This is a genomic window from Agrobacterium sp. D14, assembly GCF_001526505.1.
Lineage (GTDB): Bacteria > Pseudomonadota > Alphaproteobacteria > Rhizobiales > Rhizobiaceae > Agrobacterium > Agrobacterium leguminum.
This window is the reverse complement of the sequence record NZ_ASXX01000001.1, coordinates 344797-401721: the sequence shown is the minus strand read 5'-3', so window position 1 is coordinate 401721 and position 56925 is coordinate 344797. Positions and strand designations below refer to the sequence as shown.

General features: G+C 59.9%; 55 protein-coding genes and 1 pseudogene (2 of these 56 cut by a window edge). 15 read left to right on the top strand and 41 right to left on the bottom strand.

Annotation, left to right across the window (positions count from 1 at the left end):
* The 15 genes and pseudogenes from L901_RS01955 to L901_RS01885 form a co-directional block, all read right to left on the bottom strand.
* A protein-coding gene (locus L901_RS01955) for a GlsB/YeaQ/YmgE family stress response membrane protein (RefSeq protein ID WP_003521362.1) crosses the window boundary here: on the bottom strand, positions 1-126 show its 5' portion. The gene continues 123 nt to the left of window position 1, outside the view; 126 of the gene's 249 nt are visible here — the first part of the coding sequence; its start codon is at positions 124-126; its stop codon lies beyond the left edge, outside the window.
* A gap of 99 nt (positions 127-225) precedes the next feature.
* Positions 226-1671 carry a dihydrolipoyl dehydrogenase gene (gene lpdA, locus L901_RS01950; RefSeq protein WP_059752849.1) on the bottom strand — a complete coding sequence of 482 codons (1446 nt, stop codon included), beginning with the start codon at positions 1669-1671 and terminating at the stop codon, positions 226-228.
* Between the two features lie 60 nt (positions 1672-1731).
* Entirely contained in the window at positions 1732-2376 is a 645-nt protein-coding gene (locus tag L901_RS01945; protein ID WP_035217458.1) for an SGNH/GDSL hydrolase family protein, read from the bottom strand.
* Between the two features lie 12 nt (positions 2377-2388).
* Complete coding sequence (locus L901_RS01940; RefSeq protein WP_059752847.1) at positions 2389-3747, bottom strand: pyruvate dehydrogenase complex dihydrolipoamide acetyltransferase; 1359 nt, start codon at positions 3745-3747, stop codon at positions 2389-2391.
* A 14-nt stretch (positions 3748-3761) separates the two neighbouring features.
* A complete protein-coding gene (locus L901_RS01935; protein ID WP_059752844.1) occupies positions 3762-5183 on the bottom strand; it encodes a pyruvate dehydrogenase complex E1 component subunit beta in 1422 nt (473 codons plus the stop codon).
* Between the two features lie 17 nt (positions 5184-5200).
* Positions 5201-6244 (bottom strand): pyruvate dehydrogenase (acetyl-transferring) E1 component subunit alpha, encoded by a 1044-nt coding sequence (gene pdhA, locus L901_RS01930; RefSeq protein WP_003521366.1) that lies wholly within the window; start codon positions 6242-6244, stop codon positions 5201-5203.
* Between the two features lie 153 nt (positions 6245-6397).
* Positions 6398-6715 (bottom strand): septum formation initiator family protein, encoded by a 318-nt coding sequence (locus tag L901_RS01925; RefSeq protein WP_003502598.1) that lies wholly within the window; start codon positions 6713-6715, stop codon positions 6398-6400.
* Positions 6716-7032: 317 nt separating this feature from the next.
* Positions 7033-8307: a phosphopyruvate hydratase gene (gene eno / locus L901_RS01920; protein ID WP_059752841.1), complete on the bottom strand. Its 1275-nt coding sequence runs from the start codon at positions 8305-8307 to the stop codon at positions 7033-7035.
* A 140-nt stretch (positions 8308-8447) separates the two neighbouring features.
* A pseudogene (gene kdsA / locus L901_RS01915) lies at positions 8448-9292 on the bottom strand (3-deoxy-8-phosphooctulonate synthase).
* Positions 9292-10161: a VOC family protein gene (locus tag L901_RS01910; protein ID WP_059752839.1), complete on the bottom strand. Its 870-nt coding sequence runs from the start codon at positions 10159-10161 to the stop codon at positions 9292-9294. The pseudogene kdsA and the gene L901_RS01910 overlap by 1 nt, the downstream one beginning before the upstream one ends.
* 126 nt (positions 10162-10287) lie before the next feature.
* The gene (locus L901_RS01905; protein WP_003521371.1) at positions 10288-10725 is read right to left on the bottom strand and encodes an RpiB/LacA/LacB family sugar-phosphate isomerase; all 438 of its coding nucleotides are present in this window, start codon (positions 10723-10725) and stop codon (positions 10288-10290) included.
* Between the two features lie 61 nt (positions 10726-10786).
* Complete coding sequence (dhaL, locus tag L901_RS01900; protein ID WP_059752837.1) at positions 10787-11431, bottom strand: dihydroxyacetone kinase subunit DhaL; 645 nt, start codon at positions 11429-11431, stop codon at positions 10787-10789.
* Between the two features lie 11 nt (positions 11432-11442).
* Complete coding sequence (locus tag L901_RS01895; RefSeq protein WP_059752835.1) at positions 11443-12435, bottom strand: dihydroxyacetone kinase subunit DhaK; 993 nt, start codon at positions 12433-12435, stop codon at positions 11443-11445.
* Positions 12436-12502: 67 nt separating this feature from the next.
* On the bottom strand, positions 12503-13378 hold the full coding sequence (locus L901_RS01890) for a sugar phosphate isomerase/epimerase (RefSeq protein ID WP_059752832.1): 876 nt from the start codon (positions 13376-13378) through the stop codon (positions 12503-12505).
* A 151-nt stretch (positions 13379-13529) separates the two neighbouring features.
* Positions 13530-14417: a LysR substrate-binding domain-containing protein gene (locus L901_RS01885; protein ID WP_035262423.1), complete on the bottom strand. Its 888-nt coding sequence runs from the start codon at positions 14415-14417 to the stop codon at positions 13530-13532.
* A gap of 169 nt (positions 14418-14586) precedes the next feature.
* On the opposite strand from L901_RS01885, the gene L901_RS01880 reads away from it, so the two are divergent.
* The 8 genes from L901_RS01880 (at position 14587) to L901_RS01845 (ending at position 22270) form a co-directional block, all read left to right on the top strand.
* On the top strand, positions 14587-15348 hold the full coding sequence (locus L901_RS01880; RefSeq protein WP_035262426.1) for an SDR family NAD(P)-dependent oxidoreductase: 762 nt from the start codon (positions 14587-14589) through the stop codon (positions 15346-15348).
* A 59-nt stretch (positions 15349-15407) separates the two neighbouring features.
* Complete coding sequence (locus tag L901_RS01875; RefSeq protein ID WP_059752830.1) at positions 15408-16280, top strand: transketolase; 873 nt, start codon at positions 15408-15410, stop codon at positions 16278-16280.
* The gene (locus tag L901_RS01870; protein WP_059752827.1) at positions 16277-17308 is read left to right on the top strand and encodes a transketolase family protein; all 1032 of its coding nucleotides are present in this window, start codon (positions 16277-16279) and stop codon (positions 17306-17308) included. The genes L901_RS01875 and L901_RS01870 overlap by 4 nt, the downstream gene beginning before the upstream one ends.
* A gap of 121 nt (positions 17309-17429) precedes the next feature.
* The gene (locus tag L901_RS01865) at positions 17430-18437 is read left to right on the top strand and encodes a TRAP transporter substrate-binding protein (RefSeq protein ID WP_059752824.1); all 1008 of its coding nucleotides are present in this window, start codon (positions 17430-17432) and stop codon (positions 18435-18437) included.
* A 120-nt stretch (positions 18438-18557) separates the two neighbouring features.
* Complete coding sequence (locus L901_RS01860) at positions 18558-19091, top strand: TRAP transporter small permease (RefSeq protein WP_059752821.1); 534 nt, start codon at positions 18558-18560, stop codon at positions 19089-19091.
* Positions 19088-20347 (top strand): TRAP transporter large permease subunit, encoded by a 1260-nt coding sequence (locus L901_RS01855; protein ID WP_059752818.1) that lies wholly within the window; start codon positions 19088-19090, stop codon positions 20345-20347. The genes L901_RS01860 and L901_RS01855 overlap by 4 nt, the downstream gene beginning before the upstream one ends.
* A gap of 248 nt (positions 20348-20595) precedes the next feature.
* Complete coding sequence (gene lexA / locus L901_RS01850; protein WP_003521385.1) at positions 20596-21318, top strand: transcriptional repressor LexA; 723 nt, start codon at positions 20596-20598, stop codon at positions 21316-21318.
* A gap of 274 nt (positions 21319-21592) precedes the next feature.
* Positions 21593-22270: a glutathione S-transferase family protein gene (locus L901_RS01845; protein WP_059752815.1), complete on the top strand. Its 678-nt coding sequence runs from the start codon at positions 21593-21595 to the stop codon at positions 22268-22270.
* 20 nt (positions 22271-22290) lie between these two features.
* On the opposite strand, the gene L901_RS01840 is transcribed toward L901_RS01845, so the two are convergent.
* Positions 22291-24720 (bottom strand): ComEC/Rec2 family competence protein, encoded by a 2430-nt coding sequence (locus L901_RS01840; protein WP_059752812.1) that lies wholly within the window; start codon positions 24718-24720, stop codon positions 22291-22293.
* A gap of 307 nt (positions 24721-25027) precedes the next feature.
* On the opposite strand from L901_RS01840, the gene gltA reads away from it, so the two are divergent.
* Positions 25028-26317: a citrate synthase gene (gltA, locus tag L901_RS01835; RefSeq protein ID WP_003502585.1), complete on the top strand. Its 1290-nt coding sequence runs from the start codon at positions 25028-25030 to the stop codon at positions 26315-26317.
* A gap of 76 nt (positions 26318-26393) precedes the next feature.
* On the opposite strand, the gene L901_RS01830 is transcribed toward gltA, so the two are convergent.
* From L901_RS01830 to L901_RS01740, 19 genes are all read right to left on the bottom strand, one after another.
* Positions 26394-27128, bottom strand: a complete 735-nt coding sequence (locus L901_RS01830; protein WP_035217484.1) for an amino acid ABC transporter ATP-binding protein — start codon at positions 27126-27128, stop codon at positions 26394-26396.
* Positions 27106-27765: an amino acid ABC transporter permease gene (locus L901_RS01825; protein ID WP_059752809.1), complete on the bottom strand. Its 660-nt coding sequence runs from the start codon at positions 27763-27765 to the stop codon at positions 27106-27108. Before L901_RS01825 ends, L901_RS01830 begins: the two co-directional genes overlap by 23 nt.
* Positions 27762-28433, bottom strand: coding sequence for an amino acid ABC transporter permease (locus L901_RS01820; protein ID WP_035261720.1), 672 nt, complete (start codon positions 28431-28433; stop codon positions 27762-27764). Before L901_RS01820 ends, L901_RS01825 begins: the two co-directional genes overlap by 4 nt.
* Positions 28434-28515: 82 nt before the next feature.
* Positions 28516-29301 (bottom strand): transporter substrate-binding domain-containing protein, encoded by a 786-nt coding sequence (locus L901_RS01815; protein WP_059752807.1) that lies wholly within the window; start codon positions 29299-29301, stop codon positions 28516-28518.
* A gap of 6 nt (positions 29302-29307) precedes the next feature.
* Positions 29308-30018 (bottom strand): GntR family transcriptional regulator, encoded by a 711-nt coding sequence (locus L901_RS01810; protein ID WP_059752804.1) that lies wholly within the window; start codon positions 30016-30018, stop codon positions 29308-29310.
* A 163-nt stretch (positions 30019-30181) separates the two neighbouring features.
* Positions 30182-31366 carry a lipid-A-disaccharide synthase gene (lpxB, locus tag L901_RS01805; RefSeq protein WP_059752802.1) on the bottom strand — a complete coding sequence of 395 codons (1185 nt, stop codon included), beginning with the start codon at positions 31364-31366 and terminating at the stop codon, positions 30182-30184.
* Positions 31363-32229, bottom strand: coding sequence for an LpxI family protein (locus L901_RS01800; protein ID WP_059752799.1), 867 nt, complete (start codon positions 32227-32229; stop codon positions 31363-31365). Before L901_RS01800 ends, lpxB begins: the two co-directional genes overlap by 4 nt.
* A 3-nt stretch (positions 32230-32232) precedes the next feature.
* The gene (lpxA, locus tag L901_RS01795) at positions 32233-33048 is read right to left on the bottom strand and encodes an acyl-ACP--UDP-N-acetylglucosamine O-acyltransferase (RefSeq protein ID WP_059752796.1); all 816 of its coding nucleotides are present in this window, start codon (positions 33046-33048) and stop codon (positions 32233-32235) included.
* Positions 33045-33512: a 3-hydroxyacyl-ACP dehydratase FabZ gene (gene fabZ / locus L901_RS01790; RefSeq protein ID WP_003521400.1), complete on the bottom strand. Its 468-nt coding sequence runs from the start codon at positions 33510-33512 to the stop codon at positions 33045-33047. Before fabZ ends, lpxA begins: the two co-directional genes overlap by 4 nt.
* Positions 33505-34572, bottom strand: a complete 1068-nt coding sequence (lpxD, locus tag L901_RS01785; protein WP_003521402.1) for a UDP-3-O-(3-hydroxymyristoyl)glucosamine N-acyltransferase — start codon at positions 34570-34572, stop codon at positions 33505-33507. Before lpxD ends, fabZ begins: the two co-directional genes overlap by 8 nt.
* 49 nt (positions 34573-34621) lie before the next feature.
* Positions 34622-36946, bottom strand: coding sequence for an outer membrane protein assembly factor BamA (gene bamA, locus L901_RS01780; protein WP_035260572.1), 2325 nt, complete (start codon positions 36944-36946; stop codon positions 34622-34624).
* Between the two features lie 199 nt (positions 36947-37145).
* Positions 37146-38267, bottom strand: coding sequence for an RIP metalloprotease RseP (rseP, locus tag L901_RS01775; RefSeq protein WP_003521404.1), 1122 nt, complete (start codon positions 38265-38267; stop codon positions 37146-37148).
* A 49-nt stretch (positions 38268-38316) separates the two neighbouring features.
* Positions 38317-39150, bottom strand: a complete 834-nt coding sequence (locus L901_RS01770) for a phosphatidate cytidylyltransferase (RefSeq protein ID WP_059752794.1) — start codon at positions 39148-39150, stop codon at positions 38317-38319.
* Positions 39150-39893, bottom strand: coding sequence for an isoprenyl transferase (locus L901_RS01765; RefSeq protein WP_059752791.1), 744 nt, complete (start codon positions 39891-39893; stop codon positions 39150-39152). Before L901_RS01765 ends, L901_RS01770 begins: the two co-directional genes overlap by 1 nt.
* Positions 39894-39958: 65 nt before the next feature.
* The gene (gene frr, locus L901_RS01760) at positions 39959-40516 is read right to left on the bottom strand and encodes a ribosome recycling factor (RefSeq protein ID WP_003521407.1); all 558 of its coding nucleotides are present in this window, start codon (positions 40514-40516) and stop codon (positions 39959-39961) included.
* Positions 40517-40579: 63 nt separating this feature from the next.
* Positions 40580-41302 carry a UMP kinase gene (gene pyrH, locus L901_RS01755; RefSeq protein WP_003502561.1) on the bottom strand — a complete coding sequence of 241 codons (723 nt, stop codon included), beginning with the start codon at positions 41300-41302 and terminating at the stop codon, positions 40580-40582.
* A 96-nt stretch (positions 41303-41398) separates the two neighbouring features.
* Complete coding sequence (gene tsf, locus L901_RS01750) at positions 41399-42325, bottom strand: translation elongation factor Ts (protein WP_059752789.1); 927 nt, start codon at positions 42323-42325, stop codon at positions 41399-41401.
* Between the two features lie 358 nt (positions 42326-42683).
* On the bottom strand, positions 42684-43451 hold the full coding sequence (rpsB, locus tag L901_RS01745; protein ID WP_035262376.1) for a 30S ribosomal protein S2: 768 nt from the start codon (positions 43449-43451) through the stop codon (positions 42684-42686).
* Between the two features lie 192 nt (positions 43452-43643).
* Entirely contained in the window at positions 43644-44486 is an 843-nt protein-coding gene (locus L901_RS01740) for a cell envelope integrity EipB family protein (protein WP_003521409.1), read from the bottom strand.
* Positions 44487-44602: 116 nt separating this feature from the next.
* Here L901_RS01740 and L901_RS01735 point away from each other — a divergent pair, with 116 nt between their 5' ends.
* Genes L901_RS01735 through L901_RS01720 form a run of 4 tightly spaced genes read left to right on the top strand, consistent with a single transcriptional unit; the run spans position 44603 to position 47454 of the window.
* Entirely contained in the window at positions 44603-45073 is a 471-nt protein-coding gene (locus L901_RS01735) for a RidA family protein (RefSeq protein ID WP_003521410.1), read from the top strand.
* Positions 45070-45810 carry a glycerophosphodiester phosphodiesterase gene (locus tag L901_RS01730; protein ID WP_059752787.1) on the top strand — a complete coding sequence of 247 codons (741 nt, stop codon included), beginning with the start codon at positions 45070-45072 and terminating at the stop codon, positions 45808-45810. The genes L901_RS01735 and L901_RS01730 overlap by 4 nt, the downstream gene beginning before the upstream one ends.
* Complete coding sequence (locus tag L901_RS01725; protein WP_059752785.1) at positions 45807-47000, top strand: GNAT family N-acetyltransferase; 1194 nt, start codon at positions 45807-45809, stop codon at positions 46998-47000. Before L901_RS01730 ends, L901_RS01725 begins: the two co-directional genes overlap by 4 nt.
* Positions 47001-47022: 22 nt before the next feature.
* Positions 47023-47454 carry an HIT family protein gene (locus L901_RS01720; RefSeq protein ID WP_003521413.1) on the top strand — a complete coding sequence of 144 codons (432 nt, stop codon included), beginning with the start codon at positions 47023-47025 and terminating at the stop codon, positions 47452-47454.
* Between the two features lie 157 nt (positions 47455-47611).
* Here L901_RS01720 and L901_RS01715 read toward each other — a convergent pair whose 3' ends face one another.
* Entirely contained in the window at positions 47612-48463 is an 852-nt protein-coding gene (locus L901_RS01715; RefSeq protein WP_059752782.1) for a DUF1989 domain-containing protein, read from the bottom strand.
* 110 nt (positions 48464-48573) lie between these two features.
* Here L901_RS01715 and L901_RS01710 point away from each other — a divergent pair, with 110 nt between their 5' ends.
* Positions 48574-49437: a LysR substrate-binding domain-containing protein gene (locus L901_RS01710; RefSeq protein ID WP_059752780.1), complete on the top strand. Its 864-nt coding sequence runs from the start codon at positions 48574-48576 to the stop codon at positions 49435-49437.
* A 17-nt stretch (positions 49438-49454) separates the two neighbouring features.
* Here L901_RS01710 and L901_RS01705 read toward each other — a convergent pair whose 3' ends face one another.
* The 5 genes from L901_RS01705 to cckA all read right to left on the bottom strand — a co-directional run bounded on the left by L901_RS01705 (position 49455) and on the right by cckA (position 56477).
* Entirely contained in the window at positions 49455-49799 is a 345-nt protein-coding gene (locus L901_RS01705) for an AzlD domain-containing protein (protein ID WP_020810566.1), read from the bottom strand.
* The gene (locus tag L901_RS01700) at positions 49796-50554 is read right to left on the bottom strand and encodes an AzlC family ABC transporter permease (protein WP_020810567.1); all 759 of its coding nucleotides are present in this window, start codon (positions 50552-50554) and stop codon (positions 49796-49798) included. The genes L901_RS01705 and L901_RS01700 overlap by 4 nt, the downstream gene beginning before the upstream one ends.
* A gap of 170 nt (positions 50555-50724) precedes the next feature.
* The gene (gene clpA / locus L901_RS01695; protein WP_003521419.1) at positions 50725-53238 is read right to left on the bottom strand and encodes an ATP-dependent Clp protease ATP-binding subunit ClpA; all 2514 of its coding nucleotides are present in this window, start codon (positions 53236-53238) and stop codon (positions 50725-50727) included.
* 10 nt (positions 53239-53248) lie between these two features.
* Positions 53249-53605, bottom strand: a complete 357-nt coding sequence (clpS, locus tag L901_RS01690) for an ATP-dependent Clp protease adapter ClpS (RefSeq protein WP_003521420.1) — start codon at positions 53603-53605, stop codon at positions 53249-53251.
* A gap of 283 nt (positions 53606-53888) precedes the next feature.
* Entirely contained in the window at positions 53889-56477 is a 2589-nt protein-coding gene (cckA, locus tag L901_RS01685; RefSeq protein WP_059752778.1) for a cell cycle histidine kinase CckA, read from the bottom strand.
* A 214-nt stretch (positions 56478-56691) separates the two neighbouring features.
* Here cckA and L901_RS26820 point away from each other — a divergent pair, with 214 nt between their 5' ends.
* Positions 56692-56925: the 5' portion of a hypothetical protein gene (locus L901_RS26820; RefSeq protein WP_156430040.1), read on the top strand. The gene runs 60 nt beyond the window's last position; the window shows 234 of its 294 coding nt (coding positions 1-234); it begins with the start codon at positions 56692-56694; its stop codon lies beyond the right edge, outside the window.

Below are 56925 nucleotides of genomic sequence, written 5' to 3'. Positions count from 1 at the left end.
CACCGAACCGACAATGCCGAGGATGATGTTCATGAAAATGCCGAAGCGCATATCCATGAGCTTGCCCGCAAGCCAGCCGGCGAGACCGCCGATGATGATTGCTGCAATCCAGCCTACACTTTCCATTCCCACGCTCCCTGAAAGAACCAGCCCCATTTAAGGAGCCTGCATCGAGACATATGGGACACCCGGCATGGTTAGACAATGCCGGGTATCACGGAGCACTTATGCGTTCAGCACACGCCCATAGGCGTCGAGCACGCTTTCCTTCATCGATTCCGAAATGGTCGGATGCGGGAAGATCGTGTGCATCAAGTCTTCTTCAGTGGTCTCGAGGTTCATCGCAACAACGAAGCCCTGAATGAGTTCGGTGACTTCCGCACCGACCATATGCGCGCCGAGCAGCTCGCCGGTCTTCTTGTCGAAGATGGTCTTGACCATGCCCTGATCTTCGCCGAGCGCCACGGCCTTGCCGTTCGCCGCAAAGGAGAAGCGACCGACGCGGATGTCGCGGCCCTGTTCCTTCGCCTTGGCTTCGGTCAAACCGACCGAGGCGACCTGCGGGTTGCAATAGGTGCAGCCCGGAATCTTGAGCTTGTCCATCGGGTGCACATTCGGCAGACCGGCGATCTTTTCCACGCAGATCACTGCTTCATGCTCGGCCTTGTGGGCGAGCAGCGGCGGGCCGGCGACATCGCCGATGGCGTAGATGCCAGGCACATTGGTCTTGCCGTAACCGTCGATGACGATGAAGCCGCGATCCGTCTTCACGCCGGCAGCCTCAAGCCCGATGCCTTCGATATTGGCGACGACGCCGACGGCCGAAATCATGCGGTCGGCGGTGATCTTCTCGGAAGAACCGTCCTTCTTCTCCAGCGTCGCGGTGATGGAGTTCGCGCCCTTCTCAACCTTGGAAACCTTGGTTTCAAGGTGAATTTTCATGCCCTGCTTTTCGAGCTGCTTCTTGGCGAAGGTGGAAATTTCCGCATCCTCGACCGGCATGACCTGGCTCATGATCTCGACGACGGTGACGTCGACGCCCATGGTACGGTAGAAGCTGGCGAATTCGATGCCGATGGCGCCCGAGCCCATGACGAGCAGCGACTTCGGCAGTTCTTCCGGCTTCATCGCCTCGAAATAGGTCCAGATCAGCTTGCCATCGGGCTCGATGCCGGGCAGCGCGCGCGGGCGCGCACCTGTAGCGACGATGATGTGCTTGGCGGTATAGGTGCCCTCGCCCAGCGTATTCTTCGGCACGGGACCCTGCGGCTGAACCACCGGCTTGGTGGATTTGCCGACGACGATCTCGCCCGGCTTGGTAATTCTTGCTTCACCCCAGATGATATCGACCTTGTTCTTCTTGAACAGGAAACCGACGCCATTGTTCATGCGCGCAGCAATGCCGCGCGAGCGCGCCACGATTGCCTTCACGTCCGGCTTGATCGAGCCTTCCAGCGTTAGGCCGTAATCCTTGGCATGGGTGGCGGTGTGCATGACATCGGCGGTGCGCAGCAGAGCCTTGGTGGGAATGCAGCCCCAGTTGGAGCAGATGCCGGCCAGATGCTCGCGCTCCACGACGGCAACCTTCATGCCGAGCTGGGCTGCGCGGATCGCGGCAATATAACCGCCCGGTCCCGAACCAATGATGATGACGTCATAAGATTGAGCCATTGGAAATCCTGCCTTGTCTTATTCGGGTGACGGCAAACCGCCCCGAAACGAGAATGAGTGTCAAAGTCCGAGCATCATGCGGACGACGGGCTCCAGCCCGCGGCCGATGGCCCGCGTGTTTTCAGCATCGAGATGAACGCCGTCCACCGGCGTCGTGCGGGCAACGGAGCCAGCATCGAAAAAACCGCAATCGAGGTCGTCGGCAAGGTCCCGGTAAACCGAAGCCAGCATGGCCGATTCATCGATCGCATCGCGATAGATCGCCCCCATCACGGGGTTTGCCGTTTCGCAAAGCTGCGGCGGCGCGACGATCAGAACATCCGGCGCTTCCCAGTCAGCGACTTGCCAGACGTGATTGCGCGTGAGTTTCACCAATCGCTCGATACCCTTCATGGCGACAATGGCCGATCCGTGAATCGACGGTTTCATGTCGTTGGTGCCGAGCATGATGATGACGAGATCAAGCGGCGCATGGCTGTGCAGCAGCGTCGGCAGAAGCCTTGCGCCATTGCGGTCACAATCGGCCGTCAGATCGTCATAGGCGGTGGTACGGCCGCCCAGCCCTTCGTGGATCACATGCACGTCGGGACCGAGCGCCTTTTGCAAGACGCTCGGCCAAAGATCGTCATGGCTGTGCCGGCCACCCGTTTCCGCATTTGATCCCCAGGTCAGGGAATCGCCAAAGCAGAGGACCGATTTCACCATGTCACGCTCCGATCAAACCAGCATGCCCATCGGGTTTTCGATGTAGCGCTTGAAGGCGCCGATCAGTTCGGCTCCGAGCGCGCCATCGACGCAGCGGTGGTCGGTGGAGAGCGTAACCGTCATGACGTTGGCGATCTTGATCTCGCCGTTCTTCACGACTGCCCGCTGTTCGCCCGCACCGACCGCCAGAATGGTGGCATGCGGCGGGTTGATGACGGCCGAGAAGCTCTTGACGCCCATCATGCCCATGTTGGACACGGCGGTCGTGCCGCCCTGATACTCCTCGGGCTTCAGCTTGCGCTCCTTGGCGCGCTTGCCGTAGTCCTTCATCTCGTTGGAGATGGTGGAGAGCGACTTCTCTTCCGCCTTGCGGATGATCGGCGTGATCAGGCCACCCGGAATGGAAACGGCAACGCCGACATCCGAATGCTTGTGCTTGACCATGGCGCTTTCCGTCCAGGAGACGTTGGCATCAGGCACATCGCGCAGGGCAAGAGCCAGCGCCTTGATGACCATATCGTTGACCGACAGCTTGTAGGCCGGCTTGCCGTCCTTTTCGGGGGCAGCCGCGTTGAGCTGGGCGCGCAGCGCCAGAAGCGTATCGAGCTCGCAATCCACGGAAACGTAGAAATGCGGAACCGTCTGCTTGGATTCGACCAGACGCTTGGCGATGACCTTGCGCATGCCGTCATGCGGCACAAGCTCGTAGGAACCCTGTTCGAACAGCTTGAGAACGGCTTCGTCCGACGGGCCCTTGGCGAGAGCCGGAGCCGGTGCGCCTGCGGATGCAGCAGCAGACGGTACGGCCTTCGCACCGCCGGAAGCGGCAGCCTTTTCAACGTCGGTCTTGACGATACGGCCATGCGGGCCGGAACCGGAAACGGCCGAGAGGTCGAGACCGGCTTCCTTGGCGAGACGGCGGGCAAGCGGCGAAGCGAAGATGCGTTCGCCGGACTTTGCGACCGGAGCCGGCGTGGAAGATGCGGCAGCCTGATCGGCGGCCGGCTTTTCAGCCTTGGCCGGGGCAGATTCTTCCTTCGGCGCTTCGGCCTTTGCAGCTTCCTGCTTCGGAGCCTCGGCCTTGGCAGGAGCGGCAGCGCCGCCCTTTGCCGCTTCGGCAACATCCTCGCCATCGGCGGCGAGGATGGCGATCAGGGCGTTGACCTTGACCGCTTCAGTGCCTGCCGGAACAACCAGCTTGGCGACCGTGCCTTCGTCAACGGCTTCCACTTCCATGGTCGCCTTGTCGGTCTCGATCTCGGCGATCACGTCACCGGGTGCGACCTTGTCGCCTTCCTTGACCAGCCACTTGGCCAGATTGCCCTCTTCCATCGTCGGAGAAAGGGCAGGCATGGTGATGTTTATCGGCATCGAAACGCCTCCCCTTACTTGTAGCAGACGGTTTTGACGGCCTGAACGACTTCATCGACGTTCGGCAGAGCCAGCTTTTCGAGGTTTGCCGCGTAAGGCATCGGAACATCCTTGCCGGCGATCGTCAGGATCGGCGCATCGAGATAATCGAAAGCGGCGCGCATGACCTGGTTGGCGATGAAGTCACCGACCGATGACTGCGGGAAACCTTCCTCGACCGTGACCAGACGACCGGTCTTCTTGACCGATTCGATGACGGTGGGCAGATCCATCGGGCGGATGGTGCGAAGGTCGATCAGTTCGACATCGATGCCAAGCTTTTCGAGTTCCGCAACCGCCTTGATCGCGTAGGTCATGCCGATGCCGAAGGAAACGATGGTCGCATCCTTGCCCTTGCGGTGAATGCGTGCCTTGCCGATCGGCAGCACGAAATCATCGAGCTTTGGAACTTCGAAGCTCTGGCCGTAGAGAATTTCATTTTCCAGGAAAATGACCGGGTTCGGATCGCGGATGGCGGCCTTGAGCAGACCCTTGGCGTCAGCAGCCGTGTAAGGCATGACGACCTTGAGGCCCGGAATATGGCTGTACCATGCGGCGTAACATTGCGAATGCTGGGCGCCGACGCGGGCAGCCGCACCGGACGGACCACGGAACACCATCGGCGCGCCCATCTGGCCACCCGACATGTAAAGCGTCTTCGCCGCCGAGTTGACGATCTGGTCGATCGCCTGCATGGCGAAGTTGAAGGTCATGAATTCGACGATAGGCCGCAGGCCCGTCATCGCCGCACCGACGCCGATACCGGCAAAGCCGTGCTCGGTGATCGGGGTATCGATGACGCGACGCTCACCGAACTCCTGCAACAGGCCTTGGGTGATCTTGTAGGCGCCCTGATATTCGGCGACTTCCTCACCCATGACGAAGACTTTTTCGTCGGCGCGCATTTCTTCGGCCATGGCGTCGCGCAGCGCTTCACGCACCGTCGTCATCACCATTTCCGTGCCTGCCGGAATGTCCGGATCGGCTGCGACTTCGATCTTGGGTGCTGCCGGAACCTTGGCGGCTTCCTTGGCAGCGCTCGGCTCCTCGGTCGCTTCGCGGGTCTTGCCGCCGGCCGCATCCGAATCGGAGTTTGCGGCTTCGGCCTTCGGCTCTTCTTTCTTCGCGGAGGAAGAAATGTCGTCGGCGCTTTCGCCGTCCTGAAGAAGAACGGCGATTGCCGTGTTGACCTTGACGCCTTCGGTGCCGGCCTCGATCAGCAGCTTGCCGATGACGCCTTCATCCACAGCTTCCACTTCCATGGTCGCCTTGTCGGTCTCGATCTCGGCGATCACATCGCCGGAGGTGACCTTGTCGCCTTCCTTTTTAAGCCACTTGGAAAGCGTGCCTTCCTCCATGGTCGGGGAAAGGGCGGGCATAAGAATTTCTACTGGCATGGGTTTCCCTTTCCCGATCAGAGCAGAATGTCGGTGTAGAGCTCGGATACATCCGGCTCTGGGTCGTTCTGGGCGAAGTCGGCGCTGTCGGCGACGATATCACGGACATCCTTGTCGATGGCCTTCAATTCGTCTTCGCTTGCCCAGCCCTGCTCCAGAAGCCGTGCCTTGACCTGCTCGATCGGGTCATGTTCGGAGCGCATCTTCTGCACTTCGTCTTTCGAACGGTATTTCGCCGGGTCGGACATGGAGTGACCACGGTAACGGTAGGTCAGCATTTCCAGAATGATCGGACCCTTGCCGGAACGGCAATGTTCCAGCGCCTGATCGGCGGCGGCCTTGACGGCGCGCACATCCATGCCATCCACCTGGATGCCGGGAATGCCGAAGGACTGGCCGCGCAGCGAATAGTTCGACTGGGCGGTGGCGCGGGCGGTGGAGGTGCCCATGGCGTAACGGTTGTTCTCGACGATATAGATGATCGGCAGCTTCCAGAGAGCGGCCATGTTGAAGCTCTCGTAGACCTGGCCCTGGTTGGCGGCGCCGTCACCGAAATAGGTTACGGAGACATTGTCGTTGCCGCGATAGCGGTTGGCGAAAGCGAGACCGGTTCCGAGCGAAACCTGCGCGCCGACAATGCCGTGGCCGCCGTAGAAATGCTTCTCCTTGGAGAACATGTGCATCGAGCCGCCCTTGCCTTTCGACAGGCCGCCCCTGCGGCCGGTCAGCTCGGCCATGACGCCACGCGCGCTCATGCCGAGCGCCAGCATGTGGCCGTGGTCGCGGTAAGCGGTGATAACCTGATCGCCTTCCTTCTGCGACATCTGCATGCCGACGACGACAGCTTCCTGACCGATGTAGAGGTGACAGAAACCACCGATGAAGCCCATGCCATAGAGCTGGCCGGCCTTTTCCTCGAAACGGCGGATGAGCAGCATCTCACGATAAGCGTGAAGCTCTTCTTCCTTCGAGAAGTCCGGGCTGTTCTTGCCGGTGAATTCGGTTGCGGCCTTTGCCGTGGTCTTGCGGCCGGATACGGTCGCTGGTTTTCGCGGCGCCATTCATCCCTCCCTGAGTTGCCGTTTGAATGGATAGAGTGGCGCGTACCATATGCAAGAAAATGCCATGCAGCAATGCTTTAAACGCATGGCACATATTCACGCTAAGATGCTGTGAATAAATCAGAAATGTTAAATTAACTCGATTTCGGTTAATTAGAAATATGTGTTCATGATGACGATTTCGTCCGTGCGGGACATATTCAGCTGGTAACGGGAAATCTCGTCGATCATGTCCCGCTCCAGCGAGCCATCGCTCATCAATTCCACCTGCCGTTCCAGCGCCACACGGGCCTGCGTCAGCTTTGCAAGCTCCGCAGTACGGGTGATACGCTGCCGCTCCAGCCGCTCCGTTGCCTGAAGGCCGAAGTCGCCATGGATCGAATGATAGCCGAAATAGGAAAGAAAAGCGATCGTGATGGCCGGAACGATCAAACGGCCGAATCGTCTCTTTTTATGATGTCTGGTCCACATGCCGGAGAGAAGCCTTAAAACGCATAACGTGAGTCTCGAGACTAAGGCGGATTGTTTAACTATCCGTTGACCTTAAATTCCAATCGGCAGATGGACGCAAAAAAGCCCGCCGGAGGGCGGGCTCAAACTGCTGACGAAGTCCGTCAATCTCTCCTCCGTCATGCTCGGGCCTGTCCCGAGCATCTGCAACGTCTCAAGTTGGTGGGACATTGGCAGATCCTCGGCACAAGGCCGAGGATGACGTCGAATGTGTTGCCAGACCTGTTGTCAACTTCGGTCAGCCGGTCAGCGGGGCTCTACCGCCCCGCGAACACACGTTACCCGCGCAGGATCGAGCGGCCGGCGTAAGCGGCCTGCGGGCCGAGCATTTCCTCGATGCGGATAAGCTGGTTGTACTTTGCGAGCCGGTCGGAACGGGCGAGCGAGCCGGTCTTGATCTGACCGCAGTTCGTGGCGACCGCGAGATCGGCGATGGTGGAATCTTCCGTCTCGCCCGAGCGGTGCGACATGACGGCGGTGTAACCAGCCTTGTGCGCTGTTTCGACCGCATCCAGCGTCTCGGAGAGCGAACCGATCTGGTTGACCTTGACGAGGATGGAGTTTGCAACGCCCATCTTGATGCCGTCGCGAAGACGCGCGGAGTTGGTGACGAAGAGATCGTCGCCGACGAGCTGGCACTTGTTGCCAATAAGATCGGTCAGAGCCTTCCAGCCGTCCCAGTCGTCTTCAGCCATGCCGTCTTCGACGGAGATGATCGGATACTTGGCGACGAGTTCGGCCAGATATTCGGCCTGCTCGATCGGCGAACGGGTCTTGCCTTCGCCTTCATAAACGTAGTTGCCGTTCTTGAAGAATTCGGTTGCGGCACAGTCGAGACCGATGAACATGTCGTCGCCCGGACGGTAGCCAGCCTTTTCGATCGACTTCATGATGAAATCGAGCGCGGCCGGTGCGCTTTCGAGACCCGGTGCGAAACCGCCCTCGTCGCCGACATTGGTGTTGTGGCCCTGTGCCGCCAGTTCTTTCTTCAGCGTATGGAACACTTCAGAACCCATGCGCACGGCTTCGCGGATGTTTTCCGCGCCGACCGGCAGGATCATGAATTCCTGGAAGTCGATGGGGTTATCGGCATGTGCGCCGCCATTGATGATGTTCATCATCGGAACCGGCAGCAGATGTGCGTTCGGGCCGCCGACATAACGGTAAAGCGGCAGGCCGGAGGCTTCGGCGGCAGCCTTGGCGACGGCAAGCGATACGCCGAGGATGGCGTTGGCGCCGATGCGCGACTTGTTCGGCGTGCCGTCGAGCACGATCATCGTCTGGTCGATCTGGATCTGGTTTTCAGCGTCGAAACCGCCGATGGCGTCGAAGATTTCGGTATTGACGGCTTCGACCGCCTTTTCCACGCCCTTGCCGAGATAACGCTTGCCGCCATCGCGCAGCTCAACCGCCTCATGCGCGCCCGTGGAGGCGCCGGAAGGAACGGCGGCGCGGCCCATGGAGCCGTCTTCGAGGTAAACATCGACTTCAACGGTCGGGTTGCCGCGGCTGTCGAGGATTTCGCGCGCGATGATATCGGTAATGGCAGTCATGGTCTCTCCCTTGGGAATGGAACAGATATTTTCCGTCGCCTGTCTTAGACGATGGCGAAGAAATTACAATGACGACGGGCGGCAGAAACGGCCCGCCCGCCATTAAAATCGATTGGCACAGACAGTGCCCGCCGCGCCCCTCAGGCTTTCGTAATGGCGTCGAAGGCGAGGAGCTTTTCCAGCAGTTTCGGCATGTCCTTCAGATGGACCATGTTGGGACCGTCGGACGGTGCATTGTCCGGGTCCTCATGCGTCTCGATGAAAAGCCCGGCGACACCGACCGCAACCGCCGCCCGCGCCAGAGTCCGACGAATTCACGCTGGCCGCCCGTGGAACCGCCCTGCCCGCCCGGCTGCTGAACCGAATGGGTGGCGTCAAAGACAACAGGCGCGCCGAGCGAAGCCATGATCGGCAGCGAGCGCATGTCGGAAACAAGCGTGTTGTAACCGAAGGAGGCGCCGCGCTCGCACAGAAGCACATTCGGATTGCCGCTCTCATTCAGCTTGGCCAGCACGTTCTTCATGTCCCAGGGGGCAAGGAACTGGCCCTTCTTGACATTGATGACGCGGCCGGTTTTCGCGGCGGCGACGAGAAGATCTGTCTGACGGCTGAGAAAGGCCGGAATCTGCAGCACATCCACCACTTCGGACACGATGGCGCATTGTTCTTCGGTGTGAATGTCGGTCAAAACAGGAAAGCCGAATTCCTTCTTGAGATCGGCGAAAACCTGCATGGCGCTCTCAAGGCCGATGCCGCGCTTGCCGGAAAGCGAAGTACGGTTCGCCTTGTCGAAGGACGACTTATAAACGAGCCCGATCCCCAGCTTGTCGCAAAGCTCCTTCAGGACACCGGCGATCATGAAAGCATGTTCCCGGCTTTCCATCTGGCAGGGGCCGGCGATCAGGGAAAATCGCTCGCTATTGGAAAAGGAAACCGAATTGGCGCCGTCGCCGGCGGTGACTTTGAGATTGTTCGTAACGCTCATCATTTTTCCTCGAAGGCGAATGCAACGCCCTGACCGGGCGCGGCGGACACCACCAGACGGCCGCCCGCTTCTGCGCTGGAGACGCCATTAGCAGCAAGCACCGCTTCTGTCACGGCAAGATCGTCAACGGAAAAGACGATGCCTGCGCCGTGCAGTCCATTCGGAGGATTGAGCAGGCTTTCGCTGAAGGCCGGTTTTTGGTTCAGCCTGATGCGCACATTGCCGGTCGTAAAAATAATATCTCCATCTGGAGACATCTCCTCCTCGCAGGCAAATACCGTTTCGATCAGACGGACCGCGTTGGGATCGCCGCCGGAAAACAGAACGATCTCGCTGAGACCGGAAGCACCATTGGCGTGGCGCTCCAGCGCCGCCCGGTCGCTCGGCAAAGCCTGCAATCGCTGGCAGCTGAACAGAAAGAAATCCGAAGCCGCGCCGCTCGCTGCGAAAGCCAGCCGGAATGCCGCCTCACTCTGTGAGCCGTCCGGCATCCGCACGAGCCGTGAAAATTCAAAGATATCGCCCGCCGAGAAGCCGGACGCGGAAAACCTGTCATGATCGGCAATGGCGCTTTCGCTTCTTGCCACCAGGGCCGAAAAACCGTCCTCGCCATGACGCTGCCGAAAGGCACGATCCCTACCGGTGAACACGTCGCCCCTGTTCACCGATTCATTATATTTAGCCGGGTCAGCAATCGCGAGCGGTTCCAGATAGGTGCCGTCCGCGAAGAAAACGCAGGCATTCTGCGTGCCGAAGGGATGGAGGGCCGCCGGAGCGACGGTGAAGCCGAGAAGCTCAAGGCGGTCTTTCGCCACGGCAAGAGACTGTACCGGCAAAACGAGATGATCGACACTATTTCGGTTCGCCATTTTCGAGCCCCTGTGCTGCGCGGCAGGGCGTCAAGCCGAGCCGGTTTGTGCGTGACCAAAGCACAGATGACGCCAGCAATGCAAACGATCAGCTTCGCCGGCCCGGCCCGGTCACGCACCTATGGCTCACCGGCATGCATCGAGACGGTTGATGGCCTCCACGTTTTTCGCCGAAGATCCTTTCGGATCGAAATCCGATGCCAGCCAGGTATCGACGATGGCTTTCGCCAGTTCCGGTCCGATCACGCGGGCGCCCATGGTGATGATCTGGGCGTTGTTGGATTTCGCCGCCCGTTCGGCGGAATAGGTATCATGGGTCAAGGCGGCTCGGATGCCGGGCACCTTATTGGCGGAAATGCAAACGCCGATGCCGGTTCCGCAAAACAAGAGGCCGCGATCGAACTCACCGGCGATGATGCTGCCGGCCACGGCTTCGGCCAGATCGGCATAAAATCCGTCCTGGCTTCGATCCACAACGGTCAGCCCTTGCCTGCCCGAGAGATGGGCGAGCACCGCATCCAGCAGGGGTTTTCCGGCGCTGTCGGCGCCCGCGACAATTCTCATTTCTAAATCTCCCGTTAGTCGCGCGTAAGCCCCGACGGGCTGCGGCCGCTATCTTCTGTTTTCACGATTGCAATCTGGCCTGTGCGCCTTCGGCAAGGCTTCGCAGGATGAGCGCGCAGGAGGTGGCGCCGGCATCGAGAACACCGAGCGAGCGCTCGCCGAGACGGCTGGCGCGGCCGATCTTCGCCACGAGATTGATGGTCGAATCCCTGCCGGTTTCGGCGGCGGCCACAAGGGCTGCGGCGGCATCGTGGAATGACGCGCCCGAGGCGGTGGCGGTGTCGAATGCCGTAACGGCCGGCACCAGCGTATCCAGCAGCGTCTTGTCGCCCACCTTGGCCGAACCGATGGAACTGACGCCTTCGAGGCCGGCATGCAGCATTCTGCTGAAGGACGGTGCATCGATAATCTCGGCATTTTCGATTTTTTCGGCGAATTCCGTAAACATCACTCCATAAAGAGGCCCCATGGAGCCGCCGATTTCCGTCATCAGGATCGTGCCGAGCGTATCGAGCGCCTTGGCAAGCGAGGCGTCCTGCCCTCTCAGCCGGTCTGCGGCCATGCCGAATCCCTTGGCCATGTTCACGCCATGGTCGCCATCGCCGATCTTGCCGTCGATCTCGCTGAGATAGGCGCGGTTTTCGATGATCCTTTCGGCCATGGAGAGAACGATATCGCCGGCCTTGGCGTTCTGAAAAGACTGCATGAATTTTCTCCTCACAGCATAACGGTGCAAAGCGCCTCGGCATCGAGCAGCGGTTTCAGCTCGTCATCCAGCGCCATCACGGTCAAAGTCGCGCCCACCATCTCAAGCGACGTGAAATAGTTGCCGATATAGGTTTTGTGGATTTTCAGGCCACGCGCCGAAATCTCGGATTCTATCGTGTCGTTGAGGATGTAGAGTTCGTTGACGGGCGTCGCGCCAAGGCCGGAGACCAGCACCGCCACCTCGCTGCCAGCCGGCAGGTTGTGATCGTCGAGCACGATCTTGCACATGTCCTTCGCCACCTCAGCAGCGGATTTCAGCTTCTCGACGCGAACGCCGGGTTCGCCATGGTGGCCTATTCCCACTTCCATCGCGCCCGGTTCGATCTGAAAGTTGGGATGGCCGACCGCCGGCAGGGTGCAGGGGCCGAGACCGACGCCGATGGAGCGGCAATTGTCGATGGCCTTCTGGGCGGTGGCGCGCACCTCCTCCAGCGAAGCGCCGCCTGCCGCCTTGGCGCCGCCGATCTTCCACATGAAGATTTCGCCGGCGACACCGCGGCGTTTCTCACGCTCCTCGGGAGCGGCGGAACACACATCGTCATTGGCGACCACGGTGGCGATCTCGATGCCGTCTTTGGCGGCGAGCTTTGTCGCCATCTTCACATTCATATTGTCGCCGGCATAGTTGCCGTAGAGCACGATCACACCCCTGCCGCCATTGGCCTCGCGGATCGCATCGTGAAAGCTCTTGGCCGTGGGTGATGAAAACAATTCGCCGACGGCGACGGCATCCAGCATGTTGCGGCCGGTGTAGCCGATAAAGGCCGGCTCATGCCCGGAGCCGCCGCCCGTGACCACGCCGACCTTGCCGGCGACCGGCGCGCCCCTGGCAACGACGACACGTGGATTCTCCGCAAGGCGCACGATGTCGCGATGGGCCTTGACGAAGCCTTTCACCGTATCCTCGACCACCTCGTCGGGGTTATTCACAAATCTCTGCATTATTCTCCTCCTTTATGCCGTCTACGCCAGCCCCTACCGCTTCTCGGGCCGCTTCTCAGGCCGCCTCTCAGGCGACAGCGGCCGAGCTTGCGGCTCCACCCCCGGCCAATCCTCTTTTGACCGCACTAAGCGAAACCGTCAGAGCCTGCTCTATTTCCCGAAGCGATGCGGGGCTGATACGTCTTACCGGCTGGGCATCCGCGCGGCGGTGAAGGCGCGCTGGAAACTCGATGCTGATCGGCATCTCCGGCTTTTTGGCAATCTCACCGAGCAGCTTGCCGCAATCGATATCGCCCTCGCCCACCGGCACGAAAAACCAGCCTTCGGGCGTGCGTTTCACATCCTTGATATGGGCGTGAACCGAGGCGGGCAGCGCCGCCACCGCGTCATCGGCAAAATTTTTGAGTTGCGGACGATGGGACGCGGTGTTGGCAGCGTCATAATTCAGCCCCAGCCATGGGGAACCGAAACGACGCGTGAGAGCGATGCCCTCCTGCGCGATGTTGAAAAGGTTGTCGCTGCCGTCGCCGGGATTTTCCAGCCCGATCACGATGCCGAAGGCTTCGGCACGGCGCAGAAGTATCTCGATATTGCGCAGGAACCGGTCTTCGCGCTGCCGGGCCGATGCATTGGTGGCGATTACCTTCGCGCCGATTCCCGCCGCAAAAGCCATTCTACCGGTGAAAATTTCAACGGAATCGTCCAGCCCAAGATCGATATGCGACGACATGGCATGGCAGCCGAGCCCGGCATCATCAAGCGAGCGGCGCCATGAGGCCATTTCAGCCGGCAGGAACGCGCTTTCGTCGAATGGTTCGGTGTAACCGACGATAAAGGCAGGCTCCACATGGCGAAAACCGATCCTGGCGATGCTTTCCAGCATCTCCTCACGCCCATAGCCGTCATATGGCGCGCCGGACGCCGATATGATGCGATCTTTCATGCAATCCTCCCATTGAGCCACAGCCGAAGGGACGATGCCGATCACGCTGCAACCTCATTATTCCGACCGGAAAATGACGGAGAGGTCCGCTCGTGAGCAAGCGGAAAAAATTAACGCGTCAGTGAATTCAATTCACGTAACAGCCGCATTCCTATTCAAATGCAGGATCCTGAAGATCTTCGATCAGCCAGTCGGCAAACCGTCTCGCCAGTCTGCGCTGGCTGCCGGATTTGGGATAGGCGAGATAATGGCCGACATAGTGAAGGTCCTGCGTCGCGCCGCTCAGGGGCGCGACCAGCCGCCCGGATTTTATCTCGCGATGGGCAAGGCGTGTCGATTCCAGCGCCACACCGACGCCATTGGCGGCGGCATCGATCGCCAGGAAACTGCGGTCGAAACTCATGGCCTGAATGGGCGGCTTGCCGAGCCCATTGGCCTCGAACCAGTCCGGCCATTGCAGACGTTTGTTGTCGCTTCGAATAAGCAATTGCCGGTTCAAATCCCGGGGTGTCCTGATCTCGTCCGCGAGCGCCGGCGAGCACAGCGGCGTGACACGCTCGCTGCCCAGCGGAATGATGATGAGATCGTCTCCCTGCGGTTCGCCATAGATGATATCGGCATCGAATTCACCATCGACGAAACGCACATAGGCCGTGCTGGCCGCCAGCCGCACCTCAATGCCCGGATTGGCGTTCAAGAATTGCGGCAGGCGCGGAGACAATACCTGCGCCGCATAGCTGGGCGCACAATGCAGGCGCAGAAGATGGGAGCGGTTGGAGGACACCACCTCGATGCCCTGCCGCAACTCCTCGAAGGCGTTCGATGCATGTGTCAGAAGCGTCTGCCCCGCCGCCGTCAGGCGCACGGTTCGCGTGGTGCGCTCGAAAAGCGGCGTGCCGAGCACCCTTTCGAGCTTGACGATAGCATGGCTGACGGCGCTCGCCGACAGGTTGAGCTCATCGGCAGCGGCCCGGAATGAGCCGAGCCGGGCGGCGGATTCGAAGGCGCGGATGGAGGTGAGTGAAATGCCGTTCAACATTCGATTACTGAAGCAGATTCATGAGATGATGTAAACTTCGCGTTTGAAGCGCCCTCTGCCCATCTGCAATATCGAGGCTGCATTCGTCGCAGGACGGGATGCGGCGGCAGGTCGGGAGCACCGCCGTCAAGCGTATGGAGCCGGCCCGCCCGGCTTGGGAGGATTGCTTATGTTGTTGAATGGAAAGACCGCGGTTATTTCAGGCGCCGCCAGCAAGCGTGGCATCGGCCGCGCGACGGCGGAACTTTTCGCCCGCCACGGCGCCCGCGTCGCCATCGTGGATCTGGATGAAGCCGGCAGCATCGAAGCCGCGGCCTCGCTTGAAAAAGTGGATGGCGGCGAGCATCTCGGCGTCGGCGGCAATGTGGCGGATCGCGCCTCCTGCGAGGCGGCCGCGCAAAAAGTCATCGCCGCTTTCGGCAAGATCGATATCCTCATCAATAATGCCGGCATTACCCAGCCGGTGAAGACGCTCGACATTACCGGCGCAGACTGGCAGCGCATCGTCGATGTCAACATGACCGGTGTGCTGAATTTCAGCCAGGCCTTCATTCCCAATATGCGCGACAATGGCGGCGGCTCGATTGCCTGCATGTCGTCGGTCTCCGCACAGCGTGGCGGCGGCATTTTCGGCGGGCCGCATTATTCGGCGGCCAAGGCGGGCGTTCTCGGTCTCGCAAAGGCCATGGCGCGTGAATTCGGACCCGACGGCATTCGCGTCAACTCCGTCACTCCCGGCCTGATCCAGACCGACATTACCGGCGGCAAGCTGACCGACGACATGCGCCGCGACATTCTCAAGGGCATTCCGCTCAACCGTCTCGGCGACGCCATCGATGTCGCCAATATCTATCTCTTCCTCGCCTCGGACCTCTCCTCCTACGTCACCGGTGCGGTTGTCGATGTGAATGGCGGAATGCTCATTCACTGAAAACCACCTGTCGAAGCCGGTAAACCGGCTTCGATTTTTCTGACCGGGAGGAGGAAACCATGGCTCAGGGATATCGGCACGCAGATGCAACCGGGGAAGCGGCGCTGGCGAATGTATCGCTGGCGGAACGCGCCTGGCGCATCCGGCGCAACGCCCTTTTGATGGGTGAGGTGCAGGGACAGGGTTATGTCGGCCAGGCGCTCGGCATTGCCGATGTTCTGGCGGTGGCCTGGTTTCACACCATGCGTTACCGGGCGGACGATCCGCACTGGGAAGGCCGCGACCGGTTTCTGCTCTCCATCGGCCATTATGCGATTGCACTTTACGCAGCGCTCATCGAGGCGGGCGTTATCCCGGAAGACGAGCTGGAGACCTATGGCTGCGACGGGTCGCGCCTGCCCATGTCCGGCATGGCCTCCTATACGCCGGGCATGGAAATCACCGGCGGATCGCTCGGCCATGGGCTTGGTATTGCGGTGGGCATGGCTCTTGGCCTCAAACGCAAGAATTCCGACCGGTTCATCATCAACCTGATGTCGGATGGCGAGCTTGGCGAAGGCTCCACCTGGGAAGCCGCCATGGGCGCATCCCATCACAGGCTCGGCAATCTCATCAATCTTGTGGATTTCAACAATCAGCAGGCGGACGGCCCTTCCCGCGAGATGCTGTCCTCCGAACCTGTGGACGCCAAATTCGCGGCCTTCGGCTGGCATGTGCAGCGCGTGGACGGCAACGATATCGACAAGGTTCGAGATGCCTTCGATATCGCCATGTCACTTACCGATGACAGGCCGCGCGCCATCATTTTCGATACCCGGATGGGCCGCGGCGTGCCCTTTCTCGAAAACCGCGAAATCACCCATTTCATTCGCGTGGAAGCGCATGAATGGAAGCTGGCGCTCGACGCCCTTGAAGAAGGACGGCCGCAATGAGTGCAGCAGCCCCGCAGAAGCGCCTCACCACATCGGCGATGATCGCCTCCATCGCCGCCGAAGGCCAGCCGACACGCCCTGCTCCCTTCGGTCACGCTCTCGTTCAGCTGGCGAAGGAACGCGAGGATATTGTCGGCCTCACCGCCGATCTCGGCAAATATACCGACCTGCATATTTTCGCCAAAGCCTTTCCCGAGCGCTTTTATCAGATGGGCATGGCAGAGCAGCTTTTGATGAGCACTGCGGCCGGTCTGGCGCGCGAAGGTTTCGTGCCCTTTGCGACCACCTATGCGGTCTTTGCCGCCCGCCGCGCCTATGATTTCATCGCGATGGCAATTGCCGAGGAAAACCTGCCGGTGAAGATCGTCTGCGCCCTGCCCGGCCTGACGACGGGTTACGGCCCCAGCCATCAGGCGACCGACGATCTGGCGATTTTTCGCGCGCTGCCGAACATGACGATCATCGACCCATGCGATGCGACCGACATAGAAGGCGCTGTGCCGGCGATTACGGATTATAATGGCCCCGTCTATATGCGCCTGCTGCGCGGCCAGGTGCCGGTGGTGCTCGAAGAATATGGCTATCGGTTCGAACTCGGCAAGGCGAAGCTTATCCGCGATGGTGCGCAGGTCCTTTTCATATCGTCCGGCATATTGACGATGCGGGTTCTCGAAGCGGCTGCCCTGCTTGAAAAGGAGCGCGTCGGCTGCGCCGTGCTGCATTCCCCCACCATCAAGCCGCTCGATACCGCCTCGATCTTCGCGGAAGTGGACCGGGCGGATCGTCTGGTCATCGTGGCGGAAAACCACAGCGAAATCGGCGGGCTTGGAGAGGCTGTGGCAATGGCGCTGATGAAAAGCGGCCGTGCGCCGCGCCTGCGGCAGATCGCCCTGCCCGACGCCTTTCTGGATGCAGGTGCGCTGCCCACCCTGCATGACCGCTACGGCATCTCGACGGCGATGATCGTGGCGCGCGCAAGGGCGTGGCTGGAGAATGAAAGTTTTGAAGTACCGCGCGGTTCGGTCTAAAGGCTGAAGCTCAGACATGGTGCGGAATCAGCCGGAGGGAGCCGGCGGTTTCAAGGGAGTGGAGCGCGTTATCCGCGTGTTCGGACAACGCCGAGGGTGTTTAAATCCAGGGAGGAGAAAAATGAGTATTTCCATCAACAGGCGTATGTTCCTGACCGGTACCGGACTGGCACTGGCGGCGCCGGCCATTCTGACGACGGCCCGCAACGCCCGGGCCGCCACGACGCTGACGCTCGGCCACGGGGCTGCGCCGGGCAATCCGCGCACGCTCGCGGCCGCGAAATTCGCGGAACTCGTTGCCCAGAAAACCGAAGGCCGCGTGGCGATCAATGTCGCCGGTTCGGAAACGCTTGGCAGCGACGCCGCCATGCTGACCAGCCTGCGCACCGGGGCGCTGGATTTCACCGCCAACAGCCAGGGTCCGGTTTCGAGCGTTGTTCCTGAACTTGCGGCGCTCGGCCTGCCTTTCCTGTTCAGCAACGCCGATCAGGCGATCAAGGTGCTAGAGGGCGATGTCGGCGCATCGCTCGATGCGCGCTTCCAGAAGGTCGGCATCGTGCCGCTCGACTGGTGGGACAACGGCATCCGCCATGTCTCCAACTCCAAACACGCCATCACCAAGCCGCAGGACGTCGCGGGCCTGAAAATCCGTACCCCCGCCGACCCGATGACCATGGATATTTTCAAGGCGCTGGATGCGGCGACGGTTCAGATCGCCTTCGGCGAACTCTACATCGCGCTTCAGCAGGGCGTGGTGGACGGGCAGGAAAATCCGCTCGTAAATATCGAAAGCTCCAAGCTTTACGAGGTCAACAAACATATCAGCCTCACCGCCCATAAATGGGAGTCCACCCCGTTCCTGATGTCCAAATTCGCCGAGGGGCGGCTGGGCAAGGATTTCGAGGCGGTCAAGGCGGCTGCGAAGGAGGCCGGAGCGCTTCAGCGCAAACTTTCGGCGGAAAAGGCAAGCGCGTCTCTGGCCGCCTTCAAGGCCAATGCCGCCATCGAGGTGGTGGAAGACATCGACCACGCCGCTTTCGCGAAAGCGACCGCGCAGGTGCTGGAGACATGGAAGCAGAAGCCCTTCGGCGATTTCGTCGCCGAGCTGGAAAAGGCCGCCAAGGGCTGACGATCAGGATGCCGGGCCGGTTCATGCCGCCCGGCCTCGCCTTCATGTCCACCGACAGGATCGGCGGGAGCCTCACTCACGCCGACATTCATACGGTTTCAGTTTTCAGGAGATGCGCCAATGCTCGAAGGAGCCTTGTCCGCCGCCAATCGCGTTGACAGTTTCATCGCCATCCTCTGCCGCATCATCATCGTGGCAACCGGCATTCTGCTCACGGTCATCATGACCGCAAACGTCATCGTCCGCTATCTATCGACATCCGGCGGGCTGGATTTTGCGGAAGAACTGCCGACCATGCTGTTTCCATGGTTCATCGTCGCCGGCATTACCCTTGCCGCGCAGAGCGGCGCGCATATGGCGGTTGAATGGATTTATGACAAGTTCGACGAACGCGGCAAGGTGGCCGTTCTGCTGTTCGCCAATCTCGTGACGGTCGCAAGCTTCGTCATTCTCGCGCAGCAGGCGCTTGTCGTCGCCGAGATCGCCGGCGCGGAAATCAGCCCTGTGCTGCAGCTGCCCAACAGTATCGGATATTATTCCATCGCCTTCGGCGCAGCACTGGTCTCGGTCACGACCGCAACCGCGAGCCTGCGCATTCTCTCCGGCGGCTGGCATGCCCGCCCGCACGGTGCAACCGAGGAGATACCGCTATGACCATCGTGATGATCATTGCATTTTGTATTCTCATGATGATTGCGGTTCCGGTCGGCTATGCGCTGATCATCTCTGCCGGCGTCGCCGTGCTGTGGAACGGTTATGTGCCGCTTTCGATCGTGGCGCAGCAGGTTTACGACCAGACGCAGTCTTTCCCGATGCTGGCGCTGCCGTTCTTCATGCTCGCGGGCACACTGATGCTCGGCGGCAAACTCGGAACCCAGCTTCTCGAACTCGCCTCCAAGGCCATGCAGCGCTGGCGCGGCGGCCCGCTTTCCACCACCGTCATTTCCTCGGTCGTGTTCGGCGGCGTTTCCGGCTCGGCGGTCGCCAATGCGAGCGCACTCGGCTCGGTGCTCATTCCATGGCAGAAGCGCCAAGGTTACCCCGCTCCCCTCTGTGCGGCCAATAATGCCACCTCGGCTGTCATCGACGTGCTCATTCCGCCGTCGATCCCGATGATCCTCTATTCGCTGGTCAGCGGCGTCAGCATCGCCAATCTGTTCATCGCCGGCATTCTGCCGGGCCTGCTCATGGCCGTCGGTTTCATCTTCGTCTGCTGGGCCATTGCCGTGCGGCGTGGCTATGCGGTGCGTGACGAACGCATTCGCAAGCGCGATCTGGCGCTACTTGCATTCCGCAGCCTGCCGGCGATCCTTCTGCCGATCCTGATCATCCTCGGCCTGCGCTTCGGCTTTGCAACGCCGACCGAAGTGGCCGTTCTTTCCGTCGTTTATTCGCTCGTGCTCAGCATCTTCTTTTATCGCGATCTGACGTGGAAGCGTTTCTGCGACAATTTCGTCGAGGCTGGCTCCGCAACCGGCGTCGTCATGTTGGTCATCATGGGCAGCGCGGCGGTGGGCTGGGTGCTCACCTTCGATCAGGCGCCGCAGCATTTCGCCACCTGGGTAGCCGAGAATATCTCCAACCCGATCCTGATCATTCTCATGATGAACATCCTGATGCTGATCATCGGCATGCCGCTCGATCTGCCGCCGTCGATCCTGCTGCTCGGACCGATCTTCGTGCCGCTTGCGGATATGATCGGGCTCGACCGGGTGCAGCTCGGCATGATGATGGTCATCAACCTCGGTATCGGGCTCTATACGCCACCGATCGGCACCACGCTCTTCATCTCGTCCTCCATAGCCAGAGCGCCGCTCGGCGCGACGACGAGGGAATTGTGGCCGTTCTTCACCATGGCGATGCTGCTTCTCATCGCGGTCAGCTTCATTCCCGCGCTCACGATCTACTGACATAAGGCCCGCAACAAATCGGCAGCCAAAAACCACCGGCCGGGTCTCCCCGGCCGGTGGTTTTAGTATTCAAGATGTGCCGCTTACATCGTTCAATCTGCTTTGTTCATGGTTTCGACGATCAAATCACGATCTGCGATGCACCCTTCACGAAATTTTAGGGGATTGCGGAACACATATGGAACATATAGTGTTCGTTCTGTATTTGTTTCGCGACTTCAACGACGATTCTCAAGGGTGTTTTCCTCATGCTCACGCGCAAACAGCAGGAATTGCTTCTCTTCATTCATGAAAGAATGAAAGAGTCCGGCGTGCCGCCCTCCTTCGATGAAATGAAGGACGCACTCGATCTTGCCTCCAAATCCGGCATCCACCGGCTGATCACCGCACTCGAGGAGCGCGGCTTTATTCGCCGGCTACCTAACAGGGCGCGGGCGCTGGAAGTCATCAAATTGCCTGAGGCCTATACGCCGGGTGCAAGGCCGCAGCGCGGCTTCTCGCCGAGCGTCATCGAAGGCAGCCTCGGCAAGCCGAAGACGCCGGAGCCGGCCCCGGCCCCCAAGGCGCCGGCCAATGATCTCGGCGGCGCCGTCACCGTGCCGGTCATGGGCCGCATCGCCGCCGGTGTGCCGATTTCCGCCATCCAGAACAACACCCATGATGTGGCCGTACCGGTCGACATGCTCGGCTCGGGCGAACATTACGCTCTTGAGGTCAAGGGCGACTCGATGATCGAGGCCGGCATTTTTGATGGCGATACCGTCATCATCCGCAACGGCAATACGGCCAATCCGGGCGATATCGTCGTAGCACTGGTGGATGATGAAGAAGCGACCCTGAAGCGTTTCCGCCGCAAGGGAGCCTCCATCGCTCTGGAAGCGGCCAATCCCGCCTATGAGACCCGCATTTTCGGACCGGACCGGGTGAAAATCCAGGGCAAGCTGGTTGGTCTGATCCGCCGCTACCATTAATTGGCAGCCCGCCTTTTTTCGCCAGGGGCGTCATCGAGAAGATGACGCTCCCTTTGAGGCATCTTGGCTTGTTCCCTGGAACAGAGTGGCTCTGCGGAAGTAAAGAGAGGGTGCGTTTCGTTCTCGTCTCCGGGCGGTGACGCGGGTTTGCTTCTTTCGCCCTACCCTCACCTTCCCATTCATCAACGCGGCTTATGGGAGCCATGGATTATTTGCAATATTCCAGGGGCCCTCCGCCGGTATAGAAATGCGCGTCATATCGGGGAAACACGTCATGTACGATCTTTATATCGCCAACAAGAACTATTCCTCATGGTCGCTGCGGCCCTGGGTATTGATGCGCACGCTCGGCATCGCCTTCGATGAAAAACTCGTTCCCTTCGGCGAAGGCGTTTCCTTCTCCACCTTCTCGCCGACCGGCAAGGTGCCCTGCCTTGTCGATGAGGGCGTGACGGTTTGGGAATCGCTGTCGATCGCCGAATATCTGGCGGAAAGACATCAGGGCGTCTGGGCGAGCGACAAGCAGGCAAGGGCCTGGTCACGGTCGGCGGCGAGCGAAATGCATGCGGGCTTTTCCTCGCTGCGCAATCTCTACCCGATGTCGGTCGGCATTCGCGTAAAACCGAAGGGTGGCGATACCGGGCTTGCGGCCGATATAAAGCGCATCGATACGCTGTGGAGCGAAGGCCTCGCGAAATTCGGCGGGCCTTTTCTTGCCGGCCAGAAATTCACGGCGGTCGATGCCTTCTTCTGCCCTGTGGCATTTCGTTTCCAGACTTATGGCGCGGAACTTTCCCCTGCGGCGAAAGCCTATTGCGACCGGCTGCTCGCCCTTCCCGCCATGCGCGAATGGTACGAGGCCGGGCTGAAGGAAGTCTGGCGCGATGCGGCGCATGAAGAGGAAATTAGCGGGATCGGCGAATTGACTGCGGATCTGCGCATCAAGGCATGACGGTCCATGCTGGCGGCGCTCTATTGCGATGCCGCCAGCAACCGCATGACGGCATCAGGCACGTCGTGATCGAAACGGCCGCTTTTCCAGTCGTAATAGCGATGTTCGCTCCAGGGCCTGTCCATGCCGGCGATTGCCGCGCGCAGCCTGCCAACCACCCCTGCCTGATCGCTGCCGGCGAAGTCCATTTCCAGCGAACCGATCCGCCGCAGGATATCGCGGTTCAGCAGAAGTGCGCCCGAGCGACATTGGGAGAAGGACGTTCTGCGGGAGACGATAACGATATCGGCAATATCGCAAGCCTTTCCGGCAAAGCGGCCGTCTTCCAGAACGATGATCCATTCGCCGCTTCCCGCGCGCGCCACGCACCATGTGCCTTTGCTGCAGGTGAAAACACCGGGCTCGGTGTCTCTCAGGGCTGCCGTCATCTGCCGTGCAACCGCGCTCATCTCTTGCGGATCAAGCTTCGCCTTGGGGGTCAAAGCCACGGTTTTTGCCGTGGCCTCGGTCTTTAGAAAGACCGGCGGCACAGGCTGTTCCGGCAAAAGCAGCGCCCTTTGCCATTGGCCATAAACGAAACCCTGCGGCTGAGCCTTCGTCGTGTAGGCTTTGCCGTCCTCCAGCAATGCCACCAGCTCGCCATCCTCGTGAACAAGCAGGTCGGGCGGATCGCGATAGGCCGTGGCGGACGACAGGCCGAAGGCGAGGAACAGAAGCGGCATGCCCAGAAGCGCAAGCCGGCTGCGCAGCAAAGTCAGCAGCAGAAAGCCAGCCGAGGCGAGCCCCAGAAACCACCCGTGCGGCCGGCCCGTCGCAGCGCTTCCGCCCCAGGACGCCACTTCCTGCGCCACCTCGATGACGAGGGCCATGCCGTATCCCATGACTTTCAGGAATGGCGCGTCTAGCCCGAAAGGCATCAGCAGCATGGCGACGAGGCCGAAAGGCATGACAATCAGCGACATCAGCGGCATGGCGGCCAGATTGGCGAAAAGTCCATAGGTGGTCACACGCTGAAAATGCTCGACCGAATAGATCGCCGTCGAAAGGCCGCCGATCAGCGACGTCGTGATGACGCCGCCGATGATGGTGCCCACCGTTTGCGCCACCGTCATCCATGCCGGTTTGCGCCCGATGAACAAACGCTCGCGATCGATACGCCAGCGGCTCCAGGCGGCATAGGAGGCGACGAGCGCGATGGTCGCGGCAAAAGACATCTGAAAGCTTGGGCCCATGATTTCCGAGGGCGAAAAAGCGAGAATGACCAAAGCGGAAAGCGCAACATTCCTGAGGCTGAGCGAGGGTTGATCGAACAGCACCGCGATCAGCATCACCGACATCATCAGCCAGGCGCGTTCGGCGGAAACGGCAAAACCTGAAATCAGGTAATAGGCAAGCGTCATCAAGAGCGCGGCGAAAGCCGAAATCTTCTTCACGGGCCAGCGCTGCGCAAATGCCGGAAAAAGGCTGAAGGCAAGCCTCAACCCCACGAAGAATATGCCCGACGCCAGCGCCATGTTGAGCCCGGATATGGCGACGATATGGGCAAGGCCGGAAAGCCGTAACGCTTCCATCGTTTCGGCGGATATGGCCTGTCTCTCATCGGTGACGATGGAGGCGGCAAAAGCGCCGGCATCGCCGCCGATGGTGTTGCGGATGCGCTCGGCAATGGCGGTGCGAAGGCCATAGAGCCGCATGTCGGCCCATTCCAGCCAGTCCGTCTTCGCGTCAATGCCGGGCGGAGTTACCGTCTGTGGCGGCTTATAGAAGAATCCGGTCGCGCCTATGCCTCTGAAATAGGAGGCGAAGGCGAAATCGTTGAGCCCCGGCAAGGCCGGGCCGGATGGCGGCGAAAGTCGCGCCTTGCCACGAATGGTCGCGCCGAGTGCGGCGGGCTCGCCTCCCCCGCGTGACAGGAGCGAGACCTTCTCTGGCGGGCGTGACAATGCCGGCGCTTCCGTCGTGGTTAGTTGCACCACATATCGCCAGTCCCCGCGCGCATCCACCTCGCGGCGGGTCACCGTGCCGGTAATGGTGGTGGTGACGGGCGTATCCAGCACCACCGTTCCCGCACGCCATGTTTCGACCCCGGCGAAAAGCATGCCCAGCAAAAGCAGCGCGAAAAGGCCGTAGGCCGTCGCTGCGAAGCCCGAGCGATATTTCGCGAAGAACGCCAGACCGGCGGCGATGAAACATGTAATCGCCAGAACGGAGAATGAAGGCGAGGTGTTGAGGGAAAACCAGAGGATCGCGCCGCAGCCGATGAAGACCGGAACGAAAAGAAAATCGTGGCCGAATGCGCGCTCCTCGGCAAAGCATGCGGCGATTTTTTGAGAGGCGATAGCTCGCAGGTTCGGCTTACCGACAAGGGCGGGCGTATCATATGTCGCGACATCGCCGGTTCTGCGAAGCGGATAAAGGATTTCCGCCGTGCCGGGCAAATCGCCCTGCATCGTTTCGGCATGTCTGAAATGCTGTTTTTCCCCTTGACCGAGCAATCCGCGCCGCGCCCCTGCCGCACCGGGAACAGGTTTGCAGGCGGATGCGAGGGATTGCAATCCTTTCCTTTAACCCTGCGTTGACTGAGATTGAATTGCCATCGCTGGGAAAGACGAAAGCAAAGCAATTGCGTTTGCCGCAATGCACAATTTGACCTTTGGATAGCTTGGCATCTGCGCAAGGATCATATAGCTAATCGGTAGACGCTTAACCGCGGGGCGTGTCTCAACGCCCCCACCCGCATGTTTTCGGAGGATCAGTATGACGGAAAAAAGCGCTACAGTGACACTTGGCGAAAAACAGGTCGAACTCCCGGTCAGGGAGGGCACGATCGGACCAAGCGTCGTCGATATCGCCACGCTGTACAAGCACACGGGCTCTTTCACTTACGACCCGGGTTTCACGTCGACGGCCTCCTGCGAATCCAAGATCACCTATATCGACGGTGACGAGGGCGTTCTCCTGCATCGTGGCTTCCCCATCGAGCAGCTCGCCGAACAGGGCGACTTCCTGGAAACCTGCTATCTGCTGCTTTACGGCGAACTGCCGACCGCGGCTCAGAAGAAGGACTTCGACACCCGCGTCACGCGCCACACCATGGTGCATGAGCAGATGAGCCGCTTCTTCACCGGCTACCGCCGCGATGCGCATCCGATGGCCGTCATGTGCGGCACGGTCGGCGCCCTCTCTGCCTTCTATCACGACTCGACCGACATTACCGATCCGCACCAGCGCATGGTCGCTTCGCTGCGCATGATCGCCAAGATGCCAACGATCGCCGCCATGGCCTACAAGTACCATATCGGCCAGCCCTTCGTTTACCCGAAGAACGATCTCGATTACGCCTCCAACTTCCTGCACATGTGCTTTGCCGTGCCCTGCGAGGATTACAAGGTCGATCCGGTTCTGGCCCGCGCCATGGACCGCATCTTCATCCTGCATGCCGATCACGAGCAGAACGCCTCCACCTCCACGGTGCGTCTTGCAGGTTCGTCGGGTGCGAACCCCTTCGCCTGTATCGCGGCTGGCATTGCCTGCCTCTGGGGCCCGGCTCATGGCGGCGCCAACGAAGCGGCGCTCAACATGCTCAACGAAATCGGCACGGTTGACCGTATTCCGGAATATATCGCCCGCGCCAAGGACAAGAACGACCCGTTCCGCCTGATGGGCTTTGGCCACCGCGTCTACAAGAACTACGACCCGCGCGCCAAGATCATGCAGAAGACGATGTACGAAGTGCTGGAAGCCACCGGCAACTCTGACGATCCGATCATGCAGGTCGCGCTGGAACTGGAAAAGATCGCCCTTTCCGACCCCTACTTCGTCGAAAAGAAGCTTTACCCGAATGTCGACTTCTATTCGGGCATCACGCTGAAGGCGCTCGGCTTCCCCACGACCATGTTCACCGTTCTCTTCGCTCTTGCCCGCACCGTCGGCTGGATCGCACAGTGGAACGAAATGATCGAAGATCCGCAGCAGCGCATCGGCCGTCCGCGCCAGCTCTATACGGGCGCCGGCAAGCGCGACTACGTTCCGGTTTCCAAGCGCTAAGCCGCGAAACCCTATAAGATCAAAGGCCGGCAGGTTTTCACCCGCCGGCCTTTTTTGTTGGGCATCCGAACGGTGCTCAATGGCGTGCAGCAACGCCCAGGAACTGCTTGAGTTCGGGTGTCGCGGGATTGGAGAACACCTCTTCCGGCGGGCCAATTTCATGCACCCTGCCCTCATGCATGAAGACGACGCGGGAGCAGACGTCGCGCGCAAATTTCATTTCATGCGTCACCATCAGGAGCGTCATGCCCTCGGCGGCGAGTTCCCGCACCACGGCCAGCACTTCCGCCACCAGTTCGGGATCGAGCGCCGAGGTGATCTCATCGCACAGCAGCGCGATCGGCTGCATGGCGAGTGCACGGGCAATGGCGACGCGCTGCTGCTGGCCGCCGGACAATTCGTCGGGATAGGCGTCGAATTTATGCGCCAGCCCGACCCGTTCCAGCATCTTGCGGGCAACGGCTTCGGCTTCCGGCTTTGGGGTCTTCTTCACCACGGTCTGCGACAGCATGACGTTGCCGCCGACGGTCTGGTGCGGGAAAAGATTGAACTGCTGGAAGATCATGCCGACCTTCAGCCGCAGGGCTTTGAGATGCAGATCGTCTTCGAGAAGCTGCGCGCCGGCGACCGATATGGAACCGGCCGAAATCGTCTCCAGCCCGTTGATGCAGCGAAGCAGGGTCGATTTTCCCGATCCGCTCTTGCCGATGATGGCGATGACCTCGCCCGGCTCCACATCGAGGTTGATGCCCTTCAGAACCTCGTTGCTGCCATAGCTTTTGCGGACTTCAGTGATTTCGATGAGCGACATTGAGCTTCCTTTCGAGGATCTGGCTGCTCTTCGACAGAGGCCAGCACAGCGCGAAATAGATGAGGGCGACGAGGCCATAAACGGTGAAGGGCTGGAAGGTGGCGTTGGTGACGACCGTGCCGGCCTTGGACAGTTCCACGAAACCGATGATCGAGGTCACGGCCGTTCCCTTGATGACCTGCACGAAGAAACCGACGGTCGGCGGAATGGCGACCCGCATGGCCTGCGGCAGGATGACATAACGCATCTGCTGCAGGCGTCCCATGGCAAGGCTCGCCGATGCCTCCCATTGGCCCTTGGCGACGGATTCCACGCAGCCGCGCCAGATTTCGGTGAGGAAGGCCGCTGCCCACAGGATCAGCGTCAAACCCGCCGCCAGCCAGGCCGGCACATCGATGCCGAACAGGCCGAGGCCGAAAAAGGCGATGAAGAGCTGCATCAAAAGCGGCGTGCCCTGAAAAAGCTCGACATAATAGCGCGCAAAAACCCGCATCGATTTTTTTCGGGAAATGCGCATGAACAGCAAAAGCAGCGCCACCATGCCGCCGCCGACGAAGGAGACGAGCGACAGCAGCACGGTCCAGCGCGTGGCGAGCAGCAGGTTTCTGAGAATATCCCAGGTGGAGAATTCGATCATCGGACGCTCCTGCGCGGAAAGATGAGGTTGCCGCCCATGACAAGCACCTGCCGGAGAAGGATGGCCAGCACGAGATAAATGACGGTGGAGACCATATAAGCTTCGAAGGCGCGGAAGGTACGCGACTGGATGAAATTGGCGGCGAAGGTCAAATCCTCGGCGGCGATCTGCGAGACGACCGACGAGCCGAGCATGACGATCACCACCTGCGATGAAAGAGCGGGCCAGATGCGTTGTAGTGAGGGAACCAGAACCACATGCCGGAAGGTCTCGAAACGGGTCATGGCAAGGCTTGCCCCCGCCTCGAACTGCCCCTTCGGCGTCGCCTGGATGCCGGCGCGGATGATTTCGCAGCTATAGGCCCCGAGATTGACAACCATGGCGATATTGGCGGCGGTCAGTTCCGACAATTGCAGGCCAAGCGATGGCAGGCCGAAAAAGATAAAAAACAATTGTATGAGGAATGGCGTATTGCGAATGAGCTCCACATAGGTCGCGACCGGCGGCCGCAGCCATTTGGGCCCGAGCGCACGCACCCAGGCGCAGACGATGCCGAGGGCGATGCCGAGAACGCCGCCGATGGCAATCAATTCCAGCGTAACTGCGATGCCTTTGGCGATCTGCGGATAATAGTCGAGAAGCCATCCAAAATCGAATGTGTATTTCACCCGATGCTTCCTTTCGGCGAGGACAAACCATGCGCCGGTCCCGCCTCAAGGCAAGGCCGGCGCATGCATTTTGCCGGGTTGCTCAGAGATCCTTAGGCAGGTCGGTTTTCAGCCATTTCTGCGCGATCGTGTTCAGCGAACCATCGGTCTTTGCGGTGGCGATGATGGCGTTGACCTTCTCCAGCAGCGCCGGCTGTTCCTTGTTCAGGCCGATATAGCAGGGCGAATTCTTGATCAGGAACTTCAGTTCGGGGCGCTTTGGCGGGTTCTTGGCGAGAATGGCGGCGGCCACGACGTTGCCCGTGGCCACGGCCTCCACCTGGCCGGCGAGGAAGGCGGAGATCGTGCCGTTATTGTCCTCATAACGCTTGATGGTCGTATCGGCAGGCGCCACCTTCGTCAGTTCCAGATCCTCGACCGCGCCACGGGTGACACCGATGGTCTTGCCGGACAAATCTTCCGCCTTGGTGACGGCAACCGAATCCGGAGCGAACACGCCGTTGAAGAAAGGCGCATAGGCGGTGGAGAAGTCGATGACCTTTTCACGGTCCGGGTTCTTGCCGAGGCTCGAAATGACGAGATCGACCTTGTTGGTCTGCAGATAGGGAACGCGGTTGGCGCTGGTCACCGGTACGAGTTCGACCTTCACGCCCAGCTTCTCGCCGATCAGATTGGCGACGTCGATATCATAGCCCTGCGGGGCCATATCCGTGCCGACGCTGCCGAAGGGCGGGAAATCCTGCGGGACGGCAACGCGGATCGTGCCGCGGGAGGTGATATCACCGAGCGCATCGGCAAAGGCTGCGGGCGAAAAACCAAGGGTTGCGGAAATCGCGGCAATGGCAAGCAATGAACGTCTGGAAAACATTGGGAATTACTCCTTGGGGCTTGGGGAAAGAGGCTGCAATGAAAGGGAGTTGCGAAGCTCGTAGAGCGGGTCCGGCCTGCGGGTGAGATCGAGACCGGTTTCGACTTCGTCGAGATGGCGGATGGCGAGTTCGGCGGCGGCGTGAAAATCGGTCGCCTTGATCGCCTCGAAGATGCGGCAATGTCCGTCATGCGATTGCTGCGCATGGAAATCGGACTGATAGAGCATAGAAATGAGAATGGTTCTGGCCGTCAGGTCGCGCAGCGTTTCGACGATGATGTCGTTGCCGGCGATTTCGGCGATGCGGATGTGGAAATCGCCCATCAGGCAGGTCAGGCGCTGGCGGTCGCCTTTGGCAATCGCCGCCTTCTCCTCATCGAGATGATCGGCGAGGATGGCGATGCCTTCCGGGCTGACACCGGAAAGATTGCGCAAGAGCCCATATTCGATGATGCGCCGCGCCTCATAGACCTTGATGGATTCTTCGGCAGAGGGCTCCACCACGAACCAGCCCCGGCGCGGGCTGACGGTGACTATGCCGCGCGTCTCCAGCCGCATCATCGCTTCGCGAATGCGCGTGCGCGACACGCTGAAAAGGCTGGCGAGCTGGTTCTCGCTGAGGCGGGTTCCCGGACGGATGCGGGCGGAAAGAATGCCTGAGATGATGGCGTCTTCTACCGCGCTCTGGGCGCTTTCTGATGTATGGCTATCTTGCATACAAGATTGAAAGCAAGAGGTGTGCCAGACGGAAATTTATGGGCCGGGAGCCATCCGATGGTCAGCCGTTTGCCGCACTAACGATCAAATGCAGTAAAATCGCGCCCTCGCCTGCCTGCATCGGCAGCAGGACGGCAGCCCGTGGGAGCGAGAGCCTATATGGTTATTGTGAGGGACGAGCTTTGCTCTTCAGGACATCGAGAAGAATGCGCGCGCCGGTTTCGCCCGGAGGCACATCCGTGTGCAAACGCTGCTGCACGAGTGCATAACCTTCGAGCATCGCCCGCCGCTCGGTGGTGTCGGAAGACAGACGCTCTGCCCAGCGCAGCATCGAACCTGCCCTTACCACCTCGTTGAAATATTCCGGCACGACGGCGTAATCGGCAATCAGGTTCGGCAGAGCCCCTGTCCAGGTCTTCACCCGCTTGCTCAGCATGGTGAAAATCCAATCGGTCTTGTAGACCGAGATCGTCGGTACGCCCGCTAGCGCGAGTTCCAGAATGACCGTGCCGGAAGCGGCAATCGCCGCATCGGCTTCAGCAAATGCATTCCATTTGAAAGCGGAATCGATACCTATTTCGGGCCTGATATCCTCCGGCCATGACGCCGCCAGTTCGCGGATGCGTTTTTCCTGACGCGGCACGGTGGGCAACAGGAACCGCGTCGGACCGTTGCGCTCGACAAAAGCTCTTGCCGCCGCCTGAAACGGCTCCATCAGCCGCGTCGTCTCCGTGGAACGCGACCCTGGCAGGAGGAGAATGGTCTTCGGTTCGCCATCTGCCGTCAGAGAACGTTCCGCCCGCTTCTGGCGCACTGCCAGCACATCGGGGTCGACGCTGAGGCGATGACCGACAAAAGTTGTCGGCGGACCGCCGAGACGTTGCATGGCTTCCGGCTCGAAGGGCAGCAGAGCCAGCACGTGATCGACATAGGAGAGCATCGCGGTGGCGCGATATTCCTTCCACGCCCAGACGCTGGGGCAGACGTAATTGACGACCGGCAGATGCGGCAATTGCTGCCGGACTTTTTTCGCAACGCGATGGGTGAAATCCGGGCTGTCGATAATCAGCAGAATATCGGGCTTTGTGGCGGCGATTGCCTGAGCGGTCTGGTTGATCCGCGCAATCAGCTTCGGCAGTTTTTTCAGAACCTGCGTGAAGCCCATGATGGAGAGTTCGGAATAGTCGAACAGGGAAACCAGTCCCTGCGCTTCCAGCGCTTCGCCGCCGACCCCGACCAGCTCGACAGGCCCCGCATATTGGGCCTTAAGCGAGCGGATCAGATCCGCACCCAGAAGATCGCCGGATACTTCCCCGGCTATGACCGCCACTTTTAATGCCGCCGTCATCCGATCATATCTCCGCCAAGTGATGTATCGATGCCGCAGACGAATATGCCCGCCTCATCGGCCGCTTTCAACATCGCCTCGCGATCGAGCACCAGCGCCCGCCCGGCTTCGACGGCGATGCCCGCCAGCCCGGCTTTTCGCGCATTCTCCACCGTTTCCACACCGATTGTCGGCAGGTCGGCGCGCACATCCTGCTGCGGCTTGCAGAGCTTTACGAGCACACCCCTGCGGCGCGGGGATATCCGTCCTTCGGCTCGCAATGCCGCAACGCGCGCCAGCATGGCATCCGTGCCCTCGACGCCTTCTAGCGCGACGATGCGGCCACCGACGGCGACGGCGCCCTGCCCCACATCGAGCTTGCCGAGTGCAAGCGCGGCCTCAGCTGCCTTGCGTATATCGCGCAGATCATCCTCGGCAGGTTTTTGCGTACCGAAAGGGCCTATCGCGGCCAGCAGGCCGGGGGCGATCTCGTGAGCGCCGATGACTTTTGCGCCGAGCGTGCCGATGATTTTAATGACCATCTGCAGAACGGCGTCATCGCCGCTCGACAGCAGCGTCCTCACAATGGACGGCAATTTGAGCAGGATGCCAAGCGTGGGGCGGATCTCGCGCCATTCCGGCCGCCGCGCCACACCACCGGATAGCACGACGCGGTCTACCCGGTTTTCGCGCAGCAGACGGCCAAGCCCGGCGACATCGCCGACACTGATGACGGCATTATCGAAACCACTCCAGTCGAAACGGGAATCATCGCGCAACCGCACGATGAAAGGGTTCTCGCCCATCTCACGGGCGGCGGCCGCCACATAAAGCGGCAGCTGGCCGCTTCCGGCCACAATGGCGAGACGCCCGCCGCCTGTCACGGCTCACTTGCCCCGGTTGGGCGAAGAGATCGCGCGGTCGCTATCCGCACCGATGAAATCGATGACTTCAAGCGCCTGTGGGCAATCCAGATAGTCGTTACGGTCGATGGCCGCCGCATTGCCGCGGATCGTGCCTTCGGCCTCGAAAATCGCCTTGTAGACGCGTCTGACCTTATGGATATCGGCGCGCTCGATGCCGGCACGGGTCATGCCGACGACGTTCAGGCCGCCGAGGATGCCGGGATTGCCATTCAGCATGCCATAGGGAATGACATCGTAATTGACAGCCGAAAGTCCGCCGATGAAGGCCTGGCGGCCGATGCGGGTGAACTGGTGCACTGCACAGCCACCGCCGAGAATAGCGCGGTCCTCAATGGTGACATGACCCGCCAGCATGACATTGTTGGAAAGCACGATGTGGCTGCCGAGGCGGCAATCATGCGCCACATGCGAATTGGCGAGGAAGAGATTATCGTCACCGATAATGGTCTTGCTGCTGCCATCGGAACTGCCGGCGTTCATCGTCACGCCTTCACGCATGATGCAGCGCTCACCGATCTCGAGGGTCGTTTCCGAACCGTCGTGGCGAATTGCCTGCGGCGTCCCGCCGATGACCGCCATGGGATGGACAACCGAACCACGGCCGATGACGGTCAGGCCGGAAACAACGGCGTGATTGTGCAGCTGGACACCGTCATGCAGCGTGACTTTCGCGCCGACATAGCTCAGCGCACCGATGACGACGTTTTCACCGATCACCGCACCGTCTTCGATCACGGCGCTCGGGTGAATTCTGGCCGAGGCGGCAATCGTGCTCATTGCTGATCCTCGGGGATCATCATGGCGCCGACATCGGCCTCCGCCACCAGCGCGCCGTCCACCTTCGCTTCGCAATGGAATTTAAAGACATTGCCGCGCTGACGCTGCTTGACGACATGGATTTCCAGACGATCGCCGGGGATCACGGGCTTACGGAAACGCGCATTGTCGATTGTCATGAAGTAGACCAGATGACCGCCCTCGCCCTGGCTGCGAGCGCAGATCGCACCCGCCGTCTGAGCCATGGCCTCGACGATCAGAACGCCCGGCATGATCGGCCGGTCCGGGAAGTGACCGGTGAAATGCGGTTCGTTGACCGTCACGTTCTTGATGCCAATCGCCGAGTTGTTACCGTCGATCTCGATGATCTTGTCGATCAGCAGGAATGGGTAACGATGCGGCAGAAGCTTCATGACTTCCAGAATGTCAGCCGCGCCGAGCGCCGTCTTCGTTTCTTCAGTCATTGTTTTTCTCTCCTGTTTTTTTATCACGCCCTTCAGCGCGCGCCAGAATTTCGGCCATGTCGCGCAGGAAATATTTCATCGGACGCGCGGGCGTGCCGCCATAACGGGCGCCTGCCGGCACGTCCGCCACAACACCGCTCATCGCCGCGATCTGTACGCCGTCGCCAATGTTGATATGGCCATTGATACCAGCCGCGCCGCCAATCATCACGCCGTCGCCGATGCGGGTGCTGCCCGCAATGCCGACCTTGCTGACGATGCCGCAATGGCGGCCGATGCGGACGTTGTGGCCGATCTGGACCTGATTGTCGATCTTGGTGCCTTCGCCGATGACCGTGTCATCCATGGTGCCGCGATCGATCGTGGTGTTCGCGCCAATCTCGACATTGTCCTGAATGATGACCCGGCCGATCTGCACGATCTTCAACATGCCGCGCGGACCGGGCGCATAACCGAAACCGTCCTGACCGATGCGCGCGCCGTTATGGATAATCACATTATTACCGATGAGGGCTGCAAGAACGCTTGCTCCGCCGGCAATGGTGCAATCGCGCCCGATCTGCACATCCTGCCCGATGATGACGCCGGGACCGATCCGAGTGCCAGCGCCGATATGGGCGCCAGCTCCAATCACGGCGAGAGACTCGACGATGACGCCCGCCTCCAGCTTCGCGGATGGATCAACATGCGCAGCATGGGAAATTTCAGCTTCCATCCGCGCGATCGGACCCGGACGCATGGCGGAAGGATGCAACAAGGCACCAACCTGCGCAAAAAGTGTGTGCGGGTTTTTCGATATCAGCGCAGGGGTGTGAGACGGAAGCATGTCTACAAGTGCGGCGTCACAAATGACGGCGCCAGCGTCGCAGGTCTGCAGCTCATCGCGGTTCTTGCGCGAAAGAATATAGCAGAGCTGATCGGGTTTTGCCCGGTAGACCGGCGCAACGGACCGAATGATCCGCTCTCCCGCCGCGTCATCAGACAGTTCCGCCCCAAAACGGTCTGCGATATCTTTCAATCGCAGTCCCTCGTGGGGCGGAAAAAAGGCGTTGTATTCCATCAGCCGGAAACTCCAGAACGTTCAAAGTTGCAGTTCTGGACTGCCGATATCAGAAAGTGTTGGACATGCCAAACCGGAAACGCTGTTCCTCGTCGTAGTCTTCCTTGGCGAAAGGCACGGCGTAGTCGACGCGGATCGGACCGAAGGGCGACGCCCACATCACGCCGATACCGGCGGATGCGCGGATGGAGTTGTCGTCCTTCACACCGGCGCTGTTGGCAACCTTGTTGCCATAGAGCGTGCCGGCATCCACGAAGCCAGCGAGGCGCAGGCCGAAATCTTCCGGAACGCCAGGCATCGGAGCCGTGACTTCAGCAGAAGCGGCGAAATAGGTCGTGCCGCCGATGGAGTCGGAACCGATGCGCGGACCGATACCATCGTTCTTGAAGCCGCGAACCTGACGGCCGCCGAACTTGAACTGATCGAATACCAGTAGATTGTCGCCCGTCGGCATCACGTGACCGGCCTGGCCGGTGAGCGAGCCGATGACATCGTACTCATCGGAAAGCGTGTAGAAGAAGCGAGCCTTGGCGTAAATCTTGTAATATTCGGAATCGCCGCCGAGACCTGCAAATTCGTTCGTCAGAGCAGCCTGCCAGCCTTCGCGCGGCATGTTGCGGTCGTCGAGCGTATTGTAGTTCAGCGTGTTCGAAATGATGGACTGCGTCCAGTCACCGCCACGGATCAGGTCCTTGTAAGGCTCGGCAAGGTTGCTACCGGTTTCCCAGTCGCCCTCACCATCATAATTGATCTGCTTGTAGGTGTACTTGAACGTCGTCGAGAGGTCTTCGGTGATCGGCGCGGTCACGCGCAGCGAGAAGCCCTGCTCGTCGTAGTCATAATAGTCTTCGCTGCGGCTCTGGCTCTTGAACAGGTCGAAACCCGCTGCAAGACGGTAGCCGAGGAAATAGGGTTCCGTGAAGGACAGCGTATAGCTGCGCGCATCGTCTTCACCCGCACCGGCGGCGAGACGGATGTACTGGCCACGGCCGAGGAAGTTCTTCTCTTCGATGGAGGCTTCGAGCAGCACACCGTCGTTCTGCGAATAGCCGGCGCCGATACCGAACGAACCCGTCGACTGATCTTCTACGTCGACAACGATGACGACGCGGTCAGGCGCGCTGCCGCCGGCGGTCGAAATATTGACCTTCGAGAAATAGCCGAGCGCTTCGAGACGGCGCTTTGCAGCCGTGATGACCGTCTGGTTGAACGCATCGCCTTCGGAAATATCGAACTCGCGACGAATGACATAGTCACGCGTACGGGTGTTGCCGCGGATTTCGATACGCTCGACATAGGCGCGCTCGCCCTGGTCGACGATATAGGTCACACCGATGGTGTTGCCAGCCATATCGCGGTCGCCGCGCGGCGTTACGCGGGCAAAGGGATAACCTTCGCCGGCCACGCGCTTGGAAATCGCTTCCATGCTCTGCTGAACTTCCTTGGCGCTGTAGCTTCCGCCCTGGTGGGTTTCCACGAGACCCTGAAGCTCCGAACCGTCGACGCCCGGAACGGTCGATTCGACCGCGACGTTGCCGAAGTTGTAACGCTGACCTTCATCGACCGTGATGGAGATAGTGTATTCGTTCTTGGACTCGTCCAGCACAGCCTCGGAGGACACGACACGGAAGTCGGCATAACCGCGGTTGTAGTAGAACTGGCGCAGCGCCTCTTCGTCGGCGCGCAGCTTGTCCTCGTTATAGACGTCCTTACGCGTCAGGAATGACAGCATGTTGGACTTCTTGGTGTTGATGACGGCGGCCAGACGACCATCGCTATAGGCATTGTTGCCGACGAAATCGATACGGCCGATCTTCGTGCGCTCGCCTTCATTGATGACGAAAGCAATGTTCACACGGCCCTGACCGACGGAAACGGTCTGCGTGGTGACTTCAACATCGCTACGGCCGATGGCGGCATAGGCTTCCTTGATGCGGGCGATATCCGCCGTCACGATGGCCTGATTGAACGGGCCGAGGGACTGGGTCTGCACAACGCCGGCGAGCTTGTCGTCCTTGATCTTGCGGTTACCGTTGAAGACCACCTGGTTGACGAGCTGGTTCTCATTGACGGTCACGACCAGCGTGCTGCCGGAAACGCGCATGGAAACATTCGAGAAATAACCGGTGGCGTAAAGACGCTTCACCGATTCATCGATGTCCGAATTGGAAAAGTTCTTACCCGGCGCAATGGTGATGTTGGAACGCACGGAGTCCGCACCGGACCGGTCGGCCCCGCGAACATCGATCCTGCTGATGACGGCCGCATTTGCAGCGCCAGCAGAGGCAAGCACGCCAAGGCCCGCAACCGAAGCAACACCGGCAGACAGAGCAACCGCCGACACAGCGTTCAAAAATCTTGAACCAGCCTTCATTTCAATTCTTACCTTTTTACGTTGTCCCTCAGCGGGCGGAACCCGACTCCGGCCATGTGCGTCGTTTTACCTGCTTTTCCCCTACAAGCAAGCGCGAACGTTAAATTCTGTTTACTTCGTGCTCCAGAGTGGCTCATTCGCCACTTCGGCATAAAAACAAGGTAAACAAATAACTAACAAAACCGTTAAAACACAATCCTCAGCCGATCAAGCTGCTGATATCATTCCATGTTGCAAAAACCATAAGACCCAAAATCATCATCATCCCGATACGGAACGCGACTTCCTGCGCGCCCGCGCCGAGCGGCCTGCCGCGAATGGCCTCGATGGCGTAGAACACCAGATGCCCGCCGTCCAGAACCGGCACAGGCATCAGGTTCAAAAGACCGATGGAGACGGAAAGAACGGCGGCAAGCTGGATAACGGCGGAAATGCCGAGCGTCGCCATCTGGCCGGAGGCCTGCGCCACACGCACCGGACCGCCAAGCTGATCGGCGTTCATGCGCCCTGTCACGAGATTGCCGATATAGTTGAATGTGCCGGTGATGACGTGGCCCGTTTCGCGCACGCCTTCGACCAGCGCCTCGGACGGCGAATATTCGATGTGGCGGAAGTTGCCGCTGGTCTGGTCGGTGACGATACCGATAATGCCCATTTCCAGCTTGTTGCCGAACTGGTCTGTGGTTTCGGTGCGGGTCGGGACCATCGGCAGCTTCAGCTCCTCGCCCGCCCTTTCGACCGTCACCGTGATCGGCGTGCCCGGCCGGATGCCGACGTAACGGCGGACATCCTCGAAGGTCATCACTTTTTCGCCATCGATCGCGATGAGCCGGTCACCGGGCTGCACGCCCGCGGCGGCAGCCGCGCTGTTTTCACGGACTTCCGCCACGACCGGATCGGCGATCATCCGGCCATAGATACCGAAGAGCACCGCGAAGATGAGAATGGCGAGAATGAAATTGGCGATCGGGCCCGCGGCAACCGTGGCCGCTCTTTTCCACAGCTTTGCACCGGAAAGCGTCTGCGCCCTCTCCTCCAGCGACATATGCGACAGGCCGGAACTATCCGGCTTGCTCGCCGCATCCTCATCGCCGAAGAACTTGACGTAACCGCCGAGAGGTATCGCGGAAATCTTCCATCGCGTGCCGCGCTTGTCGGTGAAACCGATCAGCTCCGGGCCGAAGCCGATGGAGAATGCCGTGGAGCGGATGCCGCACCAGCGACCGACCAGATAATGGCCCATTTCATGGACAAAAACGAGCAGCGACAGCACCAGGATGAAGGGCACGATATAGCCGGTCAGAAAGCCGGTCGCCGCCATTACTGTGTTCATGACAATCTGCCCTTTGTGTCGTGACCTTTCGCGCCGCTCAGAAACCCGGCAACAGACCGCCGCCCGATCCGGGCACGTCGCCGGTTGCCGCCGCATGCACGAAAGCAATGAGGAATACCGTAAAGCAGGCGAAAACAAGACCGTCGACACGGTCCATGAAGCCGCCATGGCCCGGAATGAGATGACTGGAATCCTTGACCTGGAAACGCCGCTTCACGAAGGATTCGAAGAGATCGCCGACCTGGCTGAACACCGAGAGGATAAGGGCGAGCCCCAGCACCAGCACGCTGATCCTGCCGTGATAGGCCATGGACACCGCGCCGCCGCCGATCACGGCCGCTACCGCCCCGCCGATCGCGCCGGACCAGGTCTTGCCGGGCGAGATCGAAGGCGCAAGCTTCGGCCCGCCAATGGCGCGTCCGACGAAATAGGCGAGAATATCCGTCGACCAGACAACGGCGAAGATAAACAGGATGGACACGAAGCCGGTCAGCTCGTCACCACGGATGGCTGCCAGCGATATGCCGCTCAGGCCCGCATAAAAAATGCCGCCCACCAGCCACCAGTTTCTGCCGCGCAAAATTGGGAATAGCGCCGCCGTCAGCGTGAAACCGGATAAGAGCGGCAGATCGAGCGAGGATTCGCCGAATATCGTGTTGCCGGCGATGACGGCGACCGCGAACCAGCCCCAGGCATTGCCGGTCGAATTGGTCTCCGACAGCCGGGTAATCGTCGACCATTCATAATAGATAAGGATCGCCAGAAGGCCCGCGACGATGCGGAACAGAATGCCGCCATACCAGGTCGCGGCCAGAATGACCGCCGCCATGACGATTGCGGACACGATCCGCAGTCTGAGTTCACGGCTCATCAGGCGCCTGCCACGGCAACCTGCTCGGTGAGTGCACCGAAGCGGCGGTCACGCGTTGCATATTGCTCGATTGCGGAGAAGAATCGCTGGCGATCGAAGTCCGGCCAATATTCGGGAACGAACAGGAACTCGGAATAAGCGGCCTGCCAGAGCAGGAAGTTCGACAGGCGCTCTTCGCCGCTGGTGCGGATGATGAGATCCGGATCGGGCATCCCCGACGTGTCGAGTCTGGCCGAAATCATCTCCGGCGTAATGGATTCGGCATTAATCCTGCCTTCGGCGACATCGCGCGCAATCGCCGCCGTCGCACGCGCAATCTCGTCGCGGCTTCCGTAGTTGAAGGCGATGACCAGCGTCAGCTTGGTATTGTCCGCCGTCATCTGCTCCGCCTCTTCGAGGAGAGAACGTATGTCGTGCTTCAGCCCCTGCCGGTCGCCGATGATCCGCACACGGACATTTTCGCGGTGCAGTTCCGCAAGATCACGCCGGATGAAGGCTTTCAAAAGCCCCATCAGATCGCTCACCTCGGATTCGGGTCTGCGCCAGTTTTCCGACGAGAAGGCAAAGAGCGTGAGATAGCGTATTCCGCAATCGCCGGCCGCGCGCACGGTCTCGCGCACGGCCTCCACACCGCGGCGATGCCCCATCACGCGCGGAAGACCGCGCTGCTTTGCCCAGCGTCCATTGCCATCCATGATGATGGCGACGTGCTCGGGTATGGAGGAACGTGTCGTCGTCGGCATATCGATCCAGTAACAGGGCAGCGCGGAATTAAAACGAATAAAATACAGGTCTATCGCGAACGATATCAGACCTGCATGATTTCCTTTTCCTTCTCGGCAAGCAAGCGGTCAATTTCCGAAATCGTGTCATCGGTCATTTTCTGAACCTTTTCCGACTGTCCACGGCTTTCGTCCTGACCGATGTCACCGTCCTTTTCGGCTTTTTTCAGACCATCCATGCCATCACGACGCACATGGCGAATCGCCACCTTGGACTTTTCGGCATAATCGTGGGCGACTTTGACGAGCGATTTGCGGCGCTCCTCGTTGAGTTCAGGCAGAGGAATGCGCAGGTTCTGGCCGTCGACGATGGGGTTGAGGCCGAGATTGGATTCGCGGATCGCACGGTCGACGGCGTTGACCATCGACTTGTCCCAGATGTTGACGCCGAGCATGCGCGGCTCCGGAACGGTGATATTCGCAACCTGGTTCAGCGGTACGCGCGAGCCATAAGCCTCGATGGTGACCGGATCGAGAATATTGGCCGAAGCGCGGCCGGTGCGAAGCGATGCGATATCGCTCTTGAATGCATTGATGGCGCCGTCCATACGGCGCTTGATATCGTTGAGGTCAACACCACTCATCTTGATACTCCATCTTGTCGGCCAAGCCGGCCGTAATCGCCCCTTGAGGCGGCATCGTTTTGATTATTTGTCGTGCACGATGGTCTTGCGGCCGCCGCCGGTCAATATCTGCGCAAAACCGCCCTTCTCGTGGATCGAGAAAACAATGATCGGAATATGGTTTTCGCGGGCAAGTGCGACAGCTGCGATATCCATGACCGCAAGGCCCTTGCCGAGCACCTCGCTATGGGTCAGCTCGTCGAAACGGGTCGCCGTCGGATCCTTCTTCGGGTCGGCGGAATAGATGCCATCCACCTGCGTGCCCTTGAAGATGGCTTCGGCGCCCATTTCCGCAGCGCGCAATGCCGCGGCAGAATCAGTGGTGAAGAATGGGTTGCCCGTACCGCCAGCGAAAATCACCACGCGCCCCTGCGCGAGATGATGGAGCGCCGCACGCTGCGAGAAGCTCTCACAGATTTCAGGCATGGCGATTGCGGAGAGAACGACGGTATCGATGCTGAGCTTGCGCAGCGAGGTTGCGAGCGCCAGCGCGTTGATGACGGTCGCCAGCATGCCCATATGGTCGCCGGTAACGCGGTCGCCGCCTTTGGAGGCCACGGCAACGCCGCGGAAAATATTGCCGCCGCCGACGACAACGCCGACTTCGACGCCCATCGCCCTCGCCTCGGCGATATCGGAAGCGATGCGGTCAGCCACCGCCACATCGATACCGAAACCCTGATCGCCCATGAGGGCTTCGCCGGAAGCCTTGAGAAGAACGCGTTTGTAGATCGGCTTGGAAGACATCATGACTCCTCGGAAATGTAACCGAAACGCGGATACACGAAGGGCACCGCGTTGTCACGCGATGCCCTCCGTTTTCCCAAGATTGGGTAAATATAATCAGCCCTTGGCGACGGCTGCAACTTCGGCTGCGAAATCGCTTTCTTCCTTCTCGACGCCTTCGCCGAGCAGCAGGCGAACCATGCCCGTCACTTCGATGGAAGCGCCGGCTTCCTTTTCGGCTTCCTTAACGGCAGCGCCGACGGTCAGGTCCGGGTTGATGACGAAAGCCTGCGACAGAAGGGCGACTTCTTCGAAGAACTTGCGCATACGGCCATCGACCATCTTTTCGATGATGGCTTCCGGCTTGCCGGATTCGCGGGCCTGTTCGATGAAGACGTTGCGCTCGCGCTCGGCAACGGCGGCGTCGACTTCTTCAGCGCGGATGGCGAGCGGGTTGGTCGCAGCGATGTGCATGGCAACCTGACGGCCGATGGAGTTCAGAACGGCCTTGTCGCCTTCCGACTTCAGGGCAACGAGAACGCCGAGCTTGCCGATGCCGTCGCCGGCAGCGTTGTGGATGTAGGTCGCAACAACGCCGTGCGGAACTTCGAGCGCTGCCGAGCGGCGGAGCGTCATGTTCTCACCGATGGTGGCAATCGCGTCCTTGATGCTGTCGGCAACGGACTTGCCGGTTGCCGGATAGGTGGCAGCGGAAACAGCGTCAACAGTGCCGTTGGTGGTGAGGGCAACCTGGGCGATACCGCGGATGAGGTCCTGGAACGCATCGTTACGGGCAACGAAGTCGGTTTCGGAGTTCAGCTCAACGACGACAGCCTTGTGACCCATGGTGGCAACGCCGACCAGACCTTCGGCAGCCGTACGGCCGGACTTCTTGTCGGCCTTTGCGATGCCCTTGGCGCGCAGCCAGTCGATCGCCGCTTCCATGTCGCCATTGGTCTCAGCAAGAGCCTTCTTGCAGTCCATCATGCCTGCGCCAGACTTTTCGCGCAGTTCCTTCACCATTGCGGCTGTGATTTCGGTCATTGTTTGCCTCTTATCGGTTCGATCGGTCAGCCGGCGGAATTTGCCGTGCCGAAGTTCTGGGTGATGACTGTACCCGGCCGCACACCCTTTGAAACCGGAGAGGATTTCAGGAAAGGGGCATGCGCATTCCCAAGTGCTGCGGCGTCTCCATGCATCGAGATGATGGGTGCCGCTGAAGTATGACAGCGTTATGAAGACTGCCTTCCGTTTCAACCGCATCGGACGCCAGCGATTTCATAAAAACGTGGCGGAGCGCTTGAAACGAACAAGGCCGTCAACCCATTGAAGGTCTTTGACGGCCTTGTCATATCCTGGTCGAGGAGACGGCGACCGAGATCGCCGCCAGACAGGGCCTATATCAGGCGCCAGCCTCGTCTTCGAGAGCGGGCTCGATCGGAGCTTCTTCCGAAGCGCCGATGTCGCGGCCGGAAGCGCCCTGCTGACGGGCGATACCGTCGATGGCAGCGCGGGCGATCAGGTCGCAGTAAAGCGAGATGGCGCGCGAAGCATCGTCGTTACCCGGGATCGGGAAGTCGATGTGGTCCGGGTCGCAGTTGCTGTCGATGATCGCAACGACCGGAATGCCAAGACGCTTGGCTTCTTCGATCGCGATCTTTTCCTTGTTGGTGTCGATGATGAACATCAGGTCCGGAACGCCGCCCATATCGCGGATACCGCCGAGAGCCTTTTCAAGCTTTTCGCGTTCGCGCTCAAGGTTCAGGCGTTCCTTCTTGGAGTAGCCGGAAGCTTCCGAGTTCAGGATCTCGTCGACCTTGCGCAGGCGCTGGATCGAGTTGGAGATGGTCTTCCAGTTGGTCATCATGCCGCCGAGCCAGCGGGAGTTGACGTAGTACTGGGCCGAACGCTTTGCGCTGTCGGCGATGATTTCGGACGCCTGGCGCTTGGTGCCGACGAACAGAACGCGGCCGCCGCGAGCGACGGTGTCGGACACGACCTGAAGGGCGCGCGACAGCATCGGAACGGTCTGAGCCAGGTCGATGATGTGGATGTTGTTACGGTCGCCGAAGATGTACGGCTTCATCTTCGGGTTCCAGCGGTGCGTCTGGTGGCCGAAGTGAACACCAGCTTCCAGAAGCTGGCGCATAGAAAAATCGGGCAATGCCATGCCTTGTTACTCCTTTTCCGGTTTAACCCCCGCGAAGCGAACAGCACCGATTTTCATCGATACCACCGGGCGGAACGGACCGGATTTCTCCCGGAACATCCCAAGCTTCGCGTGTGGAATGGTGAGCCGCATACAGTCGCCCGCATGAAAATGCAAGCATTTATGCGAAAAAACCGCAGAAACCGCCGCCTTTCAGCGGACAGGCTTGTTTTCGCAGGTTTCGGGCTTGAGAATATCGAGCTTCGCAAGCTTTCCCGTCAGAACGAAATCGCCGTAATCCATCGTCAGATCGCGGGTGATTCCGTTTTCGTAAAGCTTGAACGACATGCGGTAGATCGGCAAAGCGTCCGTGCCGGTCTTGTCGTTGTAATAGGCGATCGTTACCGGCCAGAATGCCGCCTTGGCGAATTCGCCTGCCTTGCCGGCGTCGGCATCGCCATCCTTCGGCATCTGCGACTTACCGACCAGGGTGGAGGTGATCAGACTTTCATCACCATCATCCGAACCGTCGAATATCCGGGATTCGAAGATGCGCTTTCCCTGTTTCGCATGTTCGATGACCTGAAACATATGCTGCGTCGGGAATTCGCTGGCGACAAGGCTGACCTGGCGGGCATCCGGGCGGGTCAGATCGACCTTCACGCCATCGGTGCCGTCGGTCGCAGCGCCCTGCACTTCCTTGTCCAGCTTGTCGTCGGTGTAGGACTTGGTTTCGAAGGTGAATTTCTTGGCCGTCAGATCCTCGAAGGTTGTGGTCTGCTGGTCGGTCATGCGCACGGCATCGCCGGTGTTGATCTGCGTCACGAAACGGAAATCCGTCTTGTAGCCCTGACAGGCCGAGCCGGTGAACTCATAGACCATGCGGCCCGTCATGCCCTCGATGCCGGAGCGATCGGACGCATCCTTGAGCTCGAGATCGTAGACGGCGCGGTGGGCGACGAGATCGGGAACCGTGACCGGCAAGGCATTGGCAGCGTTCGACAGGCCGGTCATAAGCCCTGTTGCGGCAACGAAACCAAGCGTCCTGACAAACATGCAATATCTCCTGTTGGACTCGCCGCTCATATTGTACAAGCAACCGCCCGGCTTTTGGATCAACATCTTCTGAATGCCGGATTCTTGAAGGATTTACAACAAAACCGGAGACGAAAATGTCGGACGTCATCGAAGGCCGCCTCAAGGAACTTGGCTTTACGCTCCCCGTAGCCGCAGCACCAGCCGCAAACTACGTTCCATTCACCATCAGCGGCAATCTGCTTTATGTATCGGGTCAACTGCCGATGGAATCGGGCAAGATTGCGGTGACGGGCCTCGTTGGCCGCGATGTCGACGTGCCAGGCGCCCAGCGCGCGGCCGAACTTTGCGCCGTCAACATTCTCGCACAGGTCAAGGCCGCTTTGAATGGCGATCTCTCGAAAATCCGCCGTGTCATCAAGCTGAATGGCTTTGTTGCGTCGGTTCCGGAGTTCGTGGAACAGCACCTCGTCATCAACGGCGCTTCCAATCTCATTGCCAATGTACTCGGTGAACCCGGCAAACATGCCCGCGCCGCCGTCGGCATGGCCTGCCTGCCCTTCAATGCCGCCGTCGAAATCGACGCCATCGTGGAAATCGACGTATGACGCTGAAACTCTCCTGGCTGACGGCTGAGCCCGTCGCCCATCGCGGTTATCATGATCTCAATAAGGCGGTCTGGGAAAACACGCTTTCCGCCTTTTCCCGGGCCATCGAAGCCGGTTTCGCCATCGAATGCGACGTGCAGCTGGCGGCCGACAGTGTGCCGGTGATTTTTCACGACGACGACATGGCCCGCCTGACCGGCATCAAGGGCGATGTGCGCGAACGCACATCGGCCGAGCTGTCGCTTCTTGCCGTCGGCCAGACCGGGGACCGGGTCCCTACCCTCAAGCAGCTTCTCACGCTCTGCGCCGGCAAGGTGCCGCTGGTGATCGAGCTGAAAGGCCGCGCCGGTGAAGGCGTCGACGACGGTTTTGCCGAGGCGGTGCTGGAAGACCTCGAGGGCTATAAGGGCCATGTGGCGCTGATGAGCTTCGACCACCATCTGCTGAAAGATCTGAAGGCGGCCGGCTCGCCCTGGCCGCTGGGTCTCACCGCCGAAGGCGATAAGCCGGAAGACTTCTTCAAACATGACGAAGCGATGCAGATGGGTCTCGATTTTATCTCCTATCATTGGGGTCATCTGCCCAACAGCTTCATCGAGGCGCAAAGAAAACTTGGCCTTCCGGTGATTACCTGGACGGTCAGGGATGAAAATGCGCGCGAGACTACCTATAAATATGCGGACCAGATGACATTCGAAGGTTTCGACCCGAGAGAGAACCCGTCCGCCACGGCATGACAGAAGACTATTCCATCAGCATTGCGCAATCCTTCAGGGATATCGATCCGGAAAGCTGGAAACGGCTTTCCGGAACCTCGCGCAATACGTCAGGAAAAATCTACAACCCCTTTATTTCCCATGAATTTTTATCATCCATGGAAGAATCGGGGTCGGCGACAGCCAAAACCGGCTGGCTTGGGCACCATCTGCTTCTCGAAAACGCCTCCGGTGCTCTCGTCGGCGCAGTGCCGGCCTATCTGAAGAACCACAGCAAGGGCGAATATGTTTTCGACCATGGCTGGGCGGATGCTTTCGAACGGGCCGGCGGACATTATTATCCGAAACTGCAATGCTCGATCCCTTTCACGCCGGCAACCGGACCACGGTTGCTCGTCTGCGAAAACGAGGACGAGACACGTTTCAAAACGCTCCTAGCCTCCGGTCTTGCGCAGGTGACGGAAAAGATCGGCGTCTCGTCGGCACATGTCACATTTCTGGAAGAGAACGATCTTTCCGCCCTTCTGCCCCGCGATTTCCTGCACAGGACCGACCAGCAGTTCCACTTCATCAATGACGGTTATCGTGACCACGATGATTTTCTTGACGCCCTTTCCTCGCGCAAGCGCAAGGGGCTGAAAAAGGAACGCCGCGCGGCGCTGGAAAACGGCATCGAGATCGACTGGCTGACTGGGAGCGACCTGACCGAGGATGTCTGGGACCAGTTCTTCGCTTTCTACATGGATACCGGCAGCCGCAAATGGGGCCGGCCCTATCTGACGCGGGAATTTTATTCGCTGATCGGCGAGCGCATGGCCGATGATGTGCTGCTGGTGATGGCGAAACGCGAGGGACGCTATATTGCCGGTGCGATCAATTTCATCGGCTCGGATGCGCTTTATGGCCGCCACTGGGGCTGCATCGAGGATCATCCCTTTCTGCATTTCGAGGTCTGCTATCATCAGGCGATCGATTTCGCGCTTTCCAGGGGACTGAAACGGGTGGAAGCCGGCGCTCAGGGCGAACACAAGTTGGCGCGTGGTTACATGCCGGTCACCACCCATTCGGCGCATTTCATTGTCCATCCGGGCCTGCGCCGCGCCATTGCCGACTATCTTCAGCGCGAGCGCGAGGAAGTCGAGCATATCGGCGATTATCTTGATGAACACACGCCCTTCCGCAAGGGCGAGAGACAGGAACCGGACGTATAGTCCGCCATGAGGAGAGATCACGATGACGGCCAGCGCCTATGACGACAACAATATCTTCGCAAAAATCCTGCGCGGCGAAATTCCGAGCCACAAGCTTTATGAGGACGAGCACACGCTGGCCTTCATGGATGTGATGCCGCAGGCCCCCGGCCATCTGCTGGTCGTTCCCAAGACCGGCTCCCGCAACCTGCTCGATGCCGACCCGGAAGTGCTGGCGAGGACCATTCCCGTCGTGCAGAAACTCGCCGTGGCGGCCAAGGAAGCCTTCGATGCCGATGGCGTCTTCATCGCGCAGTTCAACGAACCGGCGGCTGGCCAGACCGTTTTTCACCTGCATTTCCACGTCATTCCGCGCAAGGAAGGCGAGCCGCTGAAGCCGCATTCCGGCGTGATGGCCGATGGCGACGTATTGAAGGCCCACGCGGAGAAGATAAAGGCTGCGCTTGCTTCGTGATGGTTGCATAGCAGGCTGCGCTTGCTTCGTGATGGCTGCATAGCAGGCGACGTCATCCTCGGCCTTGTGCCGGGGATCCAACCACGTACCTGAAATCAATCGGTTGTAGATGCTCGGGACAGGCCCGAGCATGACGCAGGAGAGGTTTTCGGACTGATCATTCCGGAGAACGGTAAGCATTCCGTTCCGGCCAAGGCCAGCCTTCAAGCACCGCCATATCCGGCCGGAATATCTCCACCTTCAGCGGATAGCAGGCCGCCGTGTCGCTCGAATGCGTGGCGCTGCAATCACCGCCCGGGCAGGCGGACAGCGCGCCGATAAGATCGATCTCCGCAAAAAGCTCCAGATAATCACCCGGCCGCACCGGGCTCGCCTTCATGAAATATTGGTGTGTGTCGCGGGTGAAACCCGTGCACATGAAGACATTGAGGACGTCATGCACATGCGGCTCCGCCTGCCGGAACGACAGCCCCTTGGCGGAGGCCAGCGCATTGGTCAGATTGGAATGGCAGCAATGGTGGTAATCGCCACCGCTCAGGAGCTTGTTGGTATAGGGATCGCAGCGTGTGCCGATCACGTCATGAACGCCCCCACCGTCTTCGTCGAAGCCGTACCATGACAGGGTATCGTGGGTGATCGTCGCCATCGGCCGCAGGGACGGCAGGTTGCTCCACAGCCGGTTGCCGACCGAAACATGGGTGGCGTGCAGGGCGCGGGTCTTGCCGCTGAAAAACCGCTCGGTCAGATCATTGGCGTTCCAGAGGTTCAGGTCTCCGACCTGCGGACCTTCAACGCTTACGATGCGAAAGAAATGCCCCTTCGGCACATGAAAGGTGCGGCCGTCACGCGGCGGCACGATGACCTCATCGATCTTTTCCATGCTTCGTTTGGCTTCTTCCAGACGCGCGAGGTCTGGCATTTCAAGCGTCCCGTTCGGATAAACGACAACAGGACGGACGGCGCGGCGTTCAGCGGCGTCGACAGGTTCGGCGGCGGGCATGGGGGTCATGAAATCCTCGGGCAATCAAAATCTCGAGGCGAAATTGCGCCATGTGTGCCCGCCTGACAAGACGGGTTTTTCTTGCGCTCAGGCCAAGTCTTACTTACCCTTGAGACACCATGAAATTACCGCCGCTCACCACCCTCCGGGCATTCGAAGCCGCAGCCAGAAGAACGAGTTTTTCTCTGGCTGCACAGGAACTCGGCATGACGGCAACTGCCGTCAGCCAGCATGTGCGCAATCTGGAGGCATGGCTCGGTGTAGCGCTGTTTGAGCGGTATGCGAGGGGTGTGAGGCTTACCCCGGCCGGAAAGGAATTCGGCACGACGGTTTCGACCGCCTTACGGCAGATTGCCTCTGGCGCCGCCCGGATCCGTCAGGGCCATGACCGCATTACCGTTCGCCTTGCCAGCCTGCCCTCGGTCGTGGCGCATTTTCTGACGCCCCGCCTGCCCCGCTTTCGGGCGCTTTACCCCGATATACAGGTATCCATCAGCTATTCCGGCGCGCATCACACAATACCGGCCGATCTCACCATAGGACATGGCATCGCCTCCGGGGAAAATGCGGTTGCGCTTTTCAGCGCGGAGACGCGGCCGACATGCGCGCCGGGCTATGCCGCTAAATTCGGTCCTTTCGACAATGTTGACAGCCTGTTACGAGCGGAATTGCTGCATGACGACACCGAGGCGGCTTGGCAGAACTGGTTCGCAGTCGGGGGAATATCCCTGCCCGATAACGCCGGTCCGGTTTTCGCGGATTTCAATCTGCTCGTGACCGCTCTCAAAGCCGGTCAAGGCATCGGCCTCTGCCCGACGGCGCTGCTTCACGACGAGATTGCCGAAGGTCGACTGACCGTGCTCTTCGACCGGGCGGCGGATACGGAGAAATATTACTGGCTGACGGAAGCCGAAGAGATGACCGCACCGGCTAGACTTCTTGCGGATTGGCTTGTTGCGGAAGCCCGAGAGAACGGTCTCTGAGGTCGAATATACCAGTCTCAGAAACCGAGCGCGAACAAACCACCCGCCAGAAGCAGGATCGGCACCGCCACGCCGACGATGACCCGCTGACCTGCCATCAGAAAAGCGATGAAACCGAGTGCGGCAGCGCCGATGCGCAGCCACAGGGGGGATGCTTCGAGCGTTCCGGTTGGAAAGACGATCAGCTTGGCGGTGACGGCCATGACGAGTGCGGTGGCGACTGCCCTCACCCAGTGCAGCGCTTCGGAATCCTCCTTCAGGCGGTTACCGGCGAGAACGCCGAGCCAGCGCCAGAGATCGGTCGCCAGCCAGCCGGCAATCGCGATGAAGAGATAGGGTGCCCACCAATGTTCGGTCATCATGGTTCGCTCTCCGGTGAGACGGGTTTTATCCGGCGGCGGAACACGAGGCGGTCGATCAGATAGGCCGCCGTGCCCCCGCCTATCCCGGCATAGAGAATATCGAATTCCGGTGCGATGACCGCGAATGCGGGTCCGGCGATGACGCCGATGACGAAGGCGACCTTGACGACGGAATGACGGGCCGAAGCCCAGATCGATGCCACGAAATAGACCGGTGTGAGAAAAAACAGCACGCCGGCGACAAGCGGCGGAAAGGCGGCAACAACGCCGTAACACAGGCCGACGATGATGGCATTGACCACGGTGAGCGTCATGCCGAAACCGGCGAACCAGGCGGCGCGGGCTTCACGCGGTACCCTGGAAAGATTCTGTGTGGCAAAGACCCAGGCGGTGATTGCGACGAAATGCGAGAGAAACAGCAAAATCCATGTCGGGGTCTTCGCGCCGCGCATTTCCGGAACGATGGAGGCGACCATCGGCATCATCCGGACCGACGACAGCGTCACCGCCAGAAAGCAGGCGGCAAGATTAGCTCCGCCGACCATGGAGCCGATCAGGATCATCTTGGCCGGCAGGGCCCAGATCATCAGCGTCATGAACACGGCTTCACCGCGCGCGACACCGGATTCCAGCGCGAAAGCGCTGAAACCGACGAAAGATGTCATCAGAATGAGCGAGGGCAGCGAAAATATGCCCCGCATTCCCCTGAAAAACCAGCCGCTTAGGGGGATGGTATCGCTGTCGGCAGTCTGCATTGCTGACCCACTTGTGCATGTCACCCGAAACTGTGCCGCAGCTTCGGGGTAACGTCATGCATAAAACAAAAAACAAAACGCGCCGGAGGTATCAGGGAAAACGCGACGCGCTTCATACATGAAAATGCCGGGCTTTCGCCCGGCATCGGTTTATCGGTCGAAGACCTTCATCATTTCTTCTTCGGCACTTTCGGCACCGCATTGGTCTTGCGGCGCGGCTTGCTGTCCTCGTCCGACTTGTCGGCCTCGGCAACAAGGACATCCGCCTCTTCATTGGCCTTCGCCGCCTTGGAAGCAGGTTTCGTCTTGGCCTTTGCCTTGCCGGGCGATTTGGCCGCCTTCAGTTCGGCCTCCGGCTGCGGCTTCACGGGCGCTGTCTCCGGCAGGACCTCGAGTATGAGACCTTCGGAGCCGTCGTCCTTCTTGCCGACGGTGACGCTGACGACGCCGCCCTTCTTGAGCTTGCCGAAGAGGATTTCATTGGCGAGCGGCTTCTTGATGTTTTCCTGGATTACGCGCGACAGCGGGCGGGCGCCCATCTTCTCGTCGTAACCCTTCTCCGCCAGCCAGGAGATCGCATCTTCATGCAGATCGAAGGTGACGTTGCGCTCAGACAGCTGGGTTTCCAGCTGCATGACGAACTTCTGCACCACCTTGTGGATGACGGCAGTCGGCAGCGGCGAGAACGGAATGATCGCATCCAGACGGTTGCGGAATTCCGGGGTGAACAGACGGTTGATTGCCTCTTCATCCTCGCCCGTGCGCCGGGAAGAACCGAAACCGATGGCGGATTTCGCCATTTCGGATGCGCCCGCATTGGTCGTCATGATGAGGATGACGTTGCGGAAGTCGATCTTCTTGCCGTTATGGTCGGTCAGCGAGCCATGGTCCATCACCTGCAACAGGATGTTGTAGATATCCGGATGCGCCTTTTCGATTTCGTCCAGCAGCACCACGGAATGCGGGTGCTGGTCGACACCGTCGGTCAACAGACCGCCCTGATCGAAGCCGACATAACCGGGAGGTGCGCCAAGCAGGCGCGACACGGTATGACGTTCCATATATTCCGACATGTCGAAGCGCAGCATCTCGACGCCGAGCGAGGCGGCAAGCTGCTTGGCCACTTCCGTCTTGCCCACGCCCGTCGGGCCGGAGAAGACATAGGAGCCGATCGGCTTGTTCGGTTCGCGCAGACCAGCGCGGGCCAGCTTGATGGCCGTGGCAAGCGCCTCGATGGCGATATCCTGACCGTAGACGACGGAACGCAGTTCCTTTTCAAGGTTGGCGAGAACCATCTCGTCATCCTTGGAAACCGTCTTCGGCGGAATGCGGGCCATCGTCGCGATGGTGGCCTCGATTTCCCGCTCGGTGATCAGCTTGCGGCGCTTGGAGGCCGGCAGCAGCATCTGCGCCGCACCGGTCTCGTCGATCACATCGATCGCCTTGTCTGGCAGCTTGCGGTCGGAAATGTAGCGGGCCGACAGTTCCACGGCAGCCTTGATCGCCTCGTTGGAATATCTCAGGTGATGATAATCCTCGAAATAAGGCTTCAGCCCCTTCATGATCGCGATGGCGTCATCGATGGACGGCTCATTGACGTCGATCTTCTGGAAACGGCGCACGAGTGCACGGTCCTTTTCGAAGAACTGACGGTACTCCTTGTAGGTGGTGGAGCCGATGCAGCGGATCGCACCCGACGACAAAGCAGGCTTCAAGAGGTTCGATGCATCCATTGCGCCGCCGGATGTGGCGCCCGCACCGATGACGGTGTGGATTTCATCGATGAACAGAACCGCGCCCGGATATTCTTCGAGCTCTTTAACGACCTGCTTCAGCCGCTCTTCGAAATCGCCGCGATAGCGGGTTCCGGCCAGCAGTGTGCCCATGTCGAGCGAGAAGATGGTGTCATTGGCAAGCGCTTCCGGCACCTTGCCTTCGACGATGCGCTTGGCGAGACCTTCGGCAATCGCCGTCTTGCCCACGCCCGGATCCCCCACATAAAGCGGGTTGTTCTTGGAGCGACGGCAGAGGATCTGGATCGTGCGGTTGACCTCGTCATGACGGCCGATCAGCGGATCGATCTTGCCGTTTTTCGCCTTTTCATTGAGGTTGATGCAATAGGCCTTCAGCGCATCCTGCTGCTTCTTGGCGGACGATCCGTCTTCCTCGGGATTGCTGCGGCTCGCCTTGTTTTCGCTTTCCGGTTCATCGGCACCACGCGGCGTGCGCGTCTGCGACGTGCCGGGGCGCTTACCGATGCCATGGGAGATGTAGTTGACCGCGTCGTAACGGGTCATCTCCTGCTCCTGCAGGAAATAAGCGGCGTGGCTTTCGCGCTCGGCAAAAATGGCCACAAGCACGTTCGCGCCGGTCACTTCCTCGCGGCCGGACGATTGAACATGGATGACGGCCCGCTGGATGACGCGCTGGAAGCCGGATGTGGGTTTGGAATCCTCGTCGTAACCCGTGACGAGGTTCGTCAGTTCATTGTCGACGTAATCGCTGACAGTCTTGCGCAGCGCATCGAGATCGACATTGCAGGCGCCCATGACGGCTGCGGCATCCGCGTCGTCGATCAGCGCCAGAAGGAGATGTTCCAGCGTCGCATATTCGTGGTGACGCTCATTTGCAAAGGTCAGTGCCTGGTGCAGCGCCTTCTCGAGACTTGGGGAAAAAGTTGGCACGTTGCGATCCTCATTTCTTTTCCATGACGCATTGCAGCGGATGCTGGTGCTGTCGGGCGAAATCCATGACCTGGCTTACTTTCGTCTCTGCGACCTCATATGTAAACACCCCGCATTCGCCCACGCCGTGCTGGTGCACGTGCAGCATGATGCGGGTTGCCGCTTCGCGATCCTTCTGGAAAAAACGCTCCAGAATGTGGATGACGAATTCCATGGGAGTGTAGTCGTCATTCAGTAAAAGAACACGGTACAAATTCGGTCTTTTTGTTTTTGGCTTGACGCGGGTGATAACAGACGTTCCGCGGTTGGTGCCGCCGCCGTCTTCCCCTTCGCCCTCGCCCTGCATGTAGATCGGCCTAGCGATCATCTTTCATCATTCTCCAAACCGTTCTCAAACCGACAGTTCTTTGCCAGGAGGGAGAACTTCGCCTCTTCATATCTAGGTCGTTAAGACGCGATTTTAAGCCCCTTGCGAAACGGTGCAATCACTATTGCGTTTGCGAAGAGGCAAACCTCGGGAAAAGTGCGGATATGGGGGCAACCGGGGCGCAGGAAGACAGGGACCCGCAGTAGTGGCGCATTTTTCAGGCCGGATGCAAATGGATGCGACAGGTCGCGGCGCAGCCGAATCCGGTTCGCCGCCGCAGGCCTTATTCCTTGTCGTCGAGCATTTCGCGAACGGCGATGGCGAGCTGCTTGAGCGAGAAGGGTTTCGGCAGGAAACCGAACTTGGCGTCCGCCGGCAGGTTCTTTGCGAAGGCATCCTCTGCATAACCCGAAACGAAGATGAATTTCAGGTCCGGATAGGATTTACGCAGTTCTCTCAGCAGTGACGGACCGTCCATTTCCGGCATCACGACGTCGGAAACGACGATGTCGACCTTGCCTTCCAGCTCCTCCATCACCTCAAGGGCTTCGGTGCCGGAGCCGGCCTCGTGCACGGTGTAGCCTCGGGTTTCCAGCATGCGCTTGCCGCCGCGCCGCACCGCTTCCTCGTCCTCCACCAGAAGCACGACGGCGGATTTGCCGGTCAGGTCCAGCGGCTCTTCCTTCACCGGCTCGGCCGCGATGACCGGAGCAAGCGCCGCCTCGCCGGGCTGCTGTCCGTTGCTCTGAGCGGCCTCCACCACATAGCGCGGCAGGTAGATGCGGAAGGCGGTTCCCTTGCCCACTTCCGATTCGGGATAGATATAACCGCCCGACTGCTTGACGATGCCATAGACCATCGACAGGCCAAGGCCGGTGCCCTTGCCGACTTCCTTGGTGGTGAAGAAGGGTTCGAAAATCTTGTCCATGATCTCGGGCGGAATACCCGTGCCGTTATCGGCAACTTCCACCATCACCATGTCCTCGGCCGGGAATTCCGGACGGCCGAGCGCTGCGATTTCCTTCGCGTCGACGTTGCGCGTCCTGATGGTGATCTTGCCGCCGTCGGGCATGGCGTCGCGCGCATTGACGCAGAGATTGATGAGCACCTGCTCGAACTGCGACAGATCCGTCTTCACCGGCCACAGATCGCGGCCATAATCGACCTCCAGCTTGACATTGGTGCCGGAAATAAGCCTGTCCACCAGCATGCGCAGATCACCGATCACATCCGTCAGGTTGAGGATGGCCGGACGCATGGTCTGCTTGCGCGAGAACGCCAGAAGCTGGCGCACCAGAACGGCCGCGCGGTTGGCGTTGCGCTTGATCTCCATGAGATCGGCGAAGCTCGGATCGGCAGGCCGCGCCTGTAGCAGAAGATGGTCCGACGACAGCAGGATGGCGGTCAATACGTTGTTGAAATCGTGGGCGATGCCGCCTGCGAGGGTGCCAACGGCATTCATCTTCTGCGTCTGTGCCATCTGGGTCTCGAGCGCCTTCTGCTCGGTCACTTCTATGGCATAGACGATAGCCACCTCTTCCGGCGCTTCATCGTCCTGATCGATGACAGCGTTGACGTAGAAGCGGAAATGCCGGCCCTCGTCGCTCGGGTGGCGGGAATCGAAGGGTGCAATGTCACCCTGACGGTCCTTCGCTTCGGCCAGCGCCTGCTCGAGCCGCGGCTTCTCATTGTCGTGAATAACCGTCTCAAGCGCCACGCCGCGATCGATATCGTCGCGTCCGACGACGCCGGAGAACAATTTCAGGAAGGGCGCGTTGATCCGCAGGATGCGGCCTTCGCCGTCGAGCGAAGCAATCGCCATCGGCGTGTTGTTGAAAAAGCGGGTGAAACGCATGGCGGAGGAGGATTCCGTATCCTCCTGCCCCTTTGGGCGCATCAGGACGATGGTGCGGCTCTCGCCGGGCGCGCCATCTTTCGAGGTGACCTGATGCACGAGGCGGGCCGGCATGCTCTGGCCGTTCACCCGTCGCATGTCGAGATCGAGGATTTCAGTGCGCTTCGCCGTGCCCTGCGGATGCACCGATTCGATCAGCGCCATGCCCTCGCCGGCGACGATATCGGAAACGGTCATAGAACCGGGCGAAAACTGCGCCAGATCGATGCCGAGCCATTCCGACAGGGTAGCGTTCAGATAAACGATCTCGCCCTTGCGCCCGGCGGAAAAGAAACCGGCCGGGGCATGATCGAGGTAATCGATGGCATTCTGCAATTCGCGGAAAAAGCGCTCCTGATCCTCGCGTTCCGGCGTGATATCGGCGATCTGGAAGACATGCAGCCCCTCGCCACCCGCATCCTTCAGCACGCGGCCCTTCAGCCTGTACCAGTGCGGCCCGGTGTTAGAGTCCTCACCCAGCGGTTTGAGCAAGCGGAATTCTTCGTAACCGTCGCGGCCTTCGCGCAGCACGTTGATGAGCCGGTAAAGCGCTTCGGTCGATTCCCGGCTGCGCGACAGGAGCGTTTCGAGACTCTGGATATCGCTCGCCTTGGTGGTGCCGCTCATCCGGCAATAGGTGGCGTTGGCATAGACCATATGCCCCTTGGCGTCGGTGATCAGCGTGCCTTCGGGATGGGCCGAGAGAAAGCGGCGGGCAAGCCCATCCGATTGCGACTGCGGCATGACCTCGATGAAGCCGATGATCGACGAGACCAGGAAGAAGATGCCCATCATGGCCAGCACGCCGAGAATGCCGAGCACGATTTCGTTTTCGAGCGAATCCTTGAAATAGACGAAGGCGGCAGCGGCGGCGATCAGAACCAGCGCCAGAAGCAGAATGCGCAAGACCGTGCCGGAACGGGCGCGCCTGTCCACCAGCGGAAGGTCGTTGTCGCTTGTCTCGCGCACCCGTGTCATCTTGGCCTCGCAGTCGTGCAGGTCGTCATTCGGTCAGCCCCATTTCCCTGACGGAATCGGGCAGTAAAATTTCTTGTAGCAACTCGCTTGACCGGCAAAAAGCTCCGCCAGGACACAAAGGCTTAAAAACGCACAGCGAAAACGGCCTGAAAGGTGTATAAAAGCCTTAAAAGACTACGGCCTGGTACAGGTCAGCTCCTTCACCTGACATTGAATGCGCGGCGCGGAACAGACGATCTTGCCGTCAGCGACGGTGCAAACCGAGCATCCGTCCGTGAAGTCGACGCAGGAAGGATTGTCGCGCACGAATTCCGCCATGGTCGCGGCGTTATTCGGCACCTTGTCTTCGGCCCAGGCCATCGAATGCGGAAACGCGAAAAACGGTGGCAACAGCAAAACAACACGCATCAAATGCCGTGCGGGGGAGCCGTTAATGCGCAATGACTGG

What these genes read in the sequence shown, in the direction of transcription:
- lpdA (WP_059752849.1), bottom strand. Translation starts at nt 1,671, where the DNA reads ATGGCTCAATCTTATGACGTCATCATCATTGGTTCGGGACCGGGCGGT.
- L901_RS01945 (WP_035217458.1), bottom strand. Translation starts at nt 2,376, where the DNA reads ATGGTGAAATCGGTCCTCTGCTTTGGCGATTCCCTGACCTGGGGATCA.
- L901_RS01940 (WP_059752847.1), bottom strand. Translation starts at nt 3,747, where the DNA reads ATGCCGATAAACATCACCATGCCTGCCCTTTCTCCGACGATGGAAGAG.
- L901_RS01935 (WP_059752844.1), bottom strand. Translation starts at nt 5,183, where the DNA reads ATGCCAGTAGAAATTCTTATGCCCGCCCTTTCCCCGACCATGGAGGAA.
- pdhA (WP_003521366.1), bottom strand. Translation starts at nt 6,244, where the DNA reads ATGGCGCCGCGAAAACCAGCGACCGTATCCGGCCGCAAGACCACGGCA.
- L901_RS01925 (WP_003502598.1), bottom strand. Translation starts at nt 6,715, where the DNA reads ATGTGGACCAGACATCATAAAAAGAGACGATTCGGCCGTTTGATCGTT.
- eno (WP_059752841.1), bottom strand. Translation starts at nt 8,307, where the DNA reads ATGACTGCCATTACCGATATCATCGCGCGCGAAATCCTCGACAGCCGC.
- L901_RS01910 (WP_059752839.1), bottom strand. Translation starts at nt 10,161, where the DNA reads ATGGCGAACCGAAATAGTGTCGATCATCTCGTTTTGCCGGTACAGTCT.
- L901_RS01905 (WP_003521371.1), bottom strand. Translation starts at nt 10,725, where the DNA reads ATGAGAATTGTCGCGGGCGCCGACAGCGCCGGAAAACCCCTGCTGGAT.
- dhaL (WP_059752837.1), bottom strand. Translation starts at nt 11,431, where the DNA reads ATGCAGTCTTTTCAGAACGCCAAGGCCGGCGATATCGTTCTCTCCATG.
- L901_RS01895 (WP_059752835.1), bottom strand. Translation starts at nt 12,435, where the DNA reads ATGCAGAGATTTGTGAATAACCCCGACGAGGTGGTCGAGGATACGGTG.
- L901_RS01890 (WP_059752832.1), bottom strand. Translation starts at nt 13,378, where the DNA reads ATGAAAGATCGCATCATATCGGCGTCCGGCGCGCCATATGACGGCTAT.
- L901_RS01885 (WP_035262423.1), bottom strand. Translation starts at nt 14,417, where the DNA reads ATGTTGAACGGCATTTCACTCACCTCCATCCGCGCCTTCGAATCCGCC.
- L901_RS01880 (WP_035262426.1), top strand. Translation starts at nt 14,587, where the DNA reads ATGTTGTTGAATGGAAAGACCGCGGTTATTTCAGGCGCCGCCAGCAAG.
- L901_RS01875 (WP_059752830.1), top strand. Translation starts at nt 15,408, where the DNA reads ATGGCTCAGGGATATCGGCACGCAGATGCAACCGGGGAAGCGGCGCTG.
- L901_RS01870 (WP_059752827.1), top strand. Translation starts at nt 16,277, where the DNA reads ATGAGTGCAGCAGCCCCGCAGAAGCGCCTCACCACATCGGCGATGATC.
- L901_RS01865 (WP_059752824.1), top strand. Translation starts at nt 17,430, where the DNA reads ATGAGTATTTCCATCAACAGGCGTATGTTCCTGACCGGTACCGGACTG.
- L901_RS01860 (WP_059752821.1), top strand. Translation starts at nt 18,558, where the DNA reads ATGCTCGAAGGAGCCTTGTCCGCCGCCAATCGCGTTGACAGTTTCATC.
- L901_RS01855 (WP_059752818.1), top strand. Translation starts at nt 19,088, where the DNA reads ATGACCATCGTGATGATCATTGCATTTTGTATTCTCATGATGATTGCG.
- lexA (WP_003521385.1), top strand. Translation starts at nt 20,596, where the DNA reads ATGCTCACGCGCAAACAGCAGGAATTGCTTCTCTTCATTCATGAAAGA.
- L901_RS01845 (WP_059752815.1), top strand. Translation starts at nt 21,593, where the DNA reads ATGTACGATCTTTATATCGCCAACAAGAACTATTCCTCATGGTCGCTG.
- L901_RS01840 (WP_059752812.1), bottom strand. Translation starts at nt 24,720, where the DNA reads ATGCAGGGCGATTTGCCCGGCACGGCGGAAATCCTTTATCCGCTTCGC.
- gltA (WP_003502585.1), top strand. Translation starts at nt 25,028, where the DNA reads ATGACGGAAAAAAGCGCTACAGTGACACTTGGCGAAAAACAGGTCGAA.
- L901_RS01830 (WP_035217484.1), bottom strand. Translation starts at nt 27,128, where the DNA reads ATGTCGCTCATCGAAATCACTGAAGTCCGCAAAAGCTATGGCAGCAAC.
- L901_RS01825 (WP_059752809.1), bottom strand. Translation starts at nt 27,765, where the DNA reads ATGATCGAATTCTCCACCTGGGATATTCTCAGAAACCTGCTGCTCGCC.
- L901_RS01815 (WP_059752807.1), bottom strand. Translation starts at nt 29,301, where the DNA reads ATGTTTTCCAGACGTTCATTGCTTGCCATTGCCGCGATTTCCGCAACC.
- L901_RS01810 (WP_059752804.1), bottom strand. Translation starts at nt 30,018, where the DNA reads ATGCAAGATAGCCATACATCAGAAAGCGCCCAGAGCGCGGTAGAAGAC.
- lpxB (WP_059752802.1), bottom strand. Translation starts at nt 31,366, where the DNA reads ATGACGGCGGCATTAAAAGTGGCGGTCATAGCCGGGGAAGTATCCGGC.
- lpxA (WP_059752796.1), bottom strand. Translation starts at nt 33,048, where the DNA reads ATGAGCACGATTGCCGCCTCGGCCAGAATTCACCCGAGCGCCGTGATC.
- fabZ (WP_003521400.1), bottom strand. Translation starts at nt 33,512, where the DNA reads ATGACTGAAGAAACGAAGACGGCGCTCGGCGCGGCTGACATTCTGGAA.
- lpxD (WP_003521402.1), bottom strand. Translation starts at nt 34,572, where the DNA reads ATGGAATACAACGCCTTTTTTCCGCCCCACGAGGGACTGCGATTGAAA.
- bamA (WP_035260572.1), bottom strand. Translation starts at nt 36,946, where the DNA reads ATGAAGGCTGGTTCAAGATTTTTGAACGCTGTGTCGGCGGTTGCTCTG.
- rseP (WP_003521404.1), bottom strand. Translation starts at nt 38,267, where the DNA reads ATGGCGGCGACCGGCTTTCTGACCGGCTATATCGTGCCCTTCATCCTG.
- L901_RS01770 (WP_059752794.1), bottom strand. Translation starts at nt 39,150, where the DNA reads ATGAGCCGTGAACTCAGACTGCGGATCGTGTCCGCAATCGTCATGGCG.
- L901_RS01765 (WP_059752791.1), bottom strand. Translation starts at nt 39,893, where the DNA reads ATGCCGACGACGACACGTTCCTCCATACCCGAGCACGTCGCCATCATC.
- frr (WP_003521407.1), bottom strand. Translation starts at nt 40,516, where the DNA reads ATGAGTGGTGTTGACCTCAACGATATCAAGCGCCGTATGGACGGCGCC.
- pyrH (WP_003502561.1), bottom strand. Translation starts at nt 41,302, where the DNA reads ATGTCTTCCAAGCCGATCTACAAACGCGTTCTTCTCAAGGCTTCCGGC.
- tsf (WP_059752789.1), bottom strand. Translation starts at nt 42,325, where the DNA reads ATGACCGAAATCACAGCCGCAATGGTGAAGGAACTGCGCGAAAAGTCT.
- rpsB (WP_035262376.1), bottom strand. Translation starts at nt 43,451, where the DNA reads ATGGCATTGCCCGATTTTTCTATGCGCCAGCTTCTGGAAGCTGGTGTT.
- L901_RS01740 (WP_003521409.1), bottom strand. Translation starts at nt 44,486, where the DNA reads ATGTTTGTCAGGACGCTTGGTTTCGTTGCCGCAACAGGGCTTATGACC.
- L901_RS01735 (WP_003521410.1), top strand. Translation starts at nt 44,603, where the DNA reads ATGTCGGACGTCATCGAAGGCCGCCTCAAGGAACTTGGCTTTACGCTC.
- L901_RS01730 (WP_059752787.1), top strand. Translation starts at nt 45,070, where the DNA reads ATGACGCTGAAACTCTCCTGGCTGACGGCTGAGCCCGTCGCCCATCGC.
- L901_RS01725 (WP_059752785.1), top strand. Translation starts at nt 45,807, where the DNA reads ATGACAGAAGACTATTCCATCAGCATTGCGCAATCCTTCAGGGATATC.
- L901_RS01720 (WP_003521413.1), top strand. Translation starts at nt 47,023, where the DNA reads ATGACGGCCAGCGCCTATGACGACAACAATATCTTCGCAAAAATCCTG.
- L901_RS01715 (WP_059752782.1), bottom strand. Translation starts at nt 48,463, where the DNA reads ATGACCCCCATGCCCGCCGCCGAACCTGTCGACGCCGCTGAACGCCGC.
- L901_RS01710 (WP_059752780.1), top strand. Translation starts at nt 48,574, where the DNA reads ATGAAATTACCGCCGCTCACCACCCTCCGGGCATTCGAAGCCGCAGCC.
- L901_RS01705 (WP_020810566.1), bottom strand. Translation starts at nt 49,799, where the DNA reads ATGATGACCGAACATTGGTGGGCACCCTATCTCTTCATCGCGATTGCC.
- L901_RS01700 (WP_020810567.1), bottom strand. Translation starts at nt 50,554, where the DNA reads ATGCAGACTGCCGACAGCGATACCATCCCCCTAAGCGGCTGGTTTTTC.
- clpS (WP_003521420.1), bottom strand. Translation starts at nt 53,605, where the DNA reads ATGATCGCTAGGCCGATCTACATGCAGGGCGAGGGCGAAGGGGAAGAC.
- cckA (WP_059752778.1), bottom strand. Translation starts at nt 56,477, where the DNA reads ATGACACGGGTGCGCGAGACAAGCGACAACGACCTTCCGCTGGTGGAC.